Origin of the sequence: Mycobacterium sp. SMC-15 (assembly GCF_045310925.1) — a bacterium.
Lineage (GTDB): Bacteria > Actinomycetota > Actinomycetes > Mycobacteriales > Mycobacteriaceae > Mycobacterium.
Genome location: NZ_JBJIAJ010000007.1, coordinates 230,687 through 276,428, shown reverse-complemented (window position 1 = coordinate 276,428; position 45,742 = coordinate 230,687). Strand labels below are relative to the sequence as shown.

45 protein-coding genes and 1 tRNA gene are annotated in these 45,742 nt (G+C 69.2%); 13 read left to right on the top strand and 33 right to left on the bottom strand.

Annotation, left to right across the window (positions count from 1 at the left end; translation table 11 throughout):
* Positions 1–104: 104 nt before the first annotated feature.
* Positions 105–1,928 carry a proteasome ATPase gene (gene arc, locus ACJH71_RS12995; protein WP_406758433.1) on the bottom strand — a complete coding sequence of 608 codons (1,824 nt, stop codon included), beginning with the start codon at positions 1,926–1,928 and terminating at the stop codon, positions 105–107.
* A 165-nt stretch (positions 1,929–2,093) separates the two neighbouring features.
* Here arc and ACJH71_RS12990 point away from each other — a divergent pair, with 165 nt between their 5' ends.
* The 4 genes from ACJH71_RS12990 to ACJH71_RS12975 all read left to right on the top strand — a co-directional run bounded on the left by ACJH71_RS12990 (position 2,094) and on the right by ACJH71_RS12975 (position 5,206).
* A complete protein-coding gene (locus ACJH71_RS12990; RefSeq protein WP_406758412.1) occupies positions 2,094–2,588 on the top strand; it encodes a hypothetical protein in 495 nt (164 codons plus the stop codon).
* Between the two features lie 11 nt (positions 2,589–2,599).
* Positions 2,600–3,133, top strand: coding sequence for a hypothetical protein (locus ACJH71_RS12985; protein ID WP_406758411.1), 534 nt, complete (start codon positions 2,600–2,602; stop codon positions 3,131–3,133).
* A 2-nt stretch (positions 3,134–3,135) separates the two neighbouring features.
* Positions 3,136–3,429 carry a DUF503 domain-containing protein gene (locus ACJH71_RS12980; protein ID WP_406758410.1) on the top strand — a complete coding sequence of 98 codons (294 nt, stop codon included), beginning with the start codon at positions 3,136–3,138 and terminating at the stop codon, positions 3,427–3,429.
* 70 nt (positions 3,430–3,499) lie between these two features.
* On the top strand, positions 3,500–5,206 hold the full coding sequence (locus ACJH71_RS12975; RefSeq protein WP_406758409.1) for a hypothetical protein: 1,707 nt from the start codon (positions 3,500–3,502) through the stop codon (positions 5,204–5,206).
* A 4-nt stretch (positions 5,207–5,210) separates the two neighbouring features.
* Here the strand turns inward: ACJH71_RS12975 and ACJH71_RS12970 are convergent, their stop codons facing one another.
* Complete coding sequence (locus tag ACJH71_RS12970; RefSeq protein WP_406758408.1) at positions 5,211–6,047, bottom strand: tRNA (adenine-N1)-methyltransferase; 837 nt, start codon at positions 6,045–6,047, stop codon at positions 5,211–5,213.
* 65 nt (positions 6,048–6,112) lie between these two features.
* On the opposite strand from ACJH71_RS12970, the gene ACJH71_RS12965 reads away from it, so the two are divergent.
* Positions 6,113–6,925: a RecB family exonuclease gene (locus tag ACJH71_RS12965; protein ID WP_406758407.1), complete on the top strand. Its 813-nt coding sequence runs from the start codon at positions 6,113–6,115 to the stop codon at positions 6,923–6,925.
* Positions 6,922–7,701, top strand: coding sequence for a thioesterase family protein (locus ACJH71_RS12960; protein ID WP_406758406.1), 780 nt, complete (start codon positions 6,922–6,924; stop codon positions 7,699–7,701). The genes ACJH71_RS12965 and ACJH71_RS12960 overlap by 4 nt, the downstream gene beginning before the upstream one ends.
* A gap of 6 nt (positions 7,702–7,707) precedes the next feature.
* Here the strand turns inward: ACJH71_RS12960 and ACJH71_RS12955 are convergent, their stop codons facing one another.
* From ACJH71_RS12955 to metH, 5 genes are all read right to left on the bottom strand, one after another.
* Entirely contained in the window at positions 7,708–8,190 is a 483-nt protein-coding gene (locus tag ACJH71_RS12955; protein ID WP_406758405.1) for a DUF4126 family protein, read from the bottom strand.
* Positions 8,191–8,260: 70 nt separating this feature from the next.
* Entirely contained in the window at positions 8,261–9,121 is an 861-nt protein-coding gene (gene hisG, locus ACJH71_RS12950) for an ATP phosphoribosyltransferase (RefSeq protein ID WP_406758404.1), read from the bottom strand.
* 2 nt (positions 9,122–9,123) lie between these two features.
* The gene (locus ACJH71_RS12945) at positions 9,124–9,405 is read right to left on the bottom strand and encodes a phosphoribosyl-ATP diphosphatase (protein WP_046284100.1); all 282 of its coding nucleotides are present in this window, start codon (positions 9,403–9,405) and stop codon (positions 9,124–9,126) included.
* 79 nt (positions 9,406–9,484) lie between these two features.
* Complete coding sequence (locus ACJH71_RS12940; RefSeq protein WP_406758432.1) at positions 9,485–10,186, bottom strand: HAD family hydrolase; 702 nt, start codon at positions 10,184–10,186, stop codon at positions 9,485–9,487.
* Positions 10,187–10,195: 9 nt separating this feature from the next.
* Positions 10,196–13,921 carry a methionine synthase gene (gene metH, locus ACJH71_RS12935; RefSeq protein WP_406758403.1) on the bottom strand — a complete coding sequence of 1,242 codons (3,726 nt, stop codon included), beginning with the start codon at positions 13,919–13,921 and terminating at the stop codon, positions 10,196–10,198.
* 201 nt (positions 13,922–14,122) lie between these two features.
* Here metH and ACJH71_RS12930 point away from each other — a divergent pair, with 201 nt between their 5' ends.
* A complete protein-coding gene (locus ACJH71_RS12930) occupies positions 14,123–14,989 on the top strand; it encodes a PAC2 family protein (protein WP_406758402.1) in 867 nt (288 codons plus the stop codon).
* Positions 14,990–15,055: 66 nt separating this feature from the next.
* Here ACJH71_RS12930 and ACJH71_RS12925 read toward each other — a convergent pair whose 3' ends face one another.
* The 8 genes from ACJH71_RS12925 to ACJH71_RS12890 all read right to left on the bottom strand — a co-directional run bounded on the left by ACJH71_RS12925 (position 15,056) and on the right by ACJH71_RS12890 (position 21,419).
* Positions 15,056–15,934 (bottom strand): SDR family oxidoreductase, encoded by an 879-nt coding sequence (locus tag ACJH71_RS12925; RefSeq protein WP_406758401.1) that lies wholly within the window; start codon positions 15,932–15,934, stop codon positions 15,056–15,058.
* A 29-nt stretch (positions 15,935–15,963) separates the two neighbouring features.
* Positions 15,964–17,199: a cysteine--1-D-myo-inosityl 2-amino-2-deoxy-alpha-D-glucopyranoside ligase gene (mshC, locus tag ACJH71_RS12920; protein WP_406758400.1), complete on the bottom strand. Its 1,236-nt coding sequence runs from the start codon at positions 17,197–17,199 to the stop codon at positions 15,964–15,966.
* A gap of 24 nt (positions 17,200–17,223) precedes the next feature.
* A complete protein-coding gene (locus ACJH71_RS12915) occupies positions 17,224–18,009 on the bottom strand; it encodes a 3'(2'),5'-bisphosphate nucleotidase CysQ (RefSeq protein WP_406758399.1) in 786 nt (261 codons plus the stop codon).
* Positions 18,010–18,079: 70 nt separating this feature from the next.
* Positions 18,080–18,904, bottom strand: a complete 825-nt coding sequence (locus tag ACJH71_RS12910; RefSeq protein ID WP_406758398.1) for an SCO1664 family protein — start codon at positions 18,902–18,904, stop codon at positions 18,080–18,082.
* Complete coding sequence (locus ACJH71_RS12905) at positions 18,888–19,481, bottom strand: DUF3090 domain-containing protein (protein WP_406758397.1); 594 nt, start codon at positions 19,479–19,481, stop codon at positions 18,888–18,890. The genes ACJH71_RS12910 and ACJH71_RS12905 overlap by 17 nt, the downstream gene beginning before the upstream one ends.
* A gap of 61 nt (positions 19,482–19,542) precedes the next feature.
* Positions 19,543–20,229 (bottom strand): histidine phosphatase family protein, encoded by a 687-nt coding sequence (locus ACJH71_RS12900; RefSeq protein WP_406758396.1) that lies wholly within the window; start codon positions 20,227–20,229, stop codon positions 19,543–19,545.
* Positions 20,226–21,080, bottom strand: coding sequence for an undecaprenyl-diphosphate phosphatase (locus tag ACJH71_RS12895; RefSeq protein ID WP_406758431.1), 855 nt, complete (start codon positions 21,078–21,080; stop codon positions 20,226–20,228). The genes ACJH71_RS12900 and ACJH71_RS12895 overlap by 4 nt, the downstream gene beginning before the upstream one ends.
* Before the next feature lie 45 nt (positions 21,081–21,125).
* Positions 21,126–21,419, bottom strand: a complete 294-nt coding sequence (locus tag ACJH71_RS12890) for a hypothetical protein (protein ID WP_406758395.1) — start codon at positions 21,417–21,419, stop codon at positions 21,126–21,128.
* A 175-nt stretch (positions 21,420–21,594) separates the two neighbouring features.
* On the opposite strand from ACJH71_RS12890, the gene ACJH71_RS12885 reads away from it, so the two are divergent.
* From ACJH71_RS12885 to ACJH71_RS12875, 3 genes are read left to right on the top strand one after another with little or no spacing between them, the layout of a single operon-like run.
* Positions 21,595–22,584 carry a YncE family protein gene (locus ACJH71_RS12885; RefSeq protein ID WP_406758430.1) on the top strand — a complete coding sequence of 330 codons (990 nt, stop codon included), beginning with the start codon at positions 21,595–21,597 and terminating at the stop codon, positions 22,582–22,584.
* Between the two features lie 20 nt (positions 22,585–22,604).
* Positions 22,605–22,847 (top strand): DUF5703 family protein, encoded by a 243-nt coding sequence (locus ACJH71_RS12880; RefSeq protein WP_406758429.1) that lies wholly within the window; start codon positions 22,605–22,607, stop codon positions 22,845–22,847.
* A 4-nt stretch (positions 22,848–22,851) separates the two neighbouring features.
* On the top strand, positions 22,852–23,919 hold the full coding sequence (locus ACJH71_RS12875; RefSeq protein ID WP_406758394.1) for a quinone-dependent dihydroorotate dehydrogenase: 1,068 nt from the start codon (positions 22,852–22,854) through the stop codon (positions 23,917–23,919).
* A 144-nt stretch (positions 23,920–24,063) separates the two neighbouring features.
* Here the strand turns inward: ACJH71_RS12875 and ACJH71_RS12870 are convergent, their stop codons facing one another.
* Positions 24,064–24,594 carry a YbhB/YbcL family Raf kinase inhibitor-like protein gene (locus tag ACJH71_RS12870; protein ID WP_406758393.1) on the bottom strand — a complete coding sequence of 177 codons (531 nt, stop codon included), beginning with the start codon at positions 24,592–24,594 and terminating at the stop codon, positions 24,064–24,066.
* 37 nt (positions 24,595–24,631) lie between these two features.
* Entirely contained in the window at positions 24,632–25,978 is a 1,347-nt protein-coding gene (locus tag ACJH71_RS12865; protein WP_406758392.1) for a M20/M25/M40 family metallo-hydrolase, read from the bottom strand.
* Between the two features lie 108 nt (positions 25,979–26,086).
* Between ACJH71_RS12865 and ACJH71_RS12860 the strand changes: the two genes are divergently transcribed.
* A tRNA-Leu gene (locus ACJH71_RS12860) sits at positions 26,087–26,175 on the top strand.
* A gap of 44 nt (positions 26,176–26,219) precedes the next feature.
* Here ACJH71_RS12860 and ACJH71_RS12855 read toward each other — a convergent pair.
* Complete coding sequence (locus tag ACJH71_RS12855) at positions 26,220–27,398, bottom strand: IS481 family transposase (RefSeq protein WP_406758391.1); 1,179 nt, start codon at positions 27,396–27,398, stop codon at positions 26,220–26,222.
* Between the two features lie 357 nt (positions 27,399–27,755).
* Between ACJH71_RS12855 and ACJH71_RS12850 the strand changes: the two genes are divergently transcribed.
* Positions 27,756–28,457 (top strand): phosphoribosyltransferase, encoded by a 702-nt coding sequence (locus ACJH71_RS12850; RefSeq protein WP_406758390.1) that lies wholly within the window; start codon positions 27,756–27,758, stop codon positions 28,455–28,457.
* On the opposite strand, the gene ACJH71_RS12845 is transcribed toward ACJH71_RS12850, so the two are convergent.
* Together ACJH71_RS12845 and ACJH71_RS12840 are read right to left on the bottom strand one after the other, a co-directional pair.
* Positions 28,454–28,798: a hypothetical protein gene (locus ACJH71_RS12845; RefSeq protein ID WP_406758389.1), complete on the bottom strand. Its 345-nt coding sequence runs from the start codon at positions 28,796–28,798 to the stop codon at positions 28,454–28,456. The genes ACJH71_RS12850 and ACJH71_RS12845 overlap by 4 nt on opposite strands.
* A gap of 44 nt (positions 28,799–28,842) precedes the next feature.
* Entirely contained in the window at positions 28,843–29,649 is an 807-nt protein-coding gene (locus tag ACJH71_RS12840; protein ID WP_406758388.1) for a DivIVA domain-containing protein, read from the bottom strand.
* A gap of 518 nt (positions 29,650–30,167) precedes the next feature.
* On the opposite strand from ACJH71_RS12840, the gene ACJH71_RS12835 reads away from it, so the two are divergent.
* A complete protein-coding gene (locus tag ACJH71_RS12835; RefSeq protein WP_406758387.1) occupies positions 30,168–30,971 on the top strand; it encodes a DUF2249 domain-containing protein in 804 nt (267 codons plus the stop codon).
* A gap of 19 nt (positions 30,972–30,990) precedes the next feature.
* On the opposite strand, the gene ACJH71_RS12830 is transcribed toward ACJH71_RS12835, so the two are convergent.
* The 13 genes from ACJH71_RS12830 to ACJH71_RS12770 all read right to left on the bottom strand — a co-directional run bounded on the left by ACJH71_RS12830 (position 30,991) and on the right by ACJH71_RS12770 (position 45,622).
* Positions 30,991–31,281 carry a YggT family protein gene (locus ACJH71_RS12830; RefSeq protein WP_024440472.1) on the bottom strand — a complete coding sequence of 97 codons (291 nt, stop codon included), beginning with the start codon at positions 31,279–31,281 and terminating at the stop codon, positions 30,991–30,993.
* A 70-nt stretch (positions 31,282–31,351) separates the two neighbouring features.
* Positions 31,352–32,014: a cell division protein SepF gene (locus ACJH71_RS12825; RefSeq protein WP_406758386.1), complete on the bottom strand. Its 663-nt coding sequence runs from the start codon at positions 32,012–32,014 to the stop codon at positions 31,352–31,354.
* Positions 32,015–32,169: 155 nt separating this feature from the next.
* The gene (gene pgeF / locus ACJH71_RS12820) at positions 32,170–32,877 is read right to left on the bottom strand and encodes a peptidoglycan editing factor PgeF (RefSeq protein ID WP_406758385.1); all 708 of its coding nucleotides are present in this window, start codon (positions 32,875–32,877) and stop codon (positions 32,170–32,172) included.
* Between the two features lie 9 nt (positions 32,878–32,886).
* Positions 32,887–34,050: a cell division protein FtsZ gene (ftsZ, locus tag ACJH71_RS12815; RefSeq protein ID WP_406758384.1), complete on the bottom strand. Its 1,164-nt coding sequence runs from the start codon at positions 34,048–34,050 to the stop codon at positions 32,887–32,889.
* 328 nt (positions 34,051–34,378) lie between these two features.
* The gene (locus ACJH71_RS12810; protein WP_406758428.1) at positions 34,379–35,386 is read right to left on the bottom strand and encodes a cell division protein FtsQ/DivIB; all 1,008 of its coding nucleotides are present in this window, start codon (positions 35,384–35,386) and stop codon (positions 34,379–34,381) included.
* Positions 35,387–35,388: 2 nt separating this feature from the next.
* Positions 35,389–36,873, bottom strand: a complete 1,485-nt coding sequence (murC, locus tag ACJH71_RS12805) for a UDP-N-acetylmuramate--L-alanine ligase (protein ID WP_406758383.1) — start codon at positions 36,871–36,873, stop codon at positions 35,389–35,391.
* Positions 36,870–38,099, bottom strand: coding sequence for an undecaprenyldiphospho-muramoylpentapeptide beta-N-acetylglucosaminyltransferase (murG, locus tag ACJH71_RS12800; protein WP_406758382.1), 1,230 nt, complete (start codon positions 38,097–38,099; stop codon positions 36,870–36,872). The genes murC and murG overlap by 4 nt, the downstream gene beginning before the upstream one ends.
* The gene (gene ftsW / locus ACJH71_RS12795; RefSeq protein WP_406758381.1) at positions 38,026–39,567 is read right to left on the bottom strand and encodes a putative lipid II flippase FtsW; all 1,542 of its coding nucleotides are present in this window, start codon (positions 39,565–39,567) and stop codon (positions 38,026–38,028) included. Before ftsW ends, murG begins: the two co-directional genes overlap by 74 nt.
* Entirely contained in the window at positions 39,564–41,042 is a 1,479-nt protein-coding gene (gene murD / locus ACJH71_RS12790) for a UDP-N-acetylmuramoyl-L-alanine--D-glutamate ligase (protein WP_406758380.1), read from the bottom strand. The genes ftsW and murD overlap by 4 nt, the downstream gene beginning before the upstream one ends.
* A gap of 1 nt (position 41,043) precedes the next feature.
* Entirely contained in the window at positions 41,044–42,123 is a 1,080-nt protein-coding gene (gene mraY / locus ACJH71_RS12785) for a phospho-N-acetylmuramoyl-pentapeptide-transferase (RefSeq protein ID WP_064888321.1), read from the bottom strand.
* Positions 42,120–43,622, bottom strand: a complete 1,503-nt coding sequence (gene murF / locus ACJH71_RS12780) for a UDP-N-acetylmuramoyl-tripeptide--D-alanyl-D-alanine ligase (RefSeq protein ID WP_406758379.1) — start codon at positions 43,620–43,622, stop codon at positions 42,120–42,122. The genes mraY and murF overlap by 4 nt, the downstream gene beginning before the upstream one ends.
* The gene (locus ACJH71_RS12775; protein ID WP_406758378.1) at positions 43,619–45,163 is read right to left on the bottom strand and encodes a UDP-N-acetylmuramoyl-L-alanyl-D-glutamate--2,6-diaminopimelate ligase; all 1,545 of its coding nucleotides are present in this window, start codon (positions 45,161–45,163) and stop codon (positions 43,619–43,621) included. The genes murF and ACJH71_RS12775 overlap by 4 nt, the downstream gene beginning before the upstream one ends.
* Positions 45,164–45,373: 210 nt before the next feature.
* Positions 45,374–45,622, bottom strand: a complete 249-nt coding sequence (locus ACJH71_RS12770; RefSeq protein ID WP_406758377.1) for a hypothetical protein — start codon at positions 45,620–45,622, stop codon at positions 45,374–45,376.
* Between the last annotated feature and the right edge of the window lie 120 nt (positions 45,623–45,742).

Here is a 45,742-nt window from a genome sequence, read left to right as displayed (position 1 = left end):
GCCTGCTCACCGACAATCACACCCCACCACAAACCCACGACCTAGCCGCCGCTTGACATAGGAGCAATGCACGCTCGCGGAAAGGGTTCGCGCCTGGTGCGCTACTACAGGTACTGGCCCAGGTTCGATTCGGTATCAATAGCACGACTGGCGCTGGAGCTCTTGCCGGTGACCAGGGTGCGGATGTAGACGATCCGCTCGCCCTTCTTGCCCGAGATCCGTGCCCAGTCATCGGGGTTGGTGGTGTTGGGCAGGTCCTCGTTCTCGGCGAACTCATCGACGATCGAGTCCAACAGGTGCTGGATGCGCAGACCCGGCTGACCGGTCTCCAGAACCGACTTGATGGCGTTCTTCTTCGCCCGGTCGACCACGTTCTGGATCATCGCCCCGGAGTTGAAGTCCTTGAAGTACATGACCTCTTTGTCACCGTTGGCGTAGGTGACCTCCAGGAACCGGTTGTCGTCGATCTCGGCGTACATCCGGTCGACGACCTTCTCGATCATCGCCTTGATGCACAACGCGCGGTCCCCGCCGAACTCGGCGAGGTCGTCGGCGTGCACCGGCAGCGTCTCGACCAAGTACTTCGAGAAGATGTCTTGCGCGGCTTCGGCATCCGGACGCTCGATCTTGATCTTGACGTCCAGGCGGCCGGGCCGCAGGATCGCCGGATCGATCATGTCCTCGCGGTTGGAGGCGCCGATCACGATGACGTTCTCCAGCCCCTCCACGCCGTCGATCTCACTGAGCAGCTGGGGCACCACCGTCGTCTCGACGTCCGAGGAGACGCCGGTGCCACGAGTGCGGAAGATCGAGTCCATCTCATCGAAGAACACGATGACCGGGGTGCCCTCGGAGGCCTTCTCGCGCGCACGCTGGAAGATCAGCCGGATGTGACGTTCGGTCTCGCCGACGAACTTGTTCAGCAGCTCGGGGCCCTTGATGTTGAGGAAGTACGACTTGGCCTCGTGGGCGTCGTCACCGCGCACCTCGGCCATCTTCTTGGCCAGCGAGTTGGCCACCGCCTTGGCGATGAGCGTCTTGCCGCAGCCCGGCGGACCGTAGAGCAGCACCCCTTTGGGCGGACGCAGCGCGTATTCGCGGTAGAGATCCTTGTGCAGGAACGGCAGTTCCACGGCGTCGCGGATCTGCTCAATCTGGCGAGTCAGGCCGCCGATGTCGCCGTAGCTGACGTCGGGCACCTCCTCGAGCACCAGGTCCTCGACCTCGGCCTTGGGGATGCGCTCGAAGGCGTAGCCGGCCTTGGTGTCGACCAGCAGCGAGTCGCCGGGGCGCAGCTTGCGGGGACGCCAGTCATCCGACAGCGCGTCCGGGTTGCTGTCGGGAAGGTCCGCGGCGACCAGCGGCTCGGCCAGCCAGACGATGCGCTCCTCGTCGGCGTGGCCCACAACCAGCGCGCGGTGCCCGTCGGACAGAATTTCGCGCAACGTGGATATTTCGCCGACCGACTCGAAAGTGCCGGCCTCGACCACCGTCAGCGCCTCGTTGAGCCGGACCGTCTGGCCCTTCTTGAGGGTAGCTACGTCGATGTTGGGCGAGATGTTCAGCCGCATCCGGCGGCCGGACGTGAACACGTCGACGGTGTCGTCTTCGTGACTGCCCAGCAGCACCCCGTAGCCGCTCGGCGGCTGACCGAGGCGATCGACTTCCTCACGCAGCGCCAGCAACTGCTGACGCGCCTCTTTGAGGGTGTCCATCAGCTTCGAGTTTCGCGCGGTCAGCGAGTCAATGTGGGCTTCGAGCTGACGCACGTCGCGGCCCACGCGGGCGGTGTCCTGCGGGGTGTTCTCGAGCTGTGCGCGCAGCACCGCGGCTTCGCGGCGCAGTTCCTCCAACTCGGCGAAGTCATCACCGGGCGTGCCCGGCCCCCCGGACGCGTCGAAAGTCTCAGGACGCGGCGAATCTTCCATGTTGCTCATGGTGCGCTCCTTTCCCGAACTGGAAGTTGAAGCGGCGGATACCCCAACGCTACCGGCCATTGTGCATTCGCGTGCTCTGTGGCAATCCGACACACCGGCTCCGCTGCTAGCCTCGCTCTCAAATCGGGTGATCAAAAGGGCCCAGAAAGGATCCGAATGAACATGAAATCCCTCGCCACGCGTGCGGCGGCGATCGCGGCCATCGGTGCGGCAGCCTCAGCTGTGAGCTACCTGGCAACGCCGGCACCCGCCGCCGCCGAGGCGCCGACGACGGTGTTCTTCGCCCCGCTGCCCTTGGACCCGGCCGCCGCTTTACCGGCCCCGGAGCAGTTGGCCGACGTGCTCAACACGCTGGCCGACCCCGGCGTTCCGGCCGCCGGAAAGTCCAACCTCGTCGAGGGCGGCCTGGGCCCCGTCGAGAGCGGTGCCATCGACCACCGGCTGCAAAAGGCCCTCAAGAAGGGCGCCCTCCCACTGTCGATCAGCGTGGCCAACGTCGCGCCGGCCGGTCCCGGAGCGGCCAGTGCCGACGTCACCGCGTCGGGACCGAAGCTGGAGCCGCACTCGGTGAACCTCACCTTCGTCGATCAGGGTGGCTGGAAGCTCTCCCGGTCCTCGCTGTTGTCGCTGTCGCAGCTGACGTCGAGCTGATCGCAGACGCCATGTGTAGTCACCGCATCGCCTGGCCCGCCGCCCTCGCGGCGGCCGTTCTGGCGATGTCGGGCTGCGGCGGCCACCAGCCGGCGGAGCCGGTGGCCGAGGTTCCGGTGACGTCGACGACGGTGCCTGTCCAGGCGCCGTCGTCGGCCTTGCCGGCGCCCGAGGCGTTGACCGATGTGCTGTACCGGCTGTCGGACCCCGAGGTCGCCGGCGCAGACAAGCTGGCACTGGTCGAGGGCGCCAAACCCGCCGACGCCGCAACCATCGACAAGTTCGCCACCGCACTCAAAGACGGCGGCTATCTGCCGCTGAGTCTGGAGGCCGCCGGTCTCGGCTGGTCGGACCGCAGTCCGGGCAACGTGACCGCCGATGTCACCGTCAACACGGCCAATCCCGCCACCGGCACGTTCTTCTTCCCGATGGAGTTCACACCGAATCACGGTGACTGGCAGCTGTCGCAGGCCACTGCCAAGACCCTGTTGGCGTTCGGCAACGCGCGGACCAGCAGCACAGAGCCGGCCCCACCGCCCCCCTGACCATGTGGATCGGCTGGCTCGAATTCGACCTGCTGCTCGGTGACGTGCACTCGCTCAAGCAAAAGCGCTCGGTGGTGCGCCCGATCGTCGCTGAGTTGCGGCGCAAATTCGATGTGTCCGCCGCCGAGACAGGAGCACCGGATCTGCACCGGCGCAGCGGAATCGGGGTGTCGGCGGTGTCCGGCGACCGCGGACATCTGGTGCAGATGCTCGACGCGGCGGAGCGGTTGGTGGCCGCGCGGCCGGAGGTGGAACTGCTGTCGGTGCGGCGGGGGCTGAACCGCAGCGACGACTAGCGGCAAAACTGGCCGAAACTGGCACAGCGAACCCGCGGTAAACCGCTCGCGACCGGCGCATACTCCGAGAATGCCCATCGAGCAACGGCTGATCGTCAGCGTCGTTGACGAGATACCGGATTCCATACCGATCATCACCTATCAGCGTGACGATCACTCGTGTAGCGGGGCGTGGTCACGCCCGAAAGTGCCAGCGCTGGTCTTCGCCGACAACTCCCACGACGGGTCGGCGGTGGCCTATCACCACGGCGTACTCGGCGGCGCCCACACGCCCGTGCAGCTGGTGTTCTGGGGAAGCTGGTGGAACGGCGCGGGTTCGGCTCAGCGCGGTCTGATCGAGTCCCGCACGCAATCCCTGTTAGCGAGCCGGTATTTCAGCGAGCTGGCGCAGTACTACATCGCCGGCGCCCCGACCTGGCGAGGTTCGCTCACCGTGATCTCCCCCGGGCCTCCACTGGGTGCGGTGGATTCCACCGTGGCGATGCGCAAGGTACTGGGGTTGATCGAAGACTCCATCGACGACGGTGTGTTCCCCGATCCCGACGACGGCCCGCGAATCGCCTTCATCGTGCTGATGCCGCAAGGCTTTACGGTGGCCGGCGGCGCCATCGCGGGTGCGCACTCGACGGACTACACGTTCGATTTCCCGTTCGACACCGATCGCTACTGGGCGGGCTGGGTGCGCTACTTCGACCCGGCGACCGAGGACATCGAGCTGACGATGTCGACGTTGGGCCACGAGCTGGTGGAGATCCTGACCGATCCCGAGGCGGACGGCTGGCGGCGGGAACCGCTGGACGGCAACTGCGAGATCTGCGACTGGAGCAATTCGACGGTCGGCGGCGGCCAGGTGCGGCAACGCGCCTGGGTCAACGACGTGCGGGTGCAGTCCTACTGGTCGGTCCGCCACGGCGCCACCATCATCCCGATCGACGACGACTACGGCGCGCAACTCGAAGCGAAGGTGTCGGAGACCAGCCGGCGTGAGGTGTCGCGGGGAACCCTGACCACCGACCCAGCCGTGCGCCGCGCCTGCGCGACCATCCCAGCGTGCTGCATCGCCGACAACCACTACGAGTACGTGTTGTACTCGGTGTCCGAGACCGCTCGGATCCGGCTGAACTGGACGCGTTACCGCACACCGCGCGCCAGCTGGAGCATCCGGGGAATCGCCGTATCCGGTTCGGGCACTGTGCAAGTGACACTTCCCGTGGACGGCTACAACGGCGAGAATCCGGTGACGTCGGTGCGGCGGGTGAGCGTCGGTTACACCGCGACGGACACCGTGCTGGATCTGACGGTGACCGATCCCGGCGGCAACTTCGATCTGCCGGTGAGCTGCAGCGTGACCGACACGTCGATCGTGGGGAACGTGGCGACGAACGTGATCGCCACGCCCAGCATCGTCGTCGGCTTCGTCGGGGCCGACCTGGTGGCCGACGCCAATTACCTGGCCGCACTGAGCCGGTGCTACAAGGCGATGCTGGACAAGTACAAGGTTCAGTACGAGCCCATGGGACGGCCGGGTCCGGGCGACCCGATCAAGTACGACCCGACCGTGCTCAACCTCGGGCTACCGGCCTATGCCGGACTGACCGGACACCAACAGCTTCAGGAGACCGGCAAGCTGATCCGTGCCGCGGCCTACCTGCTCGACACCGACGACGCCTACGCCTTTGTCGGACATCTGGTCCGCTCGCAGCCGGCGCTGGTGCGCGCACTGCAAACGCGCACCGAGACCGACGTGGTGGCCACGCTGCTGACGACGACGTCCTAAGCCGCTACGGACGTCCCCGTTTTTTCCCCAGCCGCGTCGGGGTGACGGTGTCCGGCGCCAACCGGCGGGCGCAGACCAGGAATGCGGTGTGGCCGCGCATCGCGTGCTGGGGGCGCACCGCCAGCCCGACGACGTTCCAACCGCGCTGCATGGTCTCCCAGGACCGCGGCTCGGTCCAGCACTGCTGCTCGCGCAGCGCCTCGTTCACCTGGGACAGCTGGGTGACGGTGGCGACGTAGATCACCAGCACCCCGCCGGGGACCAGGACTCGCGACACGGCGCCCAGCACGTCCCAGGGCGCCAGCATGTCCAGCACCACCCGATCGATCGACCCGTCCGGCAGGTCGCAGTCGGCCACATCGCCCATCACCAGCTGCCAGTTGTCCGGCTGGTGCCCGAGGAAGGTCTCGACGTTGGCGCGGGCGTGCACGGCATGGTCGTCGCGCAGCTCGTAGGAGATCACCTTGCCCTCCGGGCCGACCGCCCGCAGCAGCGACAGCGTCAGAGCCCCCGAGCCGGCGCCGGCCTCGAGCACCCGCGCCCCGGGGAAGATGTCGCCCTCGTGGATGATCTGCGCCGAGTCCTTGGGATAGATCACCTGCGCACCGCGCGGCATCGACATCACATAGTCGACCAGCAGCGGCCGCAGCACCAGGAACGGGTCCCCGTTGGCGGATTTGACCACGCTGCCGTCCGGCAGCCCGATCACCTCGTCGTGCGGAATGGCCCCGCGATGGGTGTGGAAGTCACCGCCGGGGACCAGCACCGTGGTGTAGCGGCGCCCCTTGGCGTCGGTGAACTGGGCCCGATCGCCCGCCTGAAAGATCCCGGATTCGGACACAGCCGTCCACCCTACGCAGCGTGTTCGAGCGGGGTTGTCGGCGCATACCCGTAGGGTTCGGGACTATGAGCAAGCCTGCGTTATCCCCGTCGCGGGCGGCCGACTTCAAACAGTGCCCGCTGCTGTATCGCTTCCGGGCCATTGACCGGCTCCCGGAACCACCGTCCATGGCGCAACTGCGCGGTTCGGTGGTCCACGGCGCCCTGGAACGGCTCTACGCGCTGCCCGCAGCCCAGCGTGATCCCGAGACCGCCCGGGACCTGGTGGCCCCGGCGTGGGAACACCTGATGAGCTCCGCCCCGGACCTGGACGCCGGGCTGGACACCGAGCGGCTCATGGCCGAGGCCCGCAAGCTGCTGGCCGGTTACTACCGGCTGGAGGATCCCCGCCGATTCGACCCGCAGAGCTGTGAACAGCGCGTCGAGGTCGAGCTGGCCGACGGCACCCTGCTGCGCGGCTTCGTCGACCGCATCGACGTCGCCGCGACCGGAGAACTGCGGGTGGTCGACTACAAGACCGGCCGGGCTCCCTCGGCGACCGGGCGGCTGTCCGAGGCCGCCGAGTCCAAGGCCCTGTTCCAGATGAAGTTCTATGCGGTGGCCCTGCTGCGGTCACGCGGCGTGATGCCCGCACGGTTGCGGCTGATCTATCTGGCCGACGGCCAACTGCTGGACTACTCCCCCGAGCACGCCGAGTTGCTGCGCTTCGAGAAGACGCTGATCGCAATCTGGCAGGCCATCCAAAACGCCGGCGCTACAGGTGATTTCCGCCCCCAGCCGTCACGCCTGTGTGACTGGTGCTCCCACCGCGCGCTGTGCCCGGCGTTCGGGGGGACCCCGCCGCCCTACCCCGGCTGGCCGGCCGACAGTGCGGCATGACCGGCAGCTATTACCGGCGCACGGATGGTTCCGACGGCACCGTTTACGAATCCACCGACCTGACCCGCAGCAACTGGGGCCAGATACAGCACGGCTCTCCTCCGCTGGCGCTGCTCACTCGCGAGATCGAGGGGCTGGTCGACGGATCGGGCCAGCGGATCGCCCGGCTGAGCCTGGACATCCTGGGGGCGATACCGGTGGCCCCGGTGCGGGTCGCGGCCCGGGTCCAGCGGCCGGGGCGGCGGATCGCTCTGCTGGAAGCCGAGATGTTCACCTGCGACGACGACCGGCCGGTGGCACGGCTGAGCGCCTGGGCGCTGGCCACCTCCGACACCACCGCGGTGTCCTCCGACCGGCACGCGCCGCTGATCAGCGGGCCGTCGTTACCGCCACCGGAGTGGTTCGCCCGGGCCAGTGGTTACGCCCATTCGGTGCGCTGGCGGGTCCAACAGGACGCGCCCGACGGCACGGCGGTCGCCTGGCTGAGTCCACAGGTGCACCTGGTGGACAGTGAGCCGACCACCGCCCTGCAGCGGCTGGCCATGGTGGTCGACTCCGCGAACGGCGTCGGCGCCGCACTGGACGTCGACGAGTACATGTTCATGAACACCGACACCGTCGTGCACCTGCACCGGATGCCGACCGGAGCGGATTTCGGGCTGCGAGCCCGCGCCTCCATCGGCCCGGACGGGGTGGGTGTCACCACCGCGGAGCTGTTCGACGCGGACGGCTTCTTCGGCACGTCGGCGCAGGCGCTGCTGGTGCAGCGACGCTGAGAAGGTTCAGACCACCGCGGTCAACGCGGCGATCGCCAGACCGCCCAGCACCGCGATGCTGTCCTCCACCAACGCGATCGGCAGGTCGTGCCCGCCGTTGGCGGCGACCAGGCGCTGCCGCACCCGGAAGCCGACCAGGGTGCCGATGACCGCGCCGATGATGCCGGCGCCGAGCGCGGTCCAGGGGTAGTTCCAGGCCGTGCCGAGCACCGCGCCGGCGAACCCGCCCAGCAGGATTCGCGCGGTGAACTGCATGGGCACGGTGCGCGCCGGTGTGCTGGGCAATTGGTCGGTGACGAATTCACCGACCGCCAGCAGCGTCAAGATGGCGACGGTCGCCGGATGGCTCAGCCACTCGACCCACGTCCCGTTCAAGTTGATCCACTGCAGCGCCGCGGCCCAGGCCATCACGGCCGGCGCGGTAAACGCGCGCAAGCCGGCAACGGCACCGATGAACAGCGCGAGCACCAGCACGATGAAATGCGTCACCACTACCTCCCGGGCCAGTCGAGCCGACCACCGGACGCTAACACGGCGAAGGCTCAGCTACCGGGACTGATCAAAATCGGCAGAATCTGATGTCCGAGGCGAGGATGGCCTTGGCTCCGATCGCGGCCAACTGGTCCATGATCGCGTTGACCTCGCGTCGCGGCACCAGCGCGCGCACCGCCGCCCAATCCGGGTCGGCCAACGGCGCGATGGTCGGCGACTCCAGGCCCGGGGTGATCGCGACAGCCTGCTCGAGCACCCCACGCGGACAGTCGTAGTCGAGCATCAGGTACTGCTGGCCGAACACCACGCCCTGCACCCGGGCGGCCAGTTGGTCACGGGCGGCGGCGGTCTCGGCGCTGCGGCCATTGGACGCGGCACCCTCGATCAACACCGCTTCGGAATCGCACAGCGACTCGCCGAAAGCCACCAGACCGTGCTGGCGAAGGGTGCGCCCGGAGCCCACCACGTCGGCGATCGCGTCGGCCACGCCCAGCTGGATCGAGATCTCCACCGCCCCGTCGAGCCGGATGACGGTGGCCTCGATGCCCTTACCGGCCAGATCCTTACGAACCAGGTTCGGATACGCGGTGGCGATGCGCTTGCCGGCCAGGTCCGCGGCGACCCAGTCCCGCCCGGCCGGAGCGGCGTAGCGGAATCGCGAAGAGCCGAAACCCAGCGCCAGCCGCTCGGCCACCGGCGCCCCGGATTCGGCCGCCAGATCCCGGCCGGTGATCCCGAAGTCGAGTTCACCGGACCCGACATAGATGGCGATGTCCTTGGGCCGCAGGAAAAAGAACTCGACCTTGTTGGCCGGGTCGATGACCGTCAGGTCCTTGGCGTCGGTACGGCTGCGGTAGCCGGCCTCCGACAGCATTGCCGCGGCAGCCTCACTGAGCGCCCCCTTATTGGGGACCGCAACACGCAACATGCTCACAGCTTCCCGTAGACGTCGGACAGCGTCAGCCCGCGCGAGATCATCAGCACCTGGGTCCAATACATCAACTGGCTGATCTCCTCGGCCAGGTCTTCGTCGGACTGGTGTTCGGCGGCCAGCCACACCTCGCCGGCCTCCTCCAGGATCTTCTTGCCGATCGTGTGTACACCGGCGTCCAGCGCCGCCACGGTGCCGCTGCCGGCCGGCCGGGTCGCGGCTCGCTCACCGAGCTCGGCGAACAGCTCCTCGAAGGTCTTCACGAGCAGCGATTGTTTCATGTCCGGTCAGCGGCGGTCACGGCAGTTTCGCTCCGCGGGGCTTCGGCTACCGCCGCGAGCGTGCACAGATGCACAGCTTTTACGGCGTGTCGGCGTGCAAACACGCACGCTCGCCGGAGGACGGGGCCAGCTGGGCGCAGATTTCGTGCAGGTCGCCCAGCCCGAGCCCGGTCAGGGAGGCCACCTGGTGGCGCCGAGGACCGGCCGGCACCGGCAGCGCATTGGGCACCACCAGCACCGCGCACCCGGCCGCCTCGGCCGCGGCGGCACCCGTCGGCGAGTCCTCCACGGCCAGACACCGGCGCGGATCCAGCTCCAGCAGCTGCGCGGCACGCAGGTAGGGATCCGGCGCCGGTTTGCCCGCGGGCACCTCGTCACCGCAGACCACCGCCGCGAAATAGTGCCGGCCGATGCTGCCCAGCGCCCGCTCGGCCAGCATCCGCGGGGTGTTGGTCACCAGGGCCGTGGGCATCCCCGCACCGGCCAGCTCCTCGAGCAACTCGCGGGCGCCCTCGCACCAGGGAAGGCCCGCGTCGAACAGCTCACCGGTGTAGTCGTGCAGCCAGCGCGCCGAGGCCGCCATGGCCGCCGGATCGGGCGGCAGTCCCAGGTCGTCGTAGACGATCCGCATGGTGTCCTCGGCACACCCGCCGACCGTGGACGCCCGGACTTCCGGGGTCAACACCCCGCCGAGGCGGTCGTAGAGCGCCTCCATCGCGACGTCCCACAGCTTCTCGGAATCGACCAGGGTGCCGTCCATGTCGCACAGCACCGCGCGCAGTACCAGGGCTCAGTCCTCCGGGTTGTAGCCGAGGTTGGAGGCGAGCCAGCGCTCGGCTTCCACCAAGGTCCAGCCCTTGCGCTTCGCGTAGTCGGCGACCTGGTCCTGGGCCAACCGGCCGATCACGAAGTACTGCGACTGCGGGTGCGAGAAGTACAAGCCGCTGACGGCGGCACCGGGCCACATCGCCATCGACTCGGTCAGCTCGATGCGGGTCCGCTCGTGGACGTCCATCAACTTCCAGATCGTCGCCTTCTCGGTGTGCTCCGGGCAGGCCGGGTAGCCCGGGGCAGGGCGGATTCCCTGGTACTTCTCGGCGATCAGTGCCTCGTTGTCCAACTGCTCATCCGGCTGGAATCCCCAGAACTCCTTGCGAACCCGCTGATGCATCCGTTCGGCGAAGGCCTCCGCCAGCCGGTCGGCCACCGACTCCAGCAGGATCGCGCTGTAGTCGTCGAGATCTGCCTTGAACTCCGCGATCTTCTCGCCGCTGCCGAGCCCCGCGGTGACGGCGAAGGCGCCGATATAGTCCGCCAGACCCGTTTCCTTGGGGGCGATGTAGTCGCCCAGTGACCGGTTCGGGATGCCGGCCCGGTGATCACCCTGCTGACGCAGGTTGTGGAACATCGTCAGCACCTCGGTACGAGTCTCGTCGGTGTAGACCTCGACATCGTCGCCGACCGCGTTGGCCGGGAAGAACCCGATCACCGCGTTGGCCGTCAGCCACTTCTCCTCGATCAGGGTGTCGAGCATCTGCTGGGCGTCGTTGTACAGCTTGCGGGCGGCCTCGCCCGAAGCCGGGTTGTTGAGGATGTCGGGGAAGCGCCCCTTCATCTCCCACGCGTTGAAAAACGGCTGCCAGTCGATGAACTCGCGCAACTCGGCGAGGTCGTAGTCAAGGAACTCCCGCACGCCGAGGCCCTGGGCAGGTACCGGCGGCGTGTAGCCGTCCCACTCGATCGGCGTCCGGTTCGCCCGGGCCTTCTCCAGCGGCACCATCGGCCGCTCGTTCTTCTGGGCGTGCCGTTCCCGCAGGGACGCGTAATCCTTCGCGGTCAATTCCAGCAGCGCCGGCCGCTGCTTGTCGTCGAGCAGCGCGGCCGCGACCGGAACCGAACGCGAGGCATCTTTGACCCAGACCACCGGACCGCTGCGACGCGGCGCGATCTTCACGGCCGTATGGGCACGCGAGGTGGTCGCGCCGCCGATCAGCAGCGGGATCTGGAGGCCTTCACGCTCCATCTCGGCGGCGAAGCCGGCCATCTCCTCCAGCGACGGGGTGATCAGGCCGGAGAGGCCGACGATGTCGGCGTTGTATTCCTTGGCCGCGGCCAGGATCTTCTCGGCAGGCACCATCACACCGAGGTCGACCACGGTGTAGTTGTTGCACTGCAGCACGACCCCGACGATGTTCTTGCCGATGTCGTGGACGTCACCCTTCACCGTCGCCATCACGATCGTGCCGTTGGTGTGCTCGGCTTCACCGGGCTGCTTCTCCGCCTCGATGTACGGCAGCAGGTAGGCCACGGCCTTCTTCATCACCCGGGCCGACTTCACCACCTGGGGCAGGAACATCTTGCCCGCGCCGAAGAGGTCGCCGACCACGTTCATGCCGTCCATCAGCGGGCCCTCGATCACCTCGATCGGGCGACCGCCCGCGGCGGCGATCTCGGCCCGCAGCTCCTCGGTGTCGGTCTCTACGTCGGCGTCGATGCCCTTGACCAGGGCGTGGGTGATCCGCTCACGAACCGGGAGAGATCGCCATTCGGCCGCCGCGGGATCTTCGGCCTTCTCTGCGGAGTTGAACCGTTCGGCGATCTCCAGCAGCCGCTCGGCGGCATCGGGGCGACGGTTGAGCACCACGTCCTCGATCCGGTCCCGCAGTTCGAGGTCGATCGAGTCGTAGGGCACCAGCGCGCCGGCGTTGACGATGCCCATGTCCAGGCCGGCCTTGATGGCGTGGAACAGGAACACCGCGTGGATCGCCTCGCGGACCGGGTTGTTGCCCCGGAAGGAGAACGACACGTTCGAGATGCCGCCGGAGATGTGCACCCCGGGCAGGTTCTCCTTGATCCAGGCGCAGGCCTCGATGAAGTCGATCCCGTAGGTGGCGTGCTCCTCGATGCCGGTCGCCAGCGCGAAGCAGTTGGGGTCGAAGATGATGTCCTCGGCCGGGAAACCGACCTGCTCGGTCAGGATCCGGTAGGCGCGCCCGCAGATCTCCTTGCGGCGCTCCAGGTTGTCGGCCTGTCCCTGCTCGTCGAAGGCCATCACGACCACCGCGGCGCCGTATTTGCGGCACAGCCGGGCCTCGCGGATGAACTTCTCCTCGCCCTCCTTCATGGAGATCGAGTTGACGATCGGCTTGCCCTGCACGTTCTTCAGGCCCGCCTCGATGACCTCCCACTTGGAGGAGTCGATCATCACCGGCACGCGGCTGATGTCCGGCTCGGACGCGATCAGTTTGGTGAACCGGTCCATCGCGGCGACGCCGTCGATCATGCCCTCGTCCATGTTGATGTCGATGACCTGCGCACCGACCTCGACCTGCTGCAGTGCGACCGACAGTGCGGTGTCGTAGTCCTCGGCCTTGATCAGGTTGCGGAACCGGGCGGAGCCGGTGATGTTGGTGCGTTCACCGATATTCACGAACAGTGAGTCGTCGGTGATGTTGAGCGGTTCCAGGCCCGACAGGCGGGTGGCCACCTCGATGGTGGGCAGCTCGCGCGGCGGCTTGCCCTCGACCACCTTGGCGATCTCGGCGATGTGCGCCGGCGCCGTTCCACAGCAACCCCCGACCATGTTGACCAGGCCCGCGTCGGCGAAGTCCGCGATGTAGGAGGCCTGAGCCTCCGGCGACTCGTCGTACTCGCCAAAGGCGTTGGGCAGGCCCGCGTTCGGGTAGCAGGAGATGTAGGTGTCCGCGATCCGCGCCATCTCGGCGATGTAGGGCCGCATCTCCGGCGCGCCCAAGGCGCAGTTGAGGCCCACCGCGACCGGCTTCGCGTGCCGGATCGAGTTCCAGAACGCCTCGGTGACCTGACCCGACAGGGTGCGCCCGGACGCATCGGTGATGGTGCCGGAGATGATGACCGGCCAGCGGCGTCCGCGCTCCTCGAACAGCGTCTCGACGGCGAACACCGCCGCCTTGGAGTTCAGCGAGTCGAAAATGGTCTCGATGAGCAGGATGTCGGCGCCGCCGTCGACTAGGCCGTTGGCGGCCTCGAGGTAGGCGGCGACCAGCTGGTCGTAGGAGACGTTGCGGGCGCCGGGGTCGTTGACGTCCGGTGAGATCGACGCGGTCCGCGTGGTCGGCCCGAGCGTGCCGGCCACGTAGCGGGGCTTGTCGCCGGTGCTGAACTCGTCGGCCGCCTTGCGGGCCAGGGCGGCGCCGGCGTAGTTCAGTTCGTAGCTGAAGTCCGCCATGTCATAGTCGGCGAGCGAGACCGCGTTCGCGTTGAACGTGTTGGTCTCCAGGATGTCGGCGCCCGCCTCGAGGTACTCGCGGTGGATGCCCTCGATGATCTGCGGTTGCGTCAGGGTCAGCAGGTCGTTGTTGCCCTGTAGCGCGGTCGGCCACTCGGTGAATCGGTCGCCGCGGTAACCGGCCTCGTCCGGGCGGTCCCGCTGAATCGCCGTGCCCATCGCGCCGTCGATCACCATGATTCGCCGGCTCAGCGCGGCCTTCAGCTCGTCGGTGCAGTCAGGCCGGATGTTGGGCTCAAAGGCATTCATGCGGGCTCCTTCCTTGGCGGAAGGCGTCCTTAACTCTGCCGAGCGTGGCGGTTACCGGCGGACCGGCGAACCGTTGCAACGCCTCTCGACGGTGAAAAGTCTACGTGGTCACCCAGCACGGGGACGAATACCCCAACCAACAAGCCGACTCAGCCGGTCCGGTGCGGCCCGTGATCTTTGCGCAGGCCTTACCCTGGCCTTGTGACCCGAGGAGATGACGGCGCTGCCCTTCCCGAACTGCACGACACCATCGTGGTGGCTGCGTTCGAGGGATGGAATGACGCCGGCGACGCCGCCAGCGATGCGGTGCAGCACCTCAACAGCATCTGGGAGGCCCGGCTGATCGTCGAGATCGACGACGAGGCCTACTACGACTACCAGGTGAATCGGCCGGTGATCCGCCAGCTCGACGGCGTCACCCGTGAGCTGGTCTGGCCGTCGATGCGCATTTCGCACTGCCGGCCGCCGGGCAGCGACCGCGACATCGTGCTGATGCACGGGGTCGAGCCGAACATGCGCTGGCGATCGTTCTGCGCCGAGTTGCTGGCGGTCATCGAACAACTCGACGTCGACACCGTGGTGATCCTGGGCGCGCTGTTGGCGGACACCCCCCACACCCGCCCGGTGCCGGTGTCCGGGGCGGCGTATTCGGCGGAGTCGGCGACCCGCTTCGGGCTGACCGAGACCCGCTACGAGGGCCCGACCGGCATCACCGGGGTGTTCCAGGACGCCTGCGTGGCGGCCGGGATTCCGGCGGTCACCTTCTGGGCGGCGGTGCCGCACTACGTCTCGCAGCCGCCCAACCCCAAGGCCACGGTCGCCCTGCTGCAGCGCGTCGAGGACGCCCTGGACATCGAGGTTCCGCTGGGCGACCTGCCGGCCCAAGCCGAGGAGTGGGAGCTGGCGGTCAGCGAGATGGCCAGCGAGGACGACGAGATCGCCGACTACGTGGCCTCTTTGGAGGAACGCGGCGACGCCGAGGTCGACATGACCGAGGCGCTGAACAAGATCGACGGCGATGCGCTGGCAGCCGAGTTCGAGCGCTACCTGCGACGCCGGCGGCGCTGAGCCGCCGTGCTCACGCGGCGGTCCCAGCTTCGGCTCTCCTCCGTCGAGCCTCGCTGAACCGCCGGGCTACTTCTCTTTTTCCCGGGCCTCGTTGTATGCACTGGTGGAGCGGCCCAGTGCGGCGACTTCGGCGTCCATCTTCGGGACGATGGTGGCGGCTCCCTTGATGAACGGGCCTTCCACCGGCCGCAGTGTCAGCACCGGCTTGAGCCAGCGGAACACCCCCACCCAGCCGGGGCAGTAGACGCGGCGGCGACGGCCCTCGATGCCCGCGACGAAGGCGTCGACACACTTGTCGACCGAGGTGGTCTTGTTCAGCGGCCACGGCAGTTTGCCCAGCATCTCGCCGAAGGCCCCCAGATCGGCCTTGGTGTCGCGAACCAACGGGGTGTCGATCCAGGCCATGTGCGCCGATCCGACCTCAACGCCCTGGTAGGCGACCTCCTGGCGCAGCGCACTGGCGAAGTGCTCGACCCCGGCCTTGGCCACGTCGTAGGACGCCATCCCGGCCAGCGGACTGAACGCCGCCAGCGAGGACACCACCAGCACATAGCCGCGACGCTCGATGACCGACGGCAGGGCTGCCCGCACGGTGTTGAACACCCCGATCACGTCGACGTCGATGACCCGCTTGAACGTCTCGGGGTCCACGTTCAGCACCGAGCCGTAGCTGGCGATGCCGGCGTTGGCGACGACGGTGTCGATGCCGCCGAAACGCTGCACGGCCTGCGCGGTCACCGATTGCATCGCGGCCAGATCACGCACGTCGGCGACGGCGGTCAGCACCCGGTCACCGAGATCATCGGCCAGCTTGTTCAGGGCGGCCTCATCCAGGTCCGTCACCACCACCGACGCGCCCTGGGAGTGCAGCCGGCGGGCCAGCTGCTCGCCGATACCGTGCGCGCCACCGGTGATGAAAATGACTTGGGAGTGAATCGAAGACATCTGCTCAACCTACCCCCGCCGTGGGTGGCCTACAGCGCCACTCCCAGCAGGGCATCGACCGCCGTGGCCACCAGCCGCGGTGCGTCGGCGTCGTGGCCGCCGTACTCCAATGCGTCGGTCGTCCAGCCGTCCAACGCGGCCAGCGCCTTGACGGTATCCAGGTCATCGGCCAGGTAGCGACGCACCCGGGCGATGGCGTCGTCGGCGTCCGGTCCCGCCGGAAGCGTCGTCGCGGCCCGCCAGCGCTCCAGCCTCGCCTCGGCCGCGGCGAGGGTCGCGTCGTCCCAGAACCGGTCGCTGCGGTAGTGCCCGGCCAGCAGGCCCAGCCGGATCGCGGCCGGCTCGGTCCCCTGGGCGCGCAGCTTGGAGACCAGCACCAGGTTGCCGCGACTCTTGGACATCTTGTGCCCGTCCCAGCCGATCATCCCGGCGTGCACGTAGTGCCGGGCGAAACGGCGTTCCCCCGTGAGGGATTCGGCGTGCGCGGCGGAGAACTCGTGGTGCGGGAAGACCAGATCGGAGCCGCCGCCCTGGATGTCGAGCCCGGAGCCGAGACGGCTCAACGCGATCGCGGCGCACTCGACATGCCAACCCGGCCGGCCGGCCCCGAACGGCGAAGGCCAGCTGGGCTCACCCGGGCGGGCCGCGCGCCACAGCAAGGCGTCGAGCGGATCGGACTTGCCGGCCCGCTCCGGATCGCCGCCGCGCTCGGCGAACAGCTCCAGCATGGTGGCGCGGTCGAATCCGGATTCGTAGCCGAACTGCTCGGTGGCGTCGGCGCGGAAGTAGATGTCGGGATAGTCACCGTCGACGATGTAGGCCGATCCGGCGGCCAGCATCTTCTCGACCACTTCCACGACCTCGTCGATGGCCTCGGTGGCCGCCACGTAGTCGCGGGGCGGCAGCACCCGCAACGCGGTCATGTCGGCGCCGAACAACTCGACCTGACTGGCCGCCAGCTCCTGCCACGGCACCCCGTCGCGCTCGGCGCGCTCGAGCAGCGGATCGTCGACGTCGGTGACGTTCTGCACGTAGTCCACCTGATGGCCGGCGTCGAGCCAGAGCCGGTGAATCAGGTCGAACACCAGATAGGTGGCGGCGTGGCCCAGATGCGTGGCGTCATAGGGCGTGATGCCGCAGACGTACATGGTGGCCGTCGGGCCCGGCGACACCGGGCGCACCTGCCGGTCGGCGGTGTCATAGAGGCGCAGCGCCGGGCCGCGCCCGGGCAGGACTGGAACGGCCGGCGCGGACCACGATTGCATGCCCACGACTGTAAGGCCCCTCTACTAGAGGACCGTCCGCCGCATCGCGTCCAACAGAATCGGCGCCACGTCGGGCCGGCACATCAGCAGGTCGGGCAGGTAGGGGTCGGGGCGGTTGTAGCGCAACGGCGACCCGTCGATCCGCGAGGCGTGCAGCCCCGCCGCCAGCACCACACCGGCCGGCGCGGCCGAATCCCACTCCCACTGCCCGCCGGCGTGCAAGTAGGCGTCCACCTCGCCGCGCACCACGGCCATCGCCTTGGCACCCGCCGAACCCATCAACACCGGCTCCACCGGCAGCACCTCGCGGATGAGTCGTACCACCGCGGGCATCCGGGAGGCGCTGACCGCGACCCGAATGGGGTTCGGCGGACCGGTCGGGGTGGCGGGCCGGGCGACCGTGTCGGTGCGGAAGACGACGTTGCTTCTGTTGTCGTAGGCCGGCAGCGACACCGCGGCGTCGGTGATCGCGCCAAAGCCGTCGGGGCCGCCACGCTGCCACAGCGCGATGTGCACCGCCCAGTCGTCGCGTCCAGGTTGGGTGAATTCGCGGGTGCCGTCGAGCGGGTCGACGATCCAGACCCGGTCCGACCGCAGCCGGACCAAGTTGTCCGGCGATTCCTCGCTGAGCACCGCGTCCCCGGGGCGCGCGTCACGCAGCCTGCGGATGATCAGCTGGTTGGCCCGACCGTCGCCGGTGTCGCCAAGGTGCCACGGCTGGGCAAAGCCCACCTCGTCACGCACCGCCAGCAAAAGCTTTCCGGCCTCGACTGCCAGTTCGGCGGCCAGCGCCGCGTCGGTCAGCGTCACGTCTGGCAGTATCCCCGACGCCCGCTGGTGCCGGATTCGCGACTGCGGCTAGCGGGCGGCCACGCCGTGTTCAGAACGCCGGCCACGGGATCGGGCGATGACGGTTCGGACCGGGCATCACCGGGTGATCGAGCAGGTCGGCGACGCGGCCGCGCAGGGCGGCGATCTCGTCGGCGGTCAGGTGTGGTTGCAGGCACGCCGCCAGCGGACCCTCCAGCGCCACCAACAGCCGCGCCAGGGCCGGCAACGCCTCGTCGTCCAGCGTGGCCACCGACTTGCCCGACCACCCCCACAGCACCGTGCGCAACTTGTCCTGGGTGTGCAGGCTCACGCCGTGGTCGACGCCGTAGACGCGGCCGTCGGTGCCGTGCAGAATGTGCCCGCCTTTGCGGTCGGCGTTGTTGATCACCACGTCGAAGACGGCGAGGCGGCGCAACCGAATGTCGTCGGCGTGCACCAGGGTGACCGGGTCGCCGTCGTGGCCATAGGCCTGCAACACCGGCAGGTAGCCCGCCGGAACGTGGTCGCCCGGAACCACGTCGACCAGGCCGGGCGGCGACGATACGTCATCTTCGTCGTCGTCTTCGGGCTGATCCACCCACCGCTGCACCATGCCCGGACCCGCCGGGCCGTCCCGAATGATGGTGTAAGGAACCAGATCCCAGCCCAGTTCAACCGATATCAGGTGCGCGCCGAGTTCGCGGCCGGCCAGGGTGCCGTCGGGGAAATCCCAGAGCGGCTGTTCGCCGGCGACCGGCTTGTACACGCAGTGGACGCGGTGCTCCCCCAGCGTCGCCTGGCACAGGAAGGTGGCGTTGCTCGCCGAGCGGATGCGGCCCAGGATCTCCAGTTCCCCGGAGCGCAACGTCTCCCGGTCGTCAGATATCTGCGTCATCGGGCTCGTCGTCGGGCCCGAAAGCGCCCCGCCGATAGCCGTTGGTGCGCACGCACATGTGACCGGCGGGGTCCAGCGGCTCGTCGCACAGCGGACAGGGCGGGCGGCCCGCCGAGATGACCCGGTTGGAGCGGGTGGCGAACTGGCGCGCGGACTCCGGGGTGAGGAACACCCGCACCGCGTCCGGCCCCTCGTCGGTGTCGTCGAGCACCACCGACGCGTCGAACTCGGCGTCACTGACCGCAAGCAGCTCCACCACTACCGTCTGCGCCTCGGAATCCCAGCCCAGCCCCATGGTGCCGACCCGGAACTCGGCGTCCACCGGCGTGACCAGCGGGTCCAGGTCGTCGATCTCGGTGGGTTCGGGCGGCACCGGCGTGCCGAATCGACGGTTGACCTCCAGCAGCAGCGCACCGATACGTTCGGAGAGCACCGCGACCTGCTGCTTTTCCAGCACCACCGAGACGATCCGTTCGTCGTGGACCGCCTGCAGATAGAAGGTGCGGTTTCCGGGCTGGCCGACGGTCCCGGCCACGAAACGGTCGGGAGTGCGGAAGACATGAATTGCTCGGGACATGGCATCTCCAAAATACCGGCAGTTGAGGCGGCCGACGGCATCTGTCTTCGGCGAGGTGGACCTAGGTGGTGGAACCGCCGACTACCGCGTCGCTTTCACCGACGGGGCCGGCCGGCGAACTCTTCACCGCTGCGGCCAACGACGCTCCGGTGTGATTGAGGTGGATTACGAACGGGCGCAACGGCGTGTAGCGGATCACGCTCGCCGATGCCGGGTCGGCGGTGATCCGCTGAAAGCCGTCCAGGTGCACGCCGAGCGCGTCGGCGATGACCGCCTTGATGACATCGCCGTGGGTGCACGCCACCCACAGCACGTCGGCGCCGTGCTGGGCGGCCAGCTGCCGGTCGTGATCACGGACCGCACTGACCGCCCGGGCCTGCACCTGCGCCAGCCCTTCGCCGTCGGGGAAGATCGCCGCGCTGGGCTGCGCCTGCACCACCCGCCACAGCGGCTCGGCGGTCAGCTCACTGATCTTGCGGCCGGTCCAGGCCCCGTAGTCGACCTCGGCGAGCCGGTCGTCGACGAGCGGCTCCAGCCCCAGCGCTGCGGCCAGCGGTTCGACGGTGCGTCGGCAGCGCAGCAGCGGTGAGCGCACCACCGCCTTGATCGGCAGGCCGTCGAGCCGGCCGACGAGCTGGGCGGCCTGCTCGCGCCCCAACTCGTCGAGTTCGACGCCTTCGGTGCGCCCGGCCAGCACCCCGGAGGTGTTCGAGGTGGACCGGCCGTGGCGCAGCAGGATGACGGTCATGGCGAGGCCGCCAACACCCCGGTGGCCAGCAGGACCAGGATCGTCGTCCCGGCGATCACCCGGTACCCGACAAACCAGTACATGCTGTGCGACACCAGGAACTTCAGGAACCACGAGATGGCCGCCCAGCCCACTGCGAACGCGATCAGGGTGGCGACCAGCAGTTGCAGACCGGTGGCGCTCATCCCCGCACCTTCGGGGTGAAACGCATCCGGCAGCGAGAACAGCCCGGAGGCGAACACCGCCGGAATCGCCAGCAGGAACCCGAATCGGGCAGCCAATTCCCGGTCCAGGCCGGCGAACAGCCCGGCACTGATGGTGGCACCGGACCGGGACACCCCCGGCACCAGTGCAAGGGTCTGCGCCGAACCCACCAGCACGGCGTCGCGCCAGGTCAGTTCCTTGGCGTGGCGGGCCTGGCGGCCGAAGTACTCGGCTGCGGCGATCACCAACGAGAACACCACCAACGCGGTGGCCACCACCCACAGGTTGCGGACCCCGGACCGGATCAGGTCTTTGAACAGCAGGCCCAGCACACAGATGGGAATGGTGCCGATGATGACGTACCAGCCCATCCGGTAGTCGGTCTCGCGTTCGGCGGGCAACGGTGTCTTGGCCAACGCCGACGCCACCCCGGACAACCAGGCTGTGGCGATGCGCGCGATGTCCTTGGCGAAGTAGACCAGCACGGCGACCTCGGTGCCGAGCTGGGTCACCGCGGTGAAGGAAGCGCCCGCATCACCGGCGAAGAACAACCGGGAGACCAAAGCCAGGTGTCCCGAGGAGGAAACCGGCAGAAACTCGGTGAGGCCCTGGACAATCGCCAGGACGACTACTTGCGGCCAGGACATCACCGTCTCGACTACCGACACGACGATGACCGTACCGGGCTGGGGTCAGCGGGTCAGACCGGATACCACGTCGCGCACCGCGGCGGTCAGGCTGCGCTCGTCGGCGACATCGATCTCGAACAGGTGCCGGCTCGCGGTGGCGACCACGTCCTCGTCATGCGGGACCGGGCCGGCCAGCCGGGGCCGATAGATGTCGACCACGAGCTTCTGCTGCTCGGTGTGGAAGGAGAAGCTGCGGCCGTCACCGACCTCGCCGAAACCACTGGCGAAGGCGCCGGTCCAGATCTCCTCGATGCGGAACTCCGAACACGCCAGCTGCCAGTCATCGACCACAGTCATGGCCGAGAGGTTACACCTAAGCGAACTTATTGTTCGGACGGACATGCGGGCTTCACCTCACCGCCTTCCTTAGAATCGGTGTTCGCACCCATCCGCCACCCTGACGAGCTGGAAGAGCTGCCCTGTGCCCAAGCGCCCCACCCGCCGGCCCCGCCGGTCCCTGCAAGGCCTGTTGCTGCCGCTGCTGCTGCTCACAGCGTGCTCATCCAATCCCATGACCGCGCCGCCGCCCACGATCGCGCCGGCCGAGCCCGCCGTTTCCCCGGTCGCCGCGGTGCGGCCTGCCGGCACGGTACGGCCGCTGGCCGGCCGGGCCACCGGTGCGGTCTTCGACGCGACCACCGGACTGCTGGCGGTGCTGTCCCCCGGGCCGGACGCGCAGGCCGCCGCGACGCTCGGACTGGTCGGCGACTCCAGTCGCCCACCCGCGGCGGTGGCGTTGCCGGGGCCGGCGAGCGCGCTGGCCGGCGACGGCCAGGGCGTGGCCTACCTGTCCGGCAGCGGCGGCTATTACACCGTCGACCTGGCCACCCGCGGCATCAAACGCGTCGGCGTCGACGATGCCGCCGGTGTCGATTTCACCGCTATCGGCCGGCGCGCCGACGGAATCATGGTGTTGGGCAGCGCCGACGGCGCGGTCTACACGCTGACCGCCGACGGCACGCGGATCGCCGAGCGGGCCAAGATCTTCGCCCGGGTCGACCAGATCGTGACCCAGGGCGATGTGGCGGTGGTGCTGGACCGCGGGCAGACCTCGGTGACCACCATCGGCACCGACGGCAAACCCCAGTACGCGCTGCGGGCGGGCCAGGGCGCCACCACCCTGGCCGCCGCCGCACAGGGGCCGGTGCTGGCGGCCGACCCCCGCAGCGGCCGACTGTTGGTGTACGGCGTGGACCCGCTGATGCTGCACCAGGACTACCCGGTGCCGGACGCCCCCTACGGGCTGGCCGGGGCGGGCGGGTTTGCCTGGGTGTCGCAGACCGGGACGAACACTGTGGTCGGCTACGATTTGACCACCGGAATTCCCGTGGAGAAGGTTCGCTATCCGACCGTGCAGCAACCCAACACCCTGGCCTTGGACGAGAAGTCAGACACCCTGTACGTGGTGTCGGGCTCCGGCGCTGGGGTCCAGGTGATCGAGCACGCCGCGAGGCCGCGGTGACCACGCTGAGTCCACGACGAATGCCGGCCGGCTGGGATAGCGACCTGTCCGATGACTACGAATGGATTCCGCTGCGACTGCCCCCGGAGGTCACCCGGATCGGGGCGTCCACCCGGTTGTCCATCGAAGCCGAATACCGAGGTTGGGAGCTGACCCGAGTGCGGTTGTACACCGACGGGAGCAGGCGAGTGTTGCTGCGCCGCAAGAAGTCTGCCGTGAATTCGATCAGCGAGAGCCGCTGCGTCGACCAGCCGGGACTGTAGACCGATGGGTCTCTACGGCGCCGTGCGCCGGGCCTTCTTCATGGTGCCGGCCGAGCGCATCCACACCATTGTGTTCGCGGGATTGCGCGGCGCCGCCGCGACGGCGCCGGCACGCCGGTCTCTGCGGCGCCGGCTCGCCCCGCACGACCCGCTGCTGGCCAGCACCGTGTTCGGGGTGCAGTTCCCCGGGCCGCTCGGGCTGGCCGCCGGGTTCGACAAGAACGGTTCCGGGCTCAAGGCTTGGGGCGCATTGGGTTTCGGCTATGCCGAGGTGGGCACCGTGACAGCGGCGGCGCAACCGGGTAACCCCGCGCCCCGGCTGTTCCGGCTGCCCGACGACCGCGCGCTGCTGAACCGGATGGGCTTCAACAATCACGGGGCCGCCGCCCTGGCGGCGCGACTGACGCGGCACCGGGCCGACGTGCCGATCGGGGTGAACATCGGCAAGACCAAGGTCACCCCGCCCGAGGGCGCGGTGCAGGACTACCGCACCAGCGCCCGGCTGCTGGCCCCGCTGGCCGACTACCTGGTGGTCAACGTCAGCTCGCCGAACACGCCGGGGCTGCGCGACCTGCAGGCCGTCGAGTCGCTGCGGCCCATCCTGGCCGCGGTGCGCGCCGAGACCACCAAGCCGGTGCTGGTGAAGATCGCACCGGATCTGGCCGACACCGACCTGGATGCCATCGCCGACCTGTGCGTGGAGTTGGGCCTGGCCGGCATCGTGGCGACCAACACCACGGTGTCACGCGAGGGCCTGGCGACCCCGGGGGTGGCCGAGTTGGGGCCCGGCGGGATCTCGGGCCCACCGGTGGCCCGCCGAGCGCTGGAGGTGCTGCGGCGGTTGTACGCCCGGGTCGGCGACCGCCTGGTCCTGATCAGCGTGGGCGGGATCGAGACGGCCGACGACGCCTGGGAGCGCATCACCGCCGGCGCCTCGCTGCTGCAGGGCTACACCGGCTTCATCTACGGCGGCGGCCTGTGGGCCCGCAGCATCCATGATGGTCTGGCGCAGCGGCTGCGTGACGGCGGGTTCACGTCACTGGCCGAGGCGGTCGGGTCCGCCACCCGCTAGCGCGCCCGCGCCCCTCCTGCGCCCCTACCTCCCGCGCCCCTACCGCGCGAGCGTGCGTGTTTGTACGCGACACACCGGTCGCGGCCGTACAAACACGCACGCTCGCGGGAGGAAGTGCCCGCGGTCGGTGGGCCTACTTCTGCCCTACTTCTGCTCGTAGGTACCGACGATCACCGCGCGGGCGATCGCGTGCATGAATAGGTTGAAGCCCAGGTAGGCCGGGCTGGCGTCCTCGGCCAGCTCCAGCGTCTCGACGTCGACGGCGTGCACCGCCACGTAGTAGCGGTGCGCCCCGTGACCGGCCGGCGGCGCGGCACCCACGTAGCGCCGCATCCCGGCGTCGTTGACCAGGGTCAGCGCATCCCCGGGCAGCAGGCTGCCGTCCCCTACGCCCTCGGGCAGCTCGGTGCAGGTGGCCGGCAGGTTGGCCACCGCCCAGTGCCAGAAGCCCGACGCGGTGGGGGCGTCCGGGTCGTAGACGGTGACCGCGAAGCTGCGGGTCTCTTCGGGAAAGCCCGACCAGCTCAGCTGCGGGCTGGCGTCTTCACCACCGGCACCCATGATTCCGCTGACCTGGGCTTTGCCCAGCGGCTGGCCATCGGTCAGCGACGTGGAGGTGAGCGTGAAAGTCGGCAGCTTGGGCAGCGCGGCGTACGGGTCGGGGGCTGTGGTCATGACTGTCCTCTCGTAGTGGATCAACTTCGTCGTTTGGTCAGCAGTGTGTCAGGAAGTGGTGCAGTACGCGGGTACCAAACTCCAGCGCGTCAACCGGAACGCGTTCGTCGACTCCGTGGAACAGCGCGGAGAAGTCGAGGTCGGGCGGCAGCCGCAGCGGAGCGAACCCGAAGCATCGAATACCCAACTTGGCGAACGCTTTTGCATCCGTTCCGCCGGACAGCATGTAGGGCACCGTTCGGGCGTCGGGGTCACAGGCCAGCAGCGCCGCATTCATCGCCTCGACCAGGTCGCCTTCGAAGGTGGTCTCGACGGGCGGCTGGAGGGCGACCCATTCCCGGGTCACGTCGGGGCCGATCAGCGCGTCGACCTCGGCCTCGAACGCCGCCTGTCGCCCGGGCAGCACCCGGCAGTCCACTACCGCCTCGGCCGTCGCCGGGATCACGTTGGCCTTGTAGCCGGCCGCCAGCATGGTCGGCGTCGCGGTGTCGCGCAGGGTGGCGTTGACGATGCGGGCGATCGGCCCCAATTTCTCGATCATCCCCTCCAGGTCCGGGGAGTCGACGTCGATGGTGTGCCCGGTCTCCTCGCTGACCGCGGCCAGAAACTCCACCACGGCATCGGAGAGCACCAGCGGGAATCGGTGGCGACCCAGCCGGGCCACCGCCTCGGCCAGGGTGGTGACGGCGTTGTCGTCGTTGATCATCGACCCGTGCCCGGCCCGGCCGTGGGCCCGCAGCCGCATCCAGGACAGGCCCTTCTCCGCGGTCTCGATCAGGTACAGCCGGCGCTCCCCGCCGTCGCGCCGCGGCACCGTCAGTGAGAAACCGCCGACCTCCCCGATCGCCTCGGTGACTCCGGCGAACAGGTCGGGGCGGTGTTCGACGAGCCAGTGCGCGCCGTACTTGCCGCCGGCCTCCTCGTCGGCGACGAAGGCGAACACCAGGTCCCGCGGCGGGGTGATCTTGTGCCGGGCCAGGTGCCTGGCCACCGCGATCATCATGCCGACCATGTCCTTCATGTCGACCGCGCCGCGACCCCAGACATAGCCGTCTTCGATCGCGCCGGAGAACGGGTGCACGCTCCACTCGCTGGCCTCGGCCGGCACCACGTCGAGGTGCCCGTGGATCAGCAGCGCCCCGCGGGATGGATCACTGCCCTTGAGGCGGGCGAACACGTTTCCCCGCCCCGGCGCACCCGATTCGAGGTATTCGGTCTCATAGCCCACTTCCTCGAGCTGGGTGGCCACCCAGCGCGCGCAGTCGGCCTCACCTTTGGTGGTGGCCGGCTCGCCGGTGTTGGAGGTGTCGAAGCGGATGAGAGTGCTGACGAGTTCGACCACCTCGCCCACTGCGTCTCCGGCAGGATCGGGGAAATCGGTCACAGCTACCTTTACTACCACTTCACGCCCCTCCGGATCGCGTTGCGAGGGCTGGGTTTGGGTCCAGCGATCGGCATCCGTTAGCCTTAGCTGCCCGGCCGCGCCGGGTTGGTCCGAGTGGCGGAATGGCAGACGCGCTAGCTTGAGGTGCTAGTGCCCTATTAACGGGCGTGGGGGTTCAAGTCCCCCCTCGGACACCATGTGATGAGTCGGGTCATGGGTTACACATGAGTCGCGTCATCGGTTACAGATTGCCCCGGCTTTTGCCGGGGTTTTTCTGTTTGTTGGGCCAGTAGTTGTGGTCGGGGTCGATGTGGTGGCTGGCGATGACGTGGTGGCCGGTTTTGCTGATGACGGTGACGGTGGTGGCGGTAACCAGGATCAGCACGGGGGTGCTGGCGTGGGCGCGGCCGATACCGAGGTGGTGTAGGCGGCTGCCGTGGCGCAGGGTGAGTTTGCCGAAGTGGTCGACGACGTCGGTGCGTAGCCGGATGGCAGTGTTGGGTTGGTTGGCGGGGGTGGCTTTGGGGCGGGCGAGGTAGGCCTGTTCGGGGGTGAGGTGGTGCGGGTGGGCGCGGTGGCCACGCTCGGTGTTGTAGACGGTGCGGAAGGTATCGAGCAGGCTTTGCAGTTCGGCCAGGGTGGCTGGGCGGGGTCGTGCGGCGAGCCAGCGTTTGAGGGTTTGGTGGAAGCGTTCGATTTTTCCTTGGGTTTGGGGGTGGCCGGGGTGGCCGTTTTTCTGGGTGATGCCCAGGGCAGCTAGGAGTCGTTCGAAGTCGTTGTGGCCGCCGGTGAATCGGGAGGTGTAGACCGAACCGTTGTCGGTGAGTGTGGCTGCGGGCAACCCGAATTCGAGGCTGGTGGCGGTGAAGCTGGCGACGACGTCGGGGCCGCTGACGCGGCGGTGGGCGGTGCACGCCAGTAGGTAGCGGGAGTGGTCGTCGAGCCAGTTGAGGATCTCGGTGTCGGTGCCATCAGCCAGGGGCCAGTGGGTGAAGTCCGATTGCCAGCATTCGTTCGGTTGTTCGGCGGCGAAGCGGTGGTAGGAGCTGCGGGGGCGTTTGCGTGGTTGGGGGGTGATCAGGCCGTGGTGGTGCAGGATGCGCCGGATGGTGGAGGTCGATGGCACTGGCAGGCCTTGGCGGGCCAGGTGGTTTTGCAGGGTGATGGGTCCGGCGTCCAGGCCTTCGGCGGTGAGTTTTTCGCGGAGTAAAACGATGGCGGCGATGACGTCATCGGAGATCCTGCGGGGGTTGCTGGCGGGGCGTCGGGAGCGGGGTTCAAGCGCATCGAGGCCGCCGGCACGGTAGCGGGCTAATAAGCGGTAGAGGTGTTGGCGGGATAGCCCGTAGGTGCGGGCTGCAGCAGTCACCGACAGATTTCCGCTGAGGACTTCCAGGACGGCCACACGCGCTTTGGACATGACCCATGACTGTCACCTATGACCCGACTCATCGACCATCACCGCAGGTGTCACCCATGTCCCGACTCACCTGTCACCTATGTCATGAACTCACACACCCCCTCGGACACTTTTTCTTGTGATGAAGTCGGGTCATCGGTTATGGCCCGCTCCGACCATGTGGGGTTTCGCCCGGCTTTGAGCGATAGCTACTGCAGTGGGCCGGGATTGACCGAAAGTGTCGCTCAAAGGCGGGCAACGCTCCTGCTGGCCGACGGCAAGGCACGCCGGTCAGCAGGGTCAGGCTCCGCTTTGGCCGGCTGCGGCATGGCCGAGCTGAATCACCAAAGCCCCAACAGTCGTACGCTCGATGGGGAGATGACTCGTCCAGGCGCGTACCTTCGCCAGCCGGCGCCACGCACCTTTGACAACCGCCGTGACGCCGGCCGGGCCCTGGCCGGTCTCGTAACGGCCTACCTGCCCGGCGTATCGAGCACCCAGGGCCTGGTGGTGCTGGGATTGGCCCGCGGCGGAGTGCCGGTCGCCTGGGAGGTCGCCGCCGCGCTGCGGGCGCCGCTGGACGTGTTCCTGGTCCGCAAGCTCGGTGTGCCGCAGCAGCCGGAGTTGGCGATGGGCGCGTTGGCCGGCGGCCAGGTGGTGATGAATGACGAGGTGGTCCGCAGCCTGGGTATCAGCACCGACGTGGTGGCGTCGGTGATCGAGCGCGAGACCACCGAATTGCGCCGCCGCGAACGTGTCTACCGCGGCGACCGGCCAGCGGCCGATCTGCGCGGCCGGGTGGTGATCTTGGTCGACGACGGAATCGCGACCGGAGCCAGTGTGTTGGCGGCGGTGCGGGCGGTCCAGGCGGCCGAACCGGCCTCGATCATCGTCGCGGTGCCGGTGGCGCCGCGCTCGGCGTGCCGAAAGATCGCCCAAGAGGCCGACGACGTCGTCTGCGTCACGACCCCCGACGCCTTCGATGCAGTAGGGCAGGCCTATCGCGACTTCGACCAGACCGACGACGACGAAGTGCGAGACCTGCTGGCCGCACCGACTACCAGGCGAGCAGCGGGCTAATCGGCCGGGTGCGCGGCGATATCGTCGGCGGTCTCAGCAGCCGCCTCGGCGGCCTCAGCGTCGAAGTCCGCCACCGCAGCGGCGTCGGAGCTCTCGATGTCGACATTGTCGTCATCGTCGGCGGGAAACTCGTCCTCATCGACAGCGTCCCCGGCAGCCACCGGGGCCTCGACCGCAGGGGCGTTCGCGCGCCGCTCCCGCAACGCGTCCACGATCAGCAGCAGCACGCCCAGCACGCTCGCACCGATACAGACCCAAGCCACCAGCGCATTGCTGGTGACGACGGCGAATACCAATGCGGCAAGGCCGATTACCGCCAATACCAATGCGATCACCAGCATCGAATCACCTCCAGTCCGACGGACGAACTATTCGACTCCGACGGTCAGTTGGTGCCGCGGTTGAAATGGTTGAACCCGCCGCCGTCGCCGGTGGCGCTGCTGTCGACCGGCGCCGCCGAGCCGCGCTGGCCCAGCTCCTCGAGCTGCGATTCCAGGTAGGTCTTGAGCCGGGTGCGGTACTCACGCTCGAAGGTGCGCAGTTGTTCGAGACGGCCTTCCAGCACGGTGCGCTGCTGGTTGATGGTGCCCATGATCTCGGAGTGCTTGCGTTCGGCGTCGGCCTGCAGGGCGTCGGCCTTCTCCTGAGCCTGGCGCAGCTGGGTCTCCGAGCGAGTCTGGGCGTCTGTCAGCATCGCGTCGGCGCGCTGACGGGCTTCGGCGACCGTCGTCTCCGCGGTCTGCCGTGCCTCGGTGAGGATCTGGTCGGCGTTGGCGCGGGCGTCGGCCATCAGCTTCTCCGACTCGGCCCGGGCGGTGCCGGTCAACCGGTCGGCGGTGTCCTGGGCCAGGCTCAGCACGCGGGCCGCCTTGAGGTGCTGCTCCTCGGAAGGTGCTTCCTGGACCGCCGGTGCGGCGACCACCGGCTGCGGCGGTGCCACCGGCTCGGGGGCGGGCTCATAGACCGGGATCGAGGGGATCGACTGGGCGCCGCCACCGGCACGAGCCGCGGCCAAGTCCTGGTCGAGCTCGCTGACCCGCTGACGCAGGTCGGCGTTCTCCTCGATGAGGCGAGTCAGCTCGGTCTCCACCAAGTCCAGGAAGGCGTCGACCTCGTCCTCGTTGTAGCCGCGCTTCCCAATAGGCGGTTTGCTGAACGCGACGTTATGTACGTCGGCAGGTGTTAGTGGCATCGTCTGCCCCCTTGAGTCAGGTAGTAGTAGCGCCGATCGGGCACGGTAGTCGACCGGGAAAACGCTCGCCGTGTGTAACTGCCGTCCATCCTGTCACATCCGCCGCTGTGCTCGGCAATGTGAATGATATTAAGAGCGAATTTCAAATTGCTGCCACAAAAGTCACGCTTTGGCAAACGCAAGCCCTGACGGCGATCGGCGATCCGCGCCGGTGAGCGGCGCAGCAGCCCGCCGCGGCTAGACCAAAACCCCCGGGAACTGGGGTTCGGGCTACCACCGGCAGTCGTCGGCGGTGCCGCCCTTCCGGTTGCGGGCAGCAAAGCGCTTAGGCGTCCAGCCAGCGAAATGTGATCTATTTCGCTGGGTGTCCAAACGTGTCGCCAGCCGGTCCGGCGGCCCCGCCCGGCCCCCGGGGGGTACCGGTCCGGCCACCCGCGCCGTATTATTCACAATCGCGACCCGTAATTATTCATGGCGAGGTCAGCACCGCGCGGGACCGACCGGAGGGACACTCGGGAATGACAAGCAATGACGTGGTCATGGCGACCAGTGCGGCGGACTCGGCAGCCGTCGACGAGATCCGATCTCGCTACGCCGAACTCCTCGGCCGCCAGGCCGCCCTGGGCGCAGCGCTCTTCGCAGCGGTCGGCTCGACAGACCCGGCTTTCGGCGAGGCGCACCGCGCGGTGCAGGCATCCATCGACCAGGTGGTGCGGCCGCAGTTGCAGGCCGCGGTGGGGCTGATCTTCCCCGCCCTCGCCGGCGTCGAGCGTTCGCGGCTACTGGTGGAAGGCCTGCTCGGTGACATCCAACTGATCGAGCAGGTGGCGGTTCGAATCGCCCACGGCACCGACCGGGTGCAGTTGGTCGCGCACGCGGAGGCGCTGCGGGTCCTGCTGGAGGCGCTGCTGGGTAAGGTCGCCGACCTGTTGCTGCCCGCGCTGGCGCAGGCCAGCGGTGTCTCGCTGGCCGCACTGGCCGCCGAACTTCCCGGCCTGGACGACGTCGCGTCCGGGCCCGCCCAACCCGCCAATCCCGGCCCTGCGGCCCACGGACACGAGGGCCACACCGGGTGCGGCTGCGGCGAGGAAGACGACGAGATGCCCGAGCTCGATGTGCGGGAGATTCCGCACGCCATCCGGCACGCGACGGTGTTCGGCGCCTTCGACGCGGTCCCGGTGGGCGGTTCGATGCTGCTGGTGGCCCCGCACGACCCGCTGCCGCTGCTGCGCCAGCTCGCCGAGCGCAGCGGTGGCCGGCTGGCGGTCGGCTACGAGGAGCGTGGCCCCGAGGCGTGGCGGTTGCGACTGACCCGGGTCTGAGTTCTCCGGGCCGCGGCCGTCACGCGGCGTGCTGCAGGGCCAGTTCCATGCCGACGAACGCGATCAACAGCAGCACCATGATCGAGAGATCGATGCGCACCGCGCCGATGGTCAACTGCGGGATGAGGCGTCGCAGCAGCTTCACCGGTGGATCGGTGATGCTCATGATCAGCTCCAAGATCACCACGGTGGCACCCGTTGGGTGCCAGTCACGGCTGAACGAGCGGATGAACTCGATGACGATTCGGGCGATCAGCAACAGCCAGAAGACAAATAGCGCGATACCGAGAATCGTGAAGAACAGCGCCAACGGAATGCGACCTTACTGACGAGGGTGTGCCCGCATCAGCAGTGCTGACCGGCTCGACTGCCGTTCCAGCCTACCGATACGCGTAGAAGCCGGTCTCGGCGATGCGGCGACGCTCCTCCGGAGACACGTCGACGTCGGCCGGCGACAGCAGAAACACCTTGGTCGCGACCTTGTCGAAGGAGCCACGCAGGGCGAAGGCAAGACCAGCCGCGAAGTCGACCAGCCGCTTGGCGTCGGCGTTGTCCATCGACACCAGGTCCATGATCACCGGGGTGCCGTCGCGGAACCGCTCGCCGATGGTGCGCGCTTCGCTGTAGTCCTTGGGGCGCAGCGTGGTGATCTTGGACAGCGGGCTGCTCTCGTCGAACATCTGCGCCATCCGGCGCGGCTCCATCGCCAGGGCGCCGCGGGTCGAGCCACGCAACGAGGAGAACCGACGCTCGAAGTCCCGGGGACGGTCGAACTCACGCGCCCGGTAGCGGGGGTCGTCCTCGTAGCCGCCGCCCCGGTAGCCCGCCGGCGCGTCGTCGTAGTCGCGGTCCTCGAAACGGTCGTCGTAGCGGCTCTCCGAGCGGCCGCCGACACGGTCGAAAACATCCTCGCCGAATCGCTCCGCCCGAGGCGCGTAGTCACGCGACCCGGCGCGGTCATCGCCGTCGTCGTAGTAGTCGTCGTCGTAGTCCTCCATAGGAGCCATCCCGAAGTAGGCCTTGACCTTGTGGAGTGTGCTCATCCTTGGACCCTTCTAGGCTGATGACTGTGATGAAGGTGTGACTGAAGTGACTAATAACGGTGACGGTAACGGCAGCGAGCGCGTTGGCGCGGCACCGACACGCGGACAGCTCCCACCGGTTTCATCCACCCCCTCCAGCGACCTCTACCGCGGACTCATTCCAGCCAGATCAGGGACGCCAGCCGGCCGGTGAGTCCGTCGCGACGGTGACTGAACAGCTTCGGGTCCGCCGCGGTGCAACGCGGGTCGGCGTCAATGGACTCCACGCCCAATCCCCTTAGTTGACGGGCGATTCCAGCCCGCAGGTCCAGCCCGGGCGTGCCCGCCGACGTGACGGTGCGACTGCCCGGCAACGCCGCCTCGACCTCGTCGGCCATCGCGGCGGGCACCTCGTAATGCAGCCCGCTGACCGCCGGGCCCAGCAAAACCGAAACGTCACCCGCCCGTGCCCCCGCCGCCAGCATCGCCTCCAGTGCGCGAGCGACCACACCGTGCTGCGCGCCGACCCGGCCGGCGTGGACGGCGGCGACCACCCCCGCACGGGCGTCGGCCATCAGCACCGGGACGCAGTCGGCGGTCACCACCACCATCGCCAACCGGGGCACGGTGGTGACCAGAGCATCGGTGGCGTCGATCGGGGTGTCACGTGGGCCGTCGACGACCACCACGTGGTCACCGTGGACCTGATTCATCCACACCAGCCGGTCGGCGCCGAGGCCGGTGGCCTTGGCCAGCCGCGCACGGTTGGCCGCCACCGCCGCCGGGTCGTCACCGACGTGGTCGCCGAGGTTGAAGCTGTCGAACGGGGCCGCCGAGATACCGCCGGACCGGGTGGTCGTCACCCGCCGGATGCGAAAAGTCATGCGGTAAATCTAGTGCCGCATGAAGGGTGGCACGTCGACGTCGTCGTCGTCGCAGCCGTCATCGCCATTGCGTCCGCCGACGCTGACCGTGGCACCGTTGGTGGGAGCCGGCACACTGACCGCATCCACCGGGTCGAACAGCGATGTGGTGACCTTGCCGGCCTGTCCGGGCGCCATCGCGTGCCGGGCCGCACCGGACGTACCGGTCACCGGCTTGCGGCCGGAGCCCGCCGAGTCGAAGCCGGCCGCGATCACCGTCACCCGCACCTCGTCACCGAGGGAGTCGTCGATCACGGTGCCGAAGATGATGTTGGCCTCGGGGTGCGCGGCGTCCTGTACCAGCGATGCCGCCTCGTTGATCTCGAACAACCCCAGGTCGCTGCCGCCGGCGACCGACATCAGCACGCCCTGGGCGCCTTCCATCGAGGCTTCCAGCAGCGGCGAGTTGATCGCGATCTCGGCGGCCTTGAGCGCCCGCCCGTCGCCGCGGGCCGAGCCGATGCCCATCAGCGCGGTGCCGGCGCCGCTCATGATGCCCTTGACGTCGGCGAAGTCGACGTTGATCAGGCCGGGGGTGGTGATCAGGTCGGTGATGCCCTGGACACCGTTGAGCAGCACCTCGTCGGCGCTGCGGAACGCGTCCATCAGCGAGACCTGGGCGTCGCCCATCTGCAGCAGTCGGTCGTTGGGGATCACGATCAGGGTGTCGCAGCTCTCCCGCAGCGCGCCGATGCCGTTCTCGGCCTGGTTGCTGCGCCGCTTGCCCTCGAAGGAGAACGGCCGGGTGACCACGCCGACGGTCAGCGCGCCCAGCTTGCGGGCGATGGTCGCGACCACCGGTGCACCGCCGGTGCCGGTGCCGCCGCCCTCGCCGGCGGTGACGAACACCATGTCGGCGCCGCGCAGCAGCTCCTCGATCTCGTCCTTGGCGTCTTCAGCGGCCCGGCGACCCACTTCGGGGTCGGCGCCGGCACCGAGGCCGCGGGTGGAGTCACGGCCGACGTCGAGTTTGACGTCGGCGTCGCTCATCAACAATGCCTGTGCGTCGGTGTTGATCGCGATGAACTCGACGCCCTTGAGCCCCTGCTCGATCATCCGGTTGACGGCATTGACGCCGCCACCACCGATACCCACGACTTTGATGACGGCCAGATAGTTGTGCGGTGGGGTCATCGTTCGTCTTCCTCCCTGGTGGGATTGGAGTCCTCTCTGGGGCCGGGCTTGGCGCGGAACTCCCCGATTCTGTCTTCAACAAACCCTGCCAAACCCTCAACCTCAACCAAAGGCTTAGAGTTATGTCAAGTTGTTCCGCGCAACCGCCACAGTAGGGCCGCCGCGGCCGGCAACGGCGCCGACGCGCCGAGACACGCCCGGCGAATTTTCCTGTAGGGCCAGGTCTTCCCGCTGCCCCTCTCGCCGAGTGTGAACCTGGCGACGGGATTTCCGCGTGTCGTGCAGCCGGGTTCACACTCGCCGGCCAACGACGGGTCGTTCGGCGGCGCTATCGGACGGTGGGCAGGTCCGGGCTCGACACGTCATAGGTGTGGCCGGGCTGGGTCAACAACGCCGCCAGCTTCTGTGCCTTCTCCGCGGTGCGGTCGGTGTTGCCCCACACCACCACCCGGCCGTCGGCCAGCGTCAGGGTGATCGACGCCACCGACGGGGCGGCCACCCGGCTGATCTGCCCGGCAACCTCGGGCGCCAGCGAGGTCATCACCTGCAGGGCGGCCAGGGTGGACGGGTCCGCCGGGCCGGGATTCTCCACGTCGAAGAACGGCAGCATCCTCGGCGGCGCTCCGGTCGCGAAGTCGACGCCGTCCCGGTCGAACAGGTGCGGGCCGTCCGGAAAGTCCTTGTAGACCACCGGGACCCGCTCGACGATCGCGATCCCCAGCACCGAGGGGTACTGGCGCTGTACCCGAGTGCTGGCCACCCGTCGGATCGTCGCGACCCGGTCGGCCACGCTGCCGGTGTCGATCTGCAACAGCGGCGTGCCCAGCTGCACCCGCGCGACGTCCAGCACTTCCTCACGGGTCACCGCCGCGATCCCGGTGACCTCGATCTCGCGCGCCGACATGAGCGGTGTGAAGTACAAGATGAGCCCGAGCCCGACGACGAGCACCGCTGCCAGAAACACGGCCAGCACCATCTTCAGGCCCCGAATGGTGCCGCGCGAAACGCCCTTGGCCGGTTCGGCAGAACCGGTGCGCAATCGCCGCTTGGCCTCGCGGCGAGCCTGTTCGATCGCCTCGGCGCGCGCCTGCGCGGCGCGCCGCTCCGCGCGCTCTCGGCGGGCCCGGCGCCGCGGTCCCTCCACCTCGGCGGGCTCGTCGGCGGCCTCCGCCTCCCCGTCATCCGCGGCGGCTGCGCCGACCTCGCTCTGCGGGACAACATCCGAGTCCGGTTCGCCGGCTTCGTCGGCTTCGGGTGCCTGCGCAACTTCGGCTTCCGGGGCGTCTGCGGCGTGCTCCGGCTCATCCGGTGGCACGGCCGGGGTGTCGGGCGGCATGGTCACAACGCGCCCGGGCGGCCGGGAGGGGTCCGATCGCTGCGCGCCCGCAGCGCGGTGACGATCTCCGGTCCCAGCACGGTGACGTCGCCGGCACCCATGGTGATGATCACGTCACCCGCACCGGCCGCCGCGGCCACCGCCTCGGGCACCGCGGAGAAGTCCGGCAGGTAATGCACCGGCACGCTGACGTGTTCGGCCACACTGGCGCCGCTCACCCCGGGCAACGGCTGCTCGCGCGCGCCGTAGACGTCCAGGACGAAAACTTCGTCGGCACCGTCCAGTGAGCGGCCGAACTCTGCGGCGAACTCCTTTGTCCGCGAATACAGATGCGGTTGGAACACCACCAGGCTGCGCCCCGTCCCCTGCTCGTCCAGCAGGGCGCGGACCGCGGTCAGCGTCGCGGCGATCTCGGTGGGATGGTGCGCGTAGTCGTCGAAGACCCGCACCGACCCCGTGGCGCCCGCCGACCCGACCAGCTCGAATCGGCGGCGCACCCCGTCGAACCCGGCCAGGCCGTCGAGCACCGCGTCCAGCGGCGCGCCGACCTCGACCGCCGCCAGCAGCGCACCGAGGGCGTTGAGCGCCATGTGGCGTCCGGGGACCGAGAGTCGCATCGCCCTGCGCTCGACCGTCCCGGCCAGCGTGATCTCGGCGACCGCTCCGGTTCCCTGCTGCTCCCAACTGACCAGCTCGCCGTCGAGCGCCGCCGTCCCGGTGCCTTCGCTGCCGTAGCGCAGTACCCGGATGCCCTGTGCCGCAGTGCGGTCGGCCAGCTCGGCGCCGCCGGGGTCATCGACGCATACCACCGCCGCCCCACCCGGCGCGATGCGCTCGACGAACGCGTCGAACACCTGCGTGTAGGCCTCGGCACTGCCGAAGAAGTCGAGGTGATCGGCCTCGATGTTGGTCACCACCGCGACGTTGGGGGTGTACTCCAACAGCGAGCCGTCGCTCTCGTCGGCCTCGGCGACGAACAGCGGCCCGCTGCCGTGATGGGCGTTGGTGCCGGCTTCTGCACCGGCAGAACCCAATTCGCCGCCGACCGCGAACGACGGATCCAGCCCACAGTGCTGCAACGCGACCACCAGCATCGACGTCGTGGTCGTCTTGCCGTGGGTGCCGGTGACCATCAGCGTGGTACGCCCGGCCATCAGCTTCGCCAGCACCGCCGGGCGCAACACCACCGGGATGCCGCGGCGACGGGCCTCGACGAGTTCGGGGTTGGTCTTGGGGATCGCCGCGTGGGTGGTGACCACCGTGGTGACCCCGCCGGGCAGCAGGTCCAGGGCCGACGCGTCGTGGCCGATGCGCACCTGCGCGCCCCGGGCCCGCAGCGCGTGAATTCCGCGGGACTCCTTGGCATCCGAGCCCGAGACGAGGCCCCCGCGGTCCAGCAGGATGCGGGCGATGCCGGACATGCCCGCTCCCCCGATGCCGACCATGTGCACCCGGCTCAGCTCCGGCGGCAGTTGGTCGGAGCTCATGTGCCACTCCTCGATCGCCGAGCAGCGGCGACATCCAGTGCGACGGAAGCCACCCGTCGCGCCGCCTCCGGATGCCCGGCCAGGACCGCGGCACTGGTCATCGCGGCCAGCCGCGCCTCATCGGTGAGCAGCCCGGCGACGGTGTCGGCCACGAAATCCGGGGTCAGCGACGCGTCGTCGACCAAGATTCCGCCCCCGGCGTTGACCACCGGAAGTGCGTTGAGGCGCTGTTCACCGTTGCCGATCGGCAGCGGCACGTAGACCGCGGGCAGCCCGACCGCCGACACTTCGGCAACGGTCATCGCCCCGGAGCGGCAGATCGCCAAGTCCGCGGCCGCATAGGCCAAGTCCATCCGGTCCAGGTAGGGCACCGCGACGTACGGCGGATCACCCGCGCCTGGCTCCGGCAGGTCCAGGGTGTTCTTCGGTCCGTGCGCGTGCAGCACCGAAACGCCAGCGGCAGCAAGTTGTTTGGCCGCCCCGGCCACCGCCTGGTTGATCGACCGGGCCCCCTGCGATCCGCCGAACACCAGCAGTACCCGGGCATCATCGGAGAAGCCGAATTCGGCGCGGGCCGCCGCACGCAGCGCCGCCCGGTCCAATGTGGTGATCGCCGCGCGGACCGGCACCCCGACCACCTCCGTGTTGTCCAGACCGCAATCGGCAACGGCCGACAGCACCCGCTGCGCGCCCCGAGCGCCGACGCGGTTGGCCAGGCCGGCGCGGGCGTTGGCCTCGTGGATCACCACCGGCACGCGCTTTCCGACCAGACCGCGCGCGGCCAGATACGCCGGTAGCGCCACGTAGCCGCCGAAGCCGATCACCACGTCGGCCTGCACGTCGCGCAGCACCGCCCGGGTCTCCCGGACCGCCCGCAGCACCCGCAGCGGCAGCCGGGCGAGGTCGGCGTTGATCTTGCGGGGCAACGGCACCGGGGTGATCAACTCCAGGTCGTAGCCGCGGGCCGGCACCAGCCGGGTCTCCAGACCGCGGGCGGTGCCCAGCGCGGTGATCCGGACGTCGGCGTCCAGGGCGCGAAGCGCGTCGGCAACCGCCATCGCAGGCTCGACATGGCCGGCAGTGCCTCCGCCGGCAAGGACTACCGATAACGACGCACCGCGGTCCGATGAGATGACCGAGTCGTTCACTCCCTTATCGCTGACCTTCCAATGCCCGTACGCGTCCGCCGGTCGGACGCGCCCCGGCATGACGCCGGCCGCCTCCATTTTGCCCTGCGCGCCCCGCGCCTCGACTGGCTGCCCGGGCCGGCGCCTGCGCGGCGGTGCGCTGCCGGCCCGACCGCGCCGGAGTCTGCCCGGTCGACTGGGCTGTTCTTGGCCGGGTGGCCGGCTGCGGACGCGAGCGCAGCCGGTCGCGCAGCGCCTCCAGACGAGTCGGCGAGTACGGCTCGGGCAGCGGCAGCCGCAGGATCCGGTTCATCCGGTCATCCTGGCCGGCCCGCAGCGCCGCCACGGCCTCCGGTTCGTGCCGGGCCGCGTTGGCCATGATTCCGACCATGAACAGCGTTGTTGCCGTGGAGGTTCCGCCCGCAGAGATGAGCGGGAGTTGGATTCCGGTGACGGGCAAAAGCCCGATCACGTAGCCGACGTTGATGAACGACTGGCCGATCACCCACATCGTGGTGGCCGCCGTCAACAGCCGCAGGAACGGGTCCGCGGAGCGCTTGGCGATCCGCATGCCGGTGTAGGCGAACAGCCCGAACAGCGCCAGCAGTCCGAAGCCGCCGATGAAGCCGAGCTCCTCGCCGATGATGGCGAAGATGAAGTCGTTGTGCGCGTTGGGCAGGTAGTTCCATTTCGCGGTGCCCTGCCCCAGGCCGTCGCCGAAGATGCCGCCGTTGGCCAACGCGAACTTCGCCTGCCGTGCCTGGTAACCGGCGCCCTGCAGGTCGGCGTCGGGGTCCAGCCAGGACCGCACCCGGTCGGAGCGGTAGCCCTCGGTCACCGCCATGATCGCGGCGGCGGCGACGATGGCCGTCAGCGAAGTGAGGAACACCCGCAGCGGTAGCCCGGCGTACCACAGCAGCGACAGCAGGATGATGCCCAGCGAGACCGTCTGCCCCAGGTCGGGCTGGGCGACGATCAGCACCAGTGCGACCACGGCGGCCGGCACCAGCGGGACCAGCATCTCGCCCAGCGTTGCCCGCTCCATGCGCCGGCTCGCCAACAGGTGTGCGCCCCAGATGACGAAGGCGATCTTGGCCAGCTCGGAGGGCTGCATGGAGAAGCCGGCGACGACGAACCAGCCGCGGGAGCCGTTGGACAACGTGCCGATGCCCGGGATCAGCACCAGCACCAGCAGGACGATGGTGAAGGCGAAACCGGCGAAAGCCATCCGGCGCATGAACCGGACCGGCATCCGCAATGCCACATAGCAGCCGACCAGCCCGATCACGGTCCACAGCACCTGCTTGCCGAAGATCCGCCACGCGGACCCGTCGGTGCCGTAGGACTCCACCCCGGAGGCCGACAGCACCATGATCAGGCCGAGCGTGGTCAGCAGTGCGGCCACGGCCACGATCAGATGGAATGACGTCATCGGCCGGCCCAGCCAGGCGCCGAACCGGGTGCGCGGCTCGGCCTTAGCGGGCTTGTCCGCAGTTTGGTCGGAGGAGGCGGCAGCGGCTGCTGGGGCCCCGGCATCCCGCCGCAGCCGGGCCAGGATGCCGATCACGCCGATCCCGCCGCGGAACGCGCAGCGGCGGCGAATGCGTCGCCCCGGGCGCCGTAGCCGGAGAACTGGTCAAAGGATGCCCCCGCCGGAGCCAGCAGCACCGTGTCACCGGGCCGGGCCAAGTCGCGGGCGGCGGCCACCACCGCCGTCATCACCCGCGAGCCCAGCGTCTCATCGGCCCCATCAGCTACTCGCTTCACATGAGTAACTGGAGACACAGCAGTATCACCCATATCACTATCCTCGCCCGTCACAACGTGGACGACGGGGACATCCGGTGCGTGTCGTGATAACGCCTTGGCAACCTCGCCGCGATCTCGGCCGATCAGTACGGCCCCGGCCAGGTGAGGAGCGATTCTGGCGACGGTCGGGGCGATCGCGGCGCCCTTGAGCAGTCCGCCCGCCACCCAGATCACCCGGGGGTGGGCCAGCACCGATGCCTCGGCCGCGTGCGGGTTGGTGGCCTTGGAGTCGTCGACGTAGCTGATCCCGCCGTCGACGACGACCAGTTCGGCGCGATGGCGCCCGACCTGGAACGCCGCCAGCGCGGCGGCGATCGCCTCCGGGGGCACGTCGACGCTGCGGGCCAGCGCGGCGGCAGCCAGCGCGTCCAGGATCCCGACCGGCCCGGGCACCGGTATCGACGCTGCCGCGGCCAGCGCCACCTCGCCGGCCCCCGCTGCCACAAAGGCCCGGTCCACCAGCATGCCGTCGATCACGCCGAGCTCACCGGGAGCCGGTTCGCCGAGCCGGAAACCCACCTTCACCGCGGCGGGGGCGGTGTCGAGCAGCGCCGCGGCAGGCGCGTCGTCCATCCCGACCACGGCTACCCGGCCGGCCAGCGCCCGCGCCTTGTCGGCGGTGTAGGCGGCCATGCTGCCGTGCCAGTCCAGGTGGTCCTCGGCGATGTTGAGCACGGCGCCGGCCTCGGGGCGCAGCGACGGGGCCCAGTGCAGCTGGAAACTGGACAGCTCGACGGCCAGCAGTTCGGATTCATGCGCCGGTCCCAGCACGTCGAGTACGGGACTGCCGATGTTGCCGCACAACTGGGCACGGCGGCCCGCGGCCAACAGCATGGCGTGCAGCATCGACGTGGTCGTGGTCTTGCCGTTGGTGCCGGTCACCACCAGCCAGCGCCGCGGCGGCCCGTAGTGGCCCGCGACGTCGAGGCGCCAAGCCAGCTCCACATCACCCCAGATCGGCACCCCGGCCGCCGCGGCGGCGGCCAACACCGGTGTGTCCGGGCCGAATCCGGGGCTGGTGACCACCAGCGTGTAGCCCTCGATCTGCGCGGCAGCCTCGTCCGGGGTGCAGGTCGTGACCTCGGGATGGGCTTGCAGCGCGGCCGCGTTGTCGTCGCATAGCGTCACGTCCAGCCCGAACGGCGCCAACGCATTGAGGATGGCCCGGCCGGTGACGCCGGCCCCGGCGACCAGCACCCGCGCACCGGCCGACAACGGGGCCAACTCGGGCATGTCAGCCACCTACGGCGGTGAACCACTCGCCGTAGAACATGGAGACGCCCAATCCGCAGGCGATGGCGGTGAGCAGCCAGAACCGGATGATCACCGTGGTCTCGGCCCAGCCGGCCAGCTCGAAGTGGTGATGGAACGGGGCCATCCGGAACACTCGGCGGCCGGTGCTGCGGAACGCCAGGATCTGCACGACCACCGAGGTGATCTCGGCGACGAAGAGCCCGCCGAGCACCACCGCGAGGATCTCGGTGCGGGTGGTGATCGACATTCCGGCGATCACGCCGCCCAATGCCAGCGAGCCGGTGTCACCCATGAAGATCTTCGCCGGGGCGGCATTCCACCACAGGAACCCGATGCAGGCGCCCGCGGTCGCGGCGGCGATCAGCGCCAGGTCCAGCGGGTCGCGCACGTTGTAGCAGCCCAGTCCGGGTGCGATCGCGCAGGCGTTGCGGTGCTGCATCACGGTGATCAGCACGTAGGCGGCGCTGACCATCGCCATGGATCCGGCGGCCAGGCCGTCCAGGCCGTCGGTGAAATTGACCGCGTTCGACCAGGCGCTGACGATCAGGATCACGAAGAGCACGAACACCGCCGCGGGCAGCGTGACGGTGGCGATGTCGCGCACATAGGACAGTTGCAGGCTGCCCGGGGTCAGGCCGGAGCTGTTGCGGAAGCACAGCACCAGCAGACCGAACAGGGTCGCCGCGGTGACCTGCCCGACGGTCTTGGCGGTCTTGTTCAGACCGAGGTTGCGCGAGCGGCGGATCTTGATCAGGTCGTCGAGGAAGCCGACGCCGCCCAGCGCGGTGGCCAGCCCCAGGACCAGCAGGCCCGACGCCGTCGGCCCGGTCCCGTAGAACACCAGGCCGGCCAGTTCAGCGGCCAGGTACCCCGCCCAGATCCCGGCCACGATGGCCACGCCGCCCATCGAGGGAGTCCCGCGTTTGCTCTGGTGGCTGGCCGGGCCGTCCTCGCGGATCTCCTGCCCGAAACCCTGCTTGGTGAACACCCGGATCAACACCGGGGTCAGCAGGATCGCGACCAGCAGCGCGACTCCGGCCGCGATGAGGATCATTATCATCGGCGATCTCCCGGGTTTTCGCTGGTCAGCGCCTCAGCCAGCGCGGTCAGGCCCGCGGAGTTCGACGCCTTGACCAGTACCACGTCCCCCGCCTGCAGTTCGGCGCGCAACAGGGCCAGGGCGGCATCGACGTCGGGTACCGCGGTGGCTTCGGCGCCCCAGGATCCCTCCATCACTGCGCCGTGCAGCATCGCGCCCATCGATCTCCCTACTCCGACGACAATGAGACGAGACACATCTAAGCGCACCGCGAGCCGTCCGATGCGGTCATGCTCAGATATCGCGTCCTCACCGAGCTCGGCCATCTCCCCCAGCACGGCCCAGCTGTGGCGCTTCGCCCCCGGATTCTCACCGCGCGCGATCCAGGCCAGCGCCTGCAGCGCTGCCCGCATGGAGTCGGGGTTGGCGTTGTAGGAGTCGTCGATCACGGTCACGCCGTCGGCGCGGGTACTGACCTGCATCCGGTGCTGCGAGGCCGGCCCGGCGCCGGCCAGGGCGTCGGCCACCTGCTGCGGCGTGGCACCGCATTCCAAGGCCACGGCAGCGGCGCACAGCGCGTTGCCGACCTGGTGGTCGCCCGACACCCCGAGCGACACCGCGACGTCGGCTTCGCCACCGGCGTGCAGGGCGAACCGCGGGCGAGCCAGCTCGTCGAGCACCACCGGACCGGACCACACGTCGGCGCCAGCGGTGCGGCTGACCCGCACCACCCGTGCGACGGTCTTGTCGGCCATCGCGGCCACCGCCGAGTCATCGACGTTGAGGATCACCACACCGGTTTCCGGAACAGCTTGTGCCAGCTCGGCTTTGGTCTCGGCGATCGCCTCCCGGGAACCGAACTCGCCCAGGTGCGCGGTCCCGACGTTGAGTACCACCGCGATCTGCGGCGGGGCGATCGCCGCCAGCGCGGCGATGTTGCCGCGATGCCGCGCAGACAGCTCGAGGACCAGGAAGTCGGTGTTCTCGTCGGCCCGCAGCACCGTCCACGGGTGACCCAGCTCGTTGTTGAACGATCCGGGCGGGGCGATCACCTCCCCCAGCGGCGCCAGCACCGCGGCGATCAGGTCCTTGGTGGAGGTCTTGCCCGACGACCCGGTCACGCCGACGATCGTCAGTCCCTTGGCCACCAGGTCGGCGGCCACCGCACCGGCCAGTTTCGCCAGTGCGGCCAGCACCGCGGCTCCGGATCCGGCCTCGTCATCATGCTCGAGCGCACCGGATCGACTCTCGGATGCGACCGGTTCCACGACAACGGCCGGGACCCCGACCGGACGGGCCGCCAGCACCGCCACCGCGCCGGCATTCACCGCCGAGGCCGCGTGGTCGTGGCCGTCGGCCCGCGCGCCGGGCAGGGCCAGAAACAGCGCCCCCGGGGCGATCCGGCGCGAATCGAATTCCACGGTGCCGGTGACAACGGTGCGCGCGGCCTGCTGCGGGGTGATGTCGGCCAGCCGGCCGCCGACGATCTCGGCTATCTGCGCGACGGTCAGCGCGATCATCGGTGCCGCTCCAGGGCGGCTGCCAGCTCCACCCGGTCGTCGAACGGCTGGGTGTGCCCGGCGGCGGTCTGCCCGGTCTCGTGTCCCTTACCCGCGATCAGCACCACATCGCCGGGCTGGGCCCAGGCCACCGCGTGCTCGATCGCGGCCCGCCGGTCGCCGATCTCGACCACCTGGGCACTACCGGCGGCGGCACCGGCCAGCACGGCGCGCCGGATGTCGGCGGGGTCTTCCCCCCGCGGGTTGTCGTCGGTGACCACGACCAGGTCGGCGTTCTCGGCGGCGATCCGTCCCATCGGCTCGCGCTTGCCGTGGTCGCGGTCGCCGCCGGCGCCGAACACCACGGCCAGGCGCCCGCTGCCCGCACGCAGCTCCTGGCGCAGGGTCGCCAGTACCGCTGCCAGCGCCCCGGGCTTGTGCGCGTAGTCGACCAGCGCCAGGAAGCCCTGACCACGGTCGATCGGCTCCATCCGTCCCGGCACCCGCGCCGCCCGCAGGCCCGGCGCCGCCTGCTCCGGCGACACTCCGACCGCATCGAGAATGGCCAGCGCCACAAGGCAGTTGGCCACGTTGTAGTCGCCGGGCAACCCGATGCCGATCGGGTGGTGCACACCGGCGGGGTCGACGGCGATGAACTCCCGGCCCCGAGATCCGCGCGTCGTCATCCGCTGTAGGCCCCAGTCCGCGGGGCGGCCCGTCGCGCTGACGGTGACCGGCGCGGTGGCACGCGTGGCCATCGCCGCGCCGGCGTCGTCGTCGATACAGACCACCGAGCGGGCGGCGTGCAGCGGCGAAGCCGGATCGAACAGCCGGGCCTTGGCCTCGAAGTAGTCCGCCATGGTCGGGTGGAAGTCGAGATGATCGCGGGACAGGTTGGTGAAGGCGCCCACCGCGAATCGGGTGCCGTCGACCCGGCCCAATGTCAGGGCATGACTGGACACCTCCATCACCGCGGTGTCCACCCCACGCTGCGCCATCGCGGCCAGCAGCGCCTGCAGCGCGGGCGCCTCGGGGGTGGTCAAGGCGCTGGGCAGGTCGACGCCGTCGATGCGGACCCCGACCGTGCCGATCAGGCCGGCGGTGCGGCCCGCGGCCCGCAGTCCGGCCTCGACCAGATAGGTGGTGGTGGTCTTGCCCGAGGTCCCGGTGATGCCGATGACCGGGAGCCGATCGCAGGGATGCCCGTAGACCTGCGCGGCGAGTTCGCCGAGCGCGGCGCGGGGCGCCGGATGAACCAGCACCGGGATACCGGGAAGTGCTGCGCCGTCGGCGATCTCGGTGACCCCGGCCCCGTCGGAAAGCACCGCGGCAGCGCCCCGGGCGACCGCGTCGGCGGCGAATCGTGCGCCGTGCGTGGTCGCCCCGGGCAACGCCGCGAACAGGTCACCGGGTCGCACGTCCTGGGCGCGCAGGGTCAACCCGGTGATCGGCAGGTCCGGCACCACATCACCGGTTACCGCGACCGCCCCGATCTGGGCCGCGAGCACCCGCAGCGACGTGCCTGCACCGACGTCGGGGCGCAGAGCAGCGGGCACCGCCATCACCTCCATTCGCTGCGGCCGGGTCGTCCGGATCGGCCCTGAGACTACCTAGGCGGACCCTGTCCACAGCGCAGGCGATACGGCTTGGGCCGACGGCGAGTCACGATGGCGGCGATTGTCCGGCGAAGCTGGGACCGCCGCATTGGGCCCGGCGGTTCAGCGAGGCTCGACGAAGGAGAGCCGAAGCTGGGACCGCCGCATAGGCCCGGTTCAGCCGTCAGAAGGTGGCAGCGGCTGCTTGAGCTTCTTGTCGAACATGCATTGGAAGTCCCCGGGCGCACATCCGTACTGGGTCGGGTCCGGCACGTCCTCGCAGGTTCCCTCTTTGGTCATGAAACAGCCGCTGCCGTGATGGTCACTGGCGATGGGTGTGCCGAGCAGCCCCCCAGCGACGATTCCTGCCGCCGCGGCGAGAACCCCCGGAATTGCGTAACCGACCGCAATGGTTTTTCGGGCCATGATCGACCCTTTCTCTTCGGCGCCGGGACCCCCTTTGCCCCCGCGTTGTCCGAACGATAACCACAGGACGACCGGCAAAACGACGGAATCACGTCTTTTTTTACGGACGCGAGTCGACGG

Coding starts and splice junctions, on each gene's coding strand:
- arc (WP_406758433.1), bottom strand. CDS start 1,928: ATGGAAGATTCGCCGCGTCCTGAGACTTTCGACGCGTCCGGGGGGCCG.
- murF (WP_406758379.1), bottom strand. CDS start 43,622: ATGATCGCGCTGACCGTCGCGCAGATAGCCGAGATCGTCGGCGGCCGG.
- ACJH71_RS12880 (WP_406758429.1), top strand. CDS start 22,605: ATGCCGGCCGGCTGGGATAGCGACCTGTCCGATGACTACGAATGGATT.
- ACJH71_RS12835 (WP_406758387.1), top strand. CDS start 30,168: ATGACAAGCAATGACGTGGTCATGGCGACCAGTGCGGCGGACTCGGCA.
- ACJH71_RS12985 (WP_406758411.1), top strand. CDS start 2,600: ATGTGTAGTCACCGCATCGCCTGGCCCGCCGCCCTCGCGGCGGCCGTT.
- murC (WP_406758383.1), bottom strand. CDS start 36,873: ATGAGCTCCGACCAACTGCCGCCGGAGCTGAGCCGGGTGCACATGGTC.
- metH (WP_406758403.1), bottom strand. CDS start 13,921: ATGAATGCCTTTGAGCCCAACATCCGGCCTGACTGCACCGACGAGCTG.
- ACJH71_RS12825 (WP_406758386.1), bottom strand. CDS start 32,014: ATGAGCACACTCCACAAGGTCAAGGCCTACTTCGGGATGGCTCCTATG.
- ACJH71_RS12980 (WP_406758410.1), top strand. CDS start 3,136: ATGTGGATCGGCTGGCTCGAATTCGACCTGCTGCTCGGTGACGTGCAC.
- ACJH71_RS12965 (WP_406758407.1), top strand. CDS start 6,113: ATGAGCAAGCCTGCGTTATCCCCGTCGCGGGCGGCCGACTTCAAACAG.
- ACJH71_RS12895 (WP_406758431.1), bottom strand. CDS start 21,080: ATGTCCTGGCCGCAAGTAGTCGTCCTGGCGATTGTCCAGGGCCTCACC.
- ACJH71_RS12990 (WP_406758412.1), top strand. CDS start 2,094: ATGAACATGAAATCCCTCGCCACGCGTGCGGCGGCGATCGCGGCCATC.
- ACJH71_RS12840 (WP_406758388.1), bottom strand. CDS start 29,649: ATGCCACTAACACCTGCCGACGTACATAACGTCGCGTTCAGCAAACCG.
- ACJH71_RS12870 (WP_406758393.1), bottom strand. CDS start 24,594: ATGACCACAGCCCCCGACCCGTACGCCGCGCTGCCCAAGCTGCCGACT.
- mshC (WP_406758400.1), bottom strand. CDS start 17,199: ATGCAATCGTGGTCCGCGCCGGCCGTTCCAGTCCTGCCCGGGCGCGGC.
- ACJH71_RS12875 (WP_406758394.1), top strand. CDS start 22,852: ATGGGTCTCTACGGCGCCGTGCGCCGGGCCTTCTTCATGGTGCCGGCC.
- mraY (WP_064888321.1), bottom strand. CDS start 42,123: ATGATAATGATCCTCATCGCGGCCGGAGTCGCGCTGCTGGTCGCGATC.
- ACJH71_RS12810 (WP_406758428.1), bottom strand. CDS start 35,386: ATGCCGCCCGACACCCCGGCCGTGCCACCGGATGAGCCGGAGCACGCC.
- ACJH71_RS12900 (WP_406758396.1), bottom strand. CDS start 20,229: ATGACCGTCATCCTGCTGCGCCACGGCCGGTCCACCTCGAACACCTCC.
- ACJH71_RS12910 (WP_406758398.1), bottom strand. CDS start 18,904: ATGACGCAGATATCTGACGACCGGGAGACGTTGCGCTCCGGGGAACTG.
- ACJH71_RS12945 (WP_046284100.1), bottom strand. CDS start 9,405: ATGAAACAATCGCTGCTCGTGAAGACCTTCGAGGAGCTGTTCGCCGAG.
- ACJH71_RS12845 (WP_406758389.1), bottom strand. CDS start 28,798: ATGCTGGTGATCGCATTGGTATTGGCGGTAATCGGCCTTGCCGCATTG.
- ACJH71_RS12770 (WP_406758377.1), bottom strand. CDS start 45,622: ATGGCCCGAAAAACCATTGCGGTCGGTTACGCAATTCCGGGGGTTCTC.
- ftsZ (WP_406758384.1), bottom strand. CDS start 34,050: ATGACCCCACCGCACAACTATCTGGCCGTCATCAAAGTCGTGGGTATC.
- ACJH71_RS12960 (WP_406758406.1), top strand. CDS start 6,922: ATGACCGGCAGCTATTACCGGCGCACGGATGGTTCCGACGGCACCGTT.
- hisG (WP_406758404.1), bottom strand. CDS start 9,121: ATGTTGCGTGTTGCGGTCCCCAATAAGGGGGCGCTCAGTGAGGCTGCC.
- ACJH71_RS12925 (WP_406758401.1), bottom strand. CDS start 15,934: ATGTCTTCGATTCACTCCCAAGTCATTTTCATCACCGGTGGCGCGCAC.
- ACJH71_RS12905 (WP_406758397.1), bottom strand. CDS start 19,481: ATGTCCCGAGCAATTCATGTCTTCCGCACTCCCGACCGTTTCGTGGCC.
- ACJH71_RS12890 (WP_406758395.1), bottom strand. CDS start 21,419: ATGACTGTGGTCGATGACTGGCAGCTGGCGTGTTCGGAGTTCCGCATC.
- pgeF (WP_406758385.1), bottom strand. CDS start 32,877: ATGACTTTTCGCATCCGGCGGGTGACGACCACCCGGTCCGGCGGTATC.
- murG (WP_406758382.1), bottom strand. CDS start 38,099: ATGGAGGCGGCCGGCGTCATGCCGGGGCGCGTCCGACCGGCGGACGCG.
- ACJH71_RS12850 (WP_406758390.1), top strand. CDS start 27,756: ATGACTCGTCCAGGCGCGTACCTTCGCCAGCCGGCGCCACGCACCTTT.
- ACJH71_RS12975 (WP_406758409.1), top strand. CDS start 3,500: ATGCCCATCGAGCAACGGCTGATCGTCAGCGTCGTTGACGAGATACCG.
- murD (WP_406758380.1), bottom strand. CDS start 41,042: ATGCCCGAGTTGGCCCCGTTGTCGGCCGGTGCGCGGGTGCTGGTCGCC.
- ACJH71_RS12855 (WP_406758391.1), bottom strand. CDS start 27,398: ATGTCCAAAGCGCGTGTGGCCGTCCTGGAAGTCCTCAGCGGAAATCTG.
- ACJH71_RS12775 (WP_406758378.1), bottom strand. CDS start 45,163: ATGGCGGTGCCCGCTGCTCTGCGCCCCGACGTCGGTGCAGGCACGTCG.